Source organism: Sphingobacterium paludis, from assembly GCF_004364125.1.
Taxonomy (GTDB): Bacteria; Bacteroidota; Bacteroidia; order Sphingobacteriales; family Sphingobacteriaceae; genus Sphingobacterium; species Sphingobacterium paludis.
The window spans coordinates 173,015-230,685 of the sequence record NZ_SNZV01000009.1 but is presented as its reverse complement, the minus strand read 5'-3'; the positions used below and the strand labels follow the sequence as shown (position 1 = coordinate 230,685).

General features: G+C 45.1%; 45 protein-coding genes (1 of these 45 cut by a window edge). 21 read left to right on the top strand and 24 right to left on the bottom strand.

What is annotated here, in order from left to right; genetic code table 11:
* Positions 1-139 precede the first annotated feature (139 nt).
* The 3 genes from B0I21_RS17230 (at position 140) to B0I21_RS17220 (ending at position 2,547) form a co-directional block, all read left to right on the top strand.
* Positions 140-703: a nitroreductase family protein gene (locus B0I21_RS17230; RefSeq protein WP_133641724.1), complete on the top strand. Its 564-nt coding sequence runs from the start codon at positions 140-142 to the stop codon at positions 701-703.
* Positions 704-805: 102 nt separating this feature from the next.
* Positions 806-1,264: a copper resistance protein NlpE gene (locus B0I21_RS17225; protein ID WP_133641723.1), complete on the top strand. Its 459-nt coding sequence runs from the start codon at positions 806-808 to the stop codon at positions 1,262-1,264.
* An 83-nt stretch (positions 1,265-1,347) separates the two neighbouring features.
* The gene (locus B0I21_RS17220) at positions 1,348-2,547 is read left to right on the top strand and encodes an MFS transporter (protein WP_133641722.1); all 1,200 of its coding nucleotides are present in this window, start codon (positions 1,348-1,350) and stop codon (positions 2,545-2,547) included.
* Here the strand turns inward: B0I21_RS17220 and B0I21_RS17215 are convergent.
* Positions 2,544-3,545: an acyltransferase gene (locus B0I21_RS17215; RefSeq protein WP_133641721.1), complete on the bottom strand. Its 1,002-nt coding sequence runs from the start codon at positions 3,543-3,545 to the stop codon at positions 2,544-2,546. The two genes, B0I21_RS17220 and B0I21_RS17215, sit on opposite strands and share 4 nt — an antisense overlap.
* A gap of 209 nt (positions 3,546-3,754) precedes the next feature.
* Here B0I21_RS17215 and B0I21_RS17210 point away from each other — a divergent pair, with 209 nt between their 5' ends.
* Positions 3,755-4,543, top strand: a complete 789-nt coding sequence (locus B0I21_RS17210; protein WP_133641720.1) for a hypothetical protein — start codon at positions 3,755-3,757, stop codon at positions 4,541-4,543.
* 3 nt (positions 4,544-4,546) lie between these two features.
* Positions 4,547-5,653 (top strand): toxic anion resistance protein, encoded by a 1,107-nt coding sequence (locus B0I21_RS17205; protein ID WP_133641719.1) that lies wholly within the window; start codon positions 4,547-4,549, stop codon positions 5,651-5,653.
* 82 nt (positions 5,654-5,735) lie between these two features.
* Here B0I21_RS17205 and B0I21_RS17200 read toward each other — a convergent pair whose 3' ends face one another.
* From B0I21_RS17200 to B0I21_RS17190, 3 genes are all read right to left on the bottom strand, one after another.
* A complete protein-coding gene (locus B0I21_RS17200; RefSeq protein WP_133641718.1) occupies positions 5,736-6,269 on the bottom strand; it encodes a fumarate hydratase in 534 nt (177 codons plus the stop codon).
* Positions 6,270-6,273: 4 nt separating this feature from the next.
* Positions 6,274-7,671, bottom strand: coding sequence for a class II fumarate hydratase (gene fumC / locus B0I21_RS17195; protein ID WP_133641717.1), 1,398 nt, complete (start codon positions 7,669-7,671; stop codon positions 6,274-6,276).
* An 83-nt stretch (positions 7,672-7,754) separates the two neighbouring features.
* Complete coding sequence (locus B0I21_RS17190) at positions 7,755-8,324, bottom strand: hypothetical protein (RefSeq protein ID WP_133641716.1); 570 nt, start codon at positions 8,322-8,324, stop codon at positions 7,755-7,757.
* Positions 8,325-8,571: 247 nt separating this feature from the next.
* On the opposite strand from B0I21_RS17190, the gene B0I21_RS17185 reads away from it, so the two are divergent.
* Complete coding sequence (locus tag B0I21_RS17185; protein WP_243836206.1) at positions 8,572-10,146, top strand: S41 family peptidase; 1,575 nt, start codon at positions 8,572-8,574, stop codon at positions 10,144-10,146.
* A 21-nt stretch (positions 10,147-10,167) separates the two neighbouring features.
* Here B0I21_RS17185 and B0I21_RS17180 read toward each other — a convergent pair whose 3' ends face one another.
* From B0I21_RS17180 to mutL, 4 genes are read right to left on the bottom strand one after another with little or no spacing between them, the layout of a single operon-like run.
* Positions 10,168-11,280: an endonuclease/exonuclease/phosphatase family protein gene (locus B0I21_RS17180; protein ID WP_133641714.1), complete on the bottom strand. Its 1,113-nt coding sequence runs from the start codon at positions 11,278-11,280 to the stop codon at positions 10,168-10,170.
* A 1-nt stretch (position 11,281) separates the two neighbouring features.
* On the bottom strand, positions 11,282-12,154 hold the full coding sequence (locus B0I21_RS17175; RefSeq protein WP_133641713.1) for a rhomboid family intramembrane serine protease: 873 nt from the start codon (positions 12,152-12,154) through the stop codon (positions 11,282-11,284).
* A gap of 1 nt (position 12,155) precedes the next feature.
* Positions 12,156-12,818, bottom strand: a complete 663-nt coding sequence (locus B0I21_RS17170; protein WP_133641712.1) for a rhomboid family intramembrane serine protease — start codon at positions 12,816-12,818, stop codon at positions 12,156-12,158.
* A 37-nt stretch (positions 12,819-12,855) separates the two neighbouring features.
* Positions 12,856-14,739 carry a DNA mismatch repair endonuclease MutL gene (mutL, locus tag B0I21_RS17165; protein ID WP_133641711.1) on the bottom strand — a complete coding sequence of 628 codons (1,884 nt, stop codon included), beginning with the start codon at positions 14,737-14,739 and terminating at the stop codon, positions 12,856-12,858.
* A gap of 147 nt (positions 14,740-14,886) precedes the next feature.
* Between mutL and B0I21_RS17160 the strand changes: the two genes are divergently transcribed.
* On the top strand, positions 14,887-16,404 hold the full coding sequence (locus B0I21_RS17160) for a TPM domain-containing protein (RefSeq protein WP_133641710.1): 1,518 nt from the start codon (positions 14,887-14,889) through the stop codon (positions 16,402-16,404).
* Between the two features lie 34 nt (positions 16,405-16,438).
* Here the strand turns inward: B0I21_RS17160 and B0I21_RS17155 are convergent, their stop codons facing one another.
* The 6 genes from B0I21_RS17155 to B0I21_RS17130 form a co-directional block, all read right to left on the bottom strand.
* Positions 16,439-21,277, bottom strand: coding sequence for a DNA repair ATPase (locus B0I21_RS17155; protein ID WP_133641709.1), 4,839 nt, complete (start codon positions 21,275-21,277; stop codon positions 16,439-16,441).
* Between the two features lie 244 nt (positions 21,278-21,521).
* On the bottom strand, positions 21,522-23,633 hold the full coding sequence (locus B0I21_RS17150; RefSeq protein WP_133641708.1) for an SPFH domain-containing protein: 2,112 nt from the start codon (positions 23,631-23,633) through the stop codon (positions 21,522-21,524).
* Between the two features lie 13 nt (positions 23,634-23,646).
* On the bottom strand, positions 23,647-24,330 hold the full coding sequence (locus tag B0I21_RS17145; RefSeq protein WP_133641707.1) for a DUF1449 family protein: 684 nt from the start codon (positions 24,328-24,330) through the stop codon (positions 23,647-23,649).
* A 14-nt stretch (positions 24,331-24,344) separates the two neighbouring features.
* Complete coding sequence (locus B0I21_RS17140; protein ID WP_133641706.1) at positions 24,345-24,539, bottom strand: DUF4177 domain-containing protein; 195 nt, start codon at positions 24,537-24,539, stop codon at positions 24,345-24,347.
* 81 nt (positions 24,540-24,620) lie between these two features.
* Positions 24,621-25,298 (bottom strand): PspA/IM30 family protein, encoded by a 678-nt coding sequence (locus B0I21_RS17135; RefSeq protein ID WP_133641705.1) that lies wholly within the window; start codon positions 25,296-25,298, stop codon positions 24,621-24,623.
* Between the two features lie 4 nt (positions 25,299-25,302).
* Complete coding sequence (locus B0I21_RS17130; protein WP_133641704.1) at positions 25,303-25,692, bottom strand: type III secretion system chaperone family protein; 390 nt, start codon at positions 25,690-25,692, stop codon at positions 25,303-25,305.
* 104 nt (positions 25,693-25,796) lie between these two features.
* On the opposite strand from B0I21_RS17130, the gene B0I21_RS17125 reads away from it, so the two are divergent.
* The gene (locus tag B0I21_RS17125) at positions 25,797-26,456 is read left to right on the top strand and encodes a helix-turn-helix domain-containing protein (RefSeq protein WP_133641703.1); all 660 of its coding nucleotides are present in this window, start codon (positions 25,797-25,799) and stop codon (positions 26,454-26,456) included.
* A 17-nt stretch (positions 26,457-26,473) separates the two neighbouring features.
* Here B0I21_RS17125 and uvrA read toward each other — a convergent pair whose 3' ends face one another.
* On the bottom strand, positions 26,474-29,323 hold the full coding sequence (uvrA, locus tag B0I21_RS17120; RefSeq protein WP_133641702.1) for an excinuclease ABC subunit UvrA: 2,850 nt from the start codon (positions 29,321-29,323) through the stop codon (positions 26,474-26,476).
* Between the two features lie 156 nt (positions 29,324-29,479).
* Between uvrA and B0I21_RS17115 the strand changes: the two genes are divergently transcribed.
* Positions 29,480-30,535, top strand: a complete 1,056-nt coding sequence (locus B0I21_RS17115; protein WP_133641701.1) for a DUF2157 domain-containing protein — start codon at positions 29,480-29,482, stop codon at positions 30,533-30,535.
* On the opposite strand, the gene B0I21_RS17110 is transcribed toward B0I21_RS17115, so the two are convergent.
* From B0I21_RS17110 to B0I21_RS17100, 3 genes are all read right to left on the bottom strand, one after another.
* Positions 30,522-30,938 carry an OsmC family protein gene (locus B0I21_RS17110; RefSeq protein WP_133641700.1) on the bottom strand — a complete coding sequence of 139 codons (417 nt, stop codon included), beginning with the start codon at positions 30,936-30,938 and terminating at the stop codon, positions 30,522-30,524. The genes B0I21_RS17115 and B0I21_RS17110 overlap by 14 nt on opposite strands.
* Before the next feature lie 302 nt (positions 30,939-31,240).
* On the bottom strand, positions 31,241-32,530 hold the full coding sequence (locus tag B0I21_RS17105) for an SGNH/GDSL hydrolase family protein (RefSeq protein ID WP_133641699.1): 1,290 nt from the start codon (positions 32,528-32,530) through the stop codon (positions 31,241-31,243).
* Between the two features lie 5 nt (positions 32,531-32,535).
* The gene (locus B0I21_RS17100; RefSeq protein WP_133641698.1) at positions 32,536-33,756 is read right to left on the bottom strand and encodes an OmpP1/FadL family transporter; all 1,221 of its coding nucleotides are present in this window, start codon (positions 33,754-33,756) and stop codon (positions 32,536-32,538) included.
* A gap of 320 nt (positions 33,757-34,076) precedes the next feature.
* Here B0I21_RS17100 and B0I21_RS17095 point away from each other — a divergent pair, with 320 nt between their 5' ends.
* Positions 34,077-35,249, top strand: coding sequence for a trans-sulfuration enzyme family protein (locus tag B0I21_RS17095; protein WP_133641697.1), 1,173 nt, complete (start codon positions 34,077-34,079; stop codon positions 35,247-35,249).
* 77 nt (positions 35,250-35,326) lie between these two features.
* Here the strand turns inward: B0I21_RS17095 and tpx are convergent, their stop codons facing one another.
* Entirely contained in the window at positions 35,327-35,824 is a 498-nt protein-coding gene (gene tpx / locus B0I21_RS17090; RefSeq protein WP_133641696.1) for a thiol peroxidase, read from the bottom strand.
* Positions 35,825-36,135: 311 nt separating this feature from the next.
* Here tpx and B0I21_RS17085 point away from each other — a divergent pair, with 311 nt between their 5' ends.
* The 3 genes from B0I21_RS17085 (at position 36,136) to B0I21_RS17075 (ending at position 41,662) form a co-directional block, all read left to right on the top strand.
* Positions 36,136-38,022 carry an alpha-L-fucosidase gene (locus B0I21_RS17085; RefSeq protein ID WP_133641695.1) on the top strand — a complete coding sequence of 629 codons (1,887 nt, stop codon included), beginning with the start codon at positions 36,136-36,138 and terminating at the stop codon, positions 38,020-38,022.
* Between the two features lie 6 nt (positions 38,023-38,028).
* Positions 38,029-40,359, top strand: a complete 2,331-nt coding sequence (locus B0I21_RS17080) for a glycoside hydrolase family 95 protein (protein WP_133641694.1) — start codon at positions 38,029-38,031, stop codon at positions 40,357-40,359.
* Between the two features lie 124 nt (positions 40,360-40,483).
* On the top strand, positions 40,484-41,662 hold the full coding sequence (locus B0I21_RS17075) for a DUF4369 domain-containing protein (protein ID WP_133641693.1): 1,179 nt from the start codon (positions 40,484-40,486) through the stop codon (positions 41,660-41,662).
* 219 nt (positions 41,663-41,881) lie between these two features.
* On the opposite strand, the gene B0I21_RS17070 is transcribed toward B0I21_RS17075, so the two are convergent.
* Complete coding sequence (locus B0I21_RS17070) at positions 41,882-42,415, bottom strand: hypothetical protein (RefSeq protein ID WP_133641692.1); 534 nt, start codon at positions 42,413-42,415, stop codon at positions 41,882-41,884.
* A gap of 518 nt (positions 42,416-42,933) precedes the next feature.
* On the opposite strand from B0I21_RS17070, the gene B0I21_RS17065 reads away from it, so the two are divergent.
* Positions 42,934-44,418: a hypothetical protein gene (locus B0I21_RS17065; protein ID WP_133641691.1), complete on the top strand. Its 1,485-nt coding sequence runs from the start codon at positions 42,934-42,936 to the stop codon at positions 44,416-44,418.
* A gap of 118 nt (positions 44,419-44,536) precedes the next feature.
* On the opposite strand, the gene B0I21_RS17060 is transcribed toward B0I21_RS17065, so the two are convergent.
* From B0I21_RS17060 to B0I21_RS17045, 4 genes are all read right to left on the bottom strand, one after another.
* On the bottom strand, positions 44,537-46,006 hold the full coding sequence (locus B0I21_RS17060; protein WP_133641690.1) for a glycine--tRNA ligase: 1,470 nt from the start codon (positions 46,004-46,006) through the stop codon (positions 44,537-44,539).
* A 75-nt stretch (positions 46,007-46,081) separates the two neighbouring features.
* The gene (gene bcp / locus B0I21_RS17055) at positions 46,082-46,546 is read right to left on the bottom strand and encodes a thioredoxin-dependent thiol peroxidase (protein ID WP_133641689.1); all 465 of its coding nucleotides are present in this window, start codon (positions 46,544-46,546) and stop codon (positions 46,082-46,084) included.
* Positions 46,547-46,626: 80 nt separating this feature from the next.
* Positions 46,627-48,384, bottom strand: coding sequence for a M23 family metallopeptidase (locus tag B0I21_RS17050; RefSeq protein ID WP_166637888.1), 1,758 nt, complete (start codon positions 48,382-48,384; stop codon positions 46,627-46,629).
* 22 nt (positions 48,385-48,406) lie between these two features.
* Complete coding sequence (locus tag B0I21_RS17045) at positions 48,407-49,018, bottom strand: fumarylacetoacetate hydrolase family protein (RefSeq protein ID WP_133641687.1); 612 nt, start codon at positions 49,016-49,018, stop codon at positions 48,407-48,409.
* 526 nt (positions 49,019-49,544) lie between these two features.
* On the opposite strand from B0I21_RS17045, the gene B0I21_RS17040 reads away from it, so the two are divergent.
* The 7 genes from B0I21_RS17040 to B0I21_RS17010 all read left to right on the top strand — a co-directional run.
* Complete coding sequence (locus B0I21_RS17040) at positions 49,545-50,195, top strand: HAD family hydrolase (protein ID WP_208292377.1); 651 nt, start codon at positions 49,545-49,547, stop codon at positions 50,193-50,195.
* A gap of 231 nt (positions 50,196-50,426) precedes the next feature.
* Complete coding sequence (locus B0I21_RS17035; RefSeq protein WP_133641685.1) at positions 50,427-50,681, top strand: AbrB/MazE/SpoVT family DNA-binding domain-containing protein; 255 nt, start codon at positions 50,427-50,429, stop codon at positions 50,679-50,681.
* Positions 50,666-50,995: a type II toxin-antitoxin system PemK/MazF family toxin gene (locus B0I21_RS17030; protein WP_133641684.1), complete on the top strand. Its 330-nt coding sequence runs from the start codon at positions 50,666-50,668 to the stop codon at positions 50,993-50,995. The genes B0I21_RS17035 and B0I21_RS17030 overlap by 16 nt, the downstream gene beginning before the upstream one ends.
* Before the next feature lie 151 nt (positions 50,996-51,146).
* A complete protein-coding gene (locus tag B0I21_RS17025) occupies positions 51,147-51,626 on the top strand; it encodes a gluconate 2-dehydrogenase subunit 3 family protein (protein WP_133641683.1) in 480 nt (159 codons plus the stop codon).
* A 2-nt stretch (positions 51,627-51,628) separates the two neighbouring features.
* On the top strand, positions 51,629-53,344 hold the full coding sequence (locus tag B0I21_RS17020; protein ID WP_133641682.1) for a GMC oxidoreductase: 1,716 nt from the start codon (positions 51,629-51,631) through the stop codon (positions 53,342-53,344).
* Between the two features lie 373 nt (positions 53,345-53,717).
* A complete protein-coding gene (locus tag B0I21_RS17015) occupies positions 53,718-56,879 on the top strand; it encodes a SusC/RagA family TonB-linked outer membrane protein (protein WP_133641681.1) in 3,162 nt (1,053 codons plus the stop codon).
* 24 nt (positions 56,880-56,903) lie between these two features.
* On the top strand, positions 56,904-57,671 hold the 5' portion of the coding sequence (locus B0I21_RS17010; protein ID WP_133641680.1) for a RagB/SusD family nutrient uptake outer membrane protein. 807 nt of this gene lie beyond the right edge of the window; 768 of the gene's 1,575 nt are visible here — the first part of the coding sequence; its start codon is at positions 56,904-56,906; the stop codon falls past the right edge of the window.

Here is a 57,671-nt window from a genome sequence, read left to right as displayed (position 1 = left end):
ATAACTATCTATTTTTGTACTAAACAAAAGTTGATCCACACAAGATACCAAACGGTTGGGCGATACTAAGCCATATCAAGGCTTGACAGCGTAGCCGTTTTTTTACTACATATAAATTCAATACAGTAAGATATAACAAATGACAAACGACGTATTAAAAGCCATACACTATAGAAGGACGGTCAATCAAAACAGTTTTACCGATCAAGATATCAGCAAGGAAGATCTGCTAACGATCTTGGAGGCGGCCAATGCTGCTCCTACACACAAACGCACGCAGCCATGGCGTTTTGTGGTGTTTCAAAAAGACGGCTTGACCCGCTTAGGGGCAGAATTGAGCCGGATCTACAAAACGATCACGCCAGCCGAGAAATATTCGGAAGCGACGGAAGTTAACATGGGCAAGAAAGCAACAACGGCTAATGTGGCGATTGCTATTGTGGTTAATTACACGGGCGATTTGCCCGAATGGGAGGAGCTTGCTGCCACGTCGTGTGCCGTTCAGAATTTATGGCTCGCCGCGCATTCCATAGGCATTGGCGGTTATTGGGCAACACCAGGAATGATCAATCATCTTGGCGAGTTCTTAGGACTTGAGCCCAATCAAAAATGTGTAGGCTTGTTCTACCTTGGACATCATGAGAGTGAGCCACGCGAACCCGTGCGCTCCTCCATCGAGGAAAAAGTTCGTTGGGAGCAATAAGATAAAGGGTGGAGCGTGTCAGTTTTGGCGCGCTCTTTTTTTTTGCACCAAGCGTGACTCGCATACTGGCAGACAATTTGCTGGTATAGCAAAAAAGCAAAGATGAAAAAATTACTAGGTTTAGCTGCGGTATGTGTGTCTTTTCTGGCCTGCACAGGTTCGTCGTCGTCCTCAGGAGGCAAGCAAACGGCAGATACAGTCGCCGTTGGCGGCGAAACAGCACATACCGACAACGCGCATAACTCCCAAAATTCGCTCGATTGGCCCGGCACGTATGAAGCAACCTTGCCTTGTGCGGATTGTCCCGGCATCAAGACCAGCATCGTGATCAATCAGGATGAAACCTTCCAAATCCATAGCGAATATCTGGAAAGAGACTTGAAGACGGAAGACAGCGGCAAAATCATGTGGCATGATAACGGTTCTGTCATTCATTTGATGGGGAAAGACACCAACCTAAAATTAAAGGTGGGGGAGAACCAGCTCTTTCAGCTGGACCAAGAAGGGAAGATTATTGAAGGCGAATTAGCGTCCCACTACATCTATAAAAAGAAAGCCTAATGTCAAAATTAGTATGGAAAGTCTGCTTCTCATTGCAGGCTTTTTCTTTATTGGCTACCTTGGCAAGCCTATAAAGCTATTGTATGCAAACGCTATCTTCAAAGCCTCAACTCACGCCTGCCATTTTATGGCTCATGACTATCCTCTCCGGTTTGGTGGTGGCTAATAACTACTATAATCAGCCGCTGCTCGGATTGATTGCGAATGATTTCCACGTAGCCGAATCCACGGTAAGTAAAATTCCGGTGCTCACGCAGCTGGGCTATGCCTGTGGTTTATTGTTCATTGTGCCCTTGGGCGATAAACTATTGCGGAAACGTCTGATCCTGTTTGACTTGGTGCTTGTTATAGCGGCGTTATTACTGATGACATTTGCGGATCGTTTATGGATGCTTTTTGTTGCCAGTTTCTTTATCGGGGTAACATCTGTCATCCCGCAGATCTTTGTACCGATGGCTGCTGAGCTTTCATTGCCGGACAAGAAATCTGCCAATATCGGCTTAGTGATGTCTGGTTTGCTTATGGGCATCTTGTTGTCACGTTTTTTTAGTGGCATTGTTGGTCAGTATTGGGGTTGGCGGTCTATGTTTGGGCTCGCCGGCGGGGCAATGATCGTCACTTGGCTATCGGTTTTTTTCTTACTGCCGGAGCTTAAGCCCAACTTTAAAGGATCCTATATTTCGCTTATGCGCTCCGTTTGGCACCTAGCGAAAACAGAACCGCGGCTACAGTTGGCTGCCTTTCGCGGTGCGATGGGTTTTGGGGCGATGTCTGCCGTTTTTACGACCTTGGTTTTTCACCTAGAGGGCGCTCCTTTTTTTGCTGGCGCTTCCATCGTTGGAAGTTTTGGCTTGGTGGGTGCCGCAGGTGCCTTGGCGGCAGCTTTCGTCGGAAGGCTTCATCAACGGTTTTCCATCTATCAACTGATCTATTTTTCGCTACTGATTTTATTGTTGAGCTGGGGATTTATCTATTTCGGAAGAAACACCTATGTCGGTTTGATTATTGGTATCATCCTGATTGACCTGGGGTTGCAAAGCGCCCATATTATGAATCAAACCGACTATTTTTCGATACCGACCAATGCGACAAGTCGTTTGAATACCGTGTATATGGTTTGCTATTTCATGGGCGGCTCGCTCGGCACCTACCTGGCAGCGCTTGCTTGGGAGCAAGCTGGTTGGCCCGCTGTATGCGCCGTAGGTGCTTTGTTTAGTCTGTTGGCGCTTGTGGCACATCTGCTATTTTCCAAGCAGCGAGCATACCCCACAGAAATATCCTAACCGCTCACATAGGCTACATAGGGAATTTTGCGTAAAAGGAAGATAATCGCGCTTGATGCCAATAGGGTAAGCAGCGTAGCCAGCGGTATCTTCAGAAAAGTATCAAAAGGAATAAGCGGGTGCACATAGTTTAGCACGATTATATGTACAAGATAAATACCGAAGCTAAGACGGTCTAGGTACGCGAAGGCAAATGGTAGCGGGCATGTCACTAATTTTTTAACAAGAAGGAAGACGGCAGCGGCTAGTATCGCGTTGTTGAGGCCGAGATAATTGTAAAGCGTTGGCGAAAACCCGTTATTGGACTCACTGATATAAAATGTTCCCCAGGTATTCAATAAACCGATTGCGGCAATAAGAAACACCAAGAATAGCGTGGGGATATGCCATGCCTTTTTAGCAAGGTAATAGCCAAGAATCATGTATCCGGCATAGCCGGAAAAGAAGGTCAGGTCTATCTTCGGGACATATGCATAATAGCTCTTCTCCATGATGACCAGTGACAGTGACCATACTAGCAACAGAATCAATAGCGCTCGTTCTTGGCTATAGGTGACCAAAATACGCAAAAAAGGCACAGCAAGATAGAGGCCGACAATCATGTACAAAAACCATAGGTGTGCACTAGGCCCATGTAAAAGCTTATCTATACTGATTTCGGCCACGCGCGATAGCGGCAGAACATCAAAATTAGTGTATCGGTAGAAATAGTATACAAGGTAGACGAAAACCCAAAAGGCAAAAGGCCCCAAAATTCTGCTCACCCGTTTTTGGTAAAAAACAACAATATCTTCTTGCTTGTTTAAGAGGAGGGCTCCTGAGATCATGACAAACAGCGGCACCGAGAATCGGGAAAAGCTATTCAGCGCATTGGCGAAATGCCAATCGGTAGATGCAGGATGAAAGTTATTGAGATAGCCGGTGGACGCGTGGATTAGGATGACCAAGATGGTGGCGAGCACGCGTAATGCTCCGATATAGGAAATGGACTGTTGCATAGGTAAAGGTAATTTATTTTTCTGTGCAATAACATGGTTAAGGACTGGGGTGGGAAATGAGCTTTTGCTTTACGGACAGATTGTCAGGATTATTCCATATTCATTAGGTTTAAAGCCTGACGGATACGGGCTGCAGCCATTGGAATAAGAATTGATACAAGCTATTAAGTTATATCTTAAGGAATTAAAAAAAATAAGTAAATTGCAGAATGGGATTCGCGACAAAGAAATCTAAACGATGGGAGCTACAGCAACTTGCATGGACGTTTATATCCATCCTGATGTTTGTTCCCCTTCCCGTACACATCTTTCCGTTTGTGATGCTTGCCCAGGCTCGGAAGAGTAAGATTCAGTCTTGGTACGCCACTGGCGTAATTTTGTTGCTGGTTGAGGTTGCCCTGTTTGCGTCGTTTGTTTATTTTTTTGGCACCCTTTCGCAAGCCATGTTGCTTACTTTAGGTGGGTCTGTGACGTCATACATTGTCGGTAATGGTTTGCTTCTAAATCGAGCGCGGCCTTACTTGCAACGGCTGGAGTTGGCTGAGGTACGGCCGCTTGCCTGGATTCCGACGGCAGCTTCCCGAAATAAGATGCAATTATTGCCGCAGGCCGTACTGGATACGCCGCAATTGTTTATTGAGCGGCTGATGCACTGGCGGAAAGAGATAGACAACCGCGCGATGCACCGCGATATTGATAAAATCATACATCTTTTTCAGCTCTTGGAGCAGAGCGATAAAATGGAAGCTGAGCGATTTTTAGTGCGGCATTCTACCGTTGTAAATGTACTGATGAAGTATGATGAAATTGAAAACTCGCGCTTAAATAATAGTGTTACGGCAGAGTCTAAGAAAAAGCTGGAGGATGTTATTGCCAAGGCGGCAATAGCTATTGAGCAGGAAGTTACCAACCAATTTAAGTCGGGTATTTTAGATGTATCCGCAGAAACGGATGTTTACATCCAAAGCTTAAAAAATAGAAACCTTTTAAACGAATAGACGATGGCAAATCTCGACTTAACAATAACGGACGACGGTCAAGAAGATAAGAGCAAAGCGATGGCGGTGAATTTCACACCGGAGGAAAAGTCGCAAATCGAACAATATAAGAGTAAGATTAACCTAACATCAACTACCGATGTTATTCAATATGGTGTGGGTAGCCAAACCAAGGTGAGTAATTTTTCCAATGAAATATTGAAACAGGTGCGCACCAAAGACATGGGGGGAGCGGAAGATATCTTATTGAATCTGCGCTCTGACATTAAATCGTTTGATGAGAATCTGAACAAGAAGCCGCTTATCCCGTTTTTTGATAATTTCAAGAAGAAGTTGCAGCGCATGCGCACGGAGTATCAATCGGTGGAAAAGAATATCCACCAAATCGAGCTCAAGCTGGAAGGGCACTACAAAACCATGGCGAAAGATGTGACAATCTTTGACAAGCTGTTTGTGGAAAATCAGAACTATTTTAAAGAGCTTTCGCTCTATATCGCCGCCGGAGAAGAGAAGCTTCAGGAGGTCCATAGCACCACCTTGCCACAGATGCGGGCAGAGGCGGAAGAATCTGGGGACCAGCACAAGATACAGGCTTACAAAGATATGGAACAACACGTTGTTCGCTTCGAACGCAAGGTGCATGATCTGAAACTAACGCGTATGGTGGTGTTGCAAACGGCTCCGCAGATTCGATTGATCCAAAATAATAGCTCTGCTTTGATGGAGAAAATACAGTCTTCGTTGGTCAACACGATTCCACTATGGAAAAACCAAATGGTGCTTACTCTTGGTATTGCCCATGCACAACGAGCTTTGGAGGCACAAAAAGCCGTGACCGATGCTACCAATGAGCTGTTGCGGCGTAATTCAGAAATGCTTAAAGAATCCACTATTAACGTAGCGAAGGAAACGGAACGGGGCATTGTGGATATTGAAACGATTAAGAAGGCTAATCAGGATATTGTTTCTACCATCGAGCAGGTTTTACAGATACAGCGCGAGGGTCGCGAGAAGCGAAAAGTTGTGGAACAAGAGCTTATACAAGCCGAAACTGACTTGAAATCACACTTGTTGAAATCAGCAAGTGACGAGAATAAGTTGATTAATTAATACGATTAAGAAAATAAAGAAAAGCGTGTATCTAATACCAAGATGCACGCTTTTTTTATTTTTTTAGTCATGTAAGTGCACATTAGTCTTCCCAGCGGCGCTTTGGCACACACGAAATTGCTTGTGTTTTTCGAAGAACAACAGGACGTTGGTCGAAACGGCTTTCGAGCACAAGTGAATCAGCACTGTGATAAGCTATACGATACCGAGGGAGATAGGTGCCCGTTTTGTAACAGCCCGCCGTTTTGTATTTGCCATTCTCTTTGGTGTAAATGCCTTCCGCGATCAAGCTGTCGCCTCGGATAACGTAAACACCTTTCGCATATTCTGTCCACTCCCCCTGTTTGTAGCACGTGTCTGGTATACGCTGCGTCTTTGCATGCACGCGCATGGTGGTGTAAACAGAATCGCAAATAAATTTGAACTCATGCAGGGTGTAGTCCATCATCTCCGCTTGGTGGGGGATGCTATCCTGAATCCAGGCTCCTTGCAGATAATCTGCTCCTTCTGTCTGCATTTCCGAATGCCTCACGCAGCTACTGATAAGAAACAGCATGCTTGCCAAAATGGCCAAGCATGCTGCTGTTTTAACTATTAATTTTCGAATATCTGTCACGTGCTTATTTTAAGCTTCCGACCATCTCTTCTGGTTTTACCCATTCATCAAATTCGTCCGCTGTAACGTAGCCTAAAGCAATTGCTGTCTCTTTCAGCGTGCTGTTGTTCTTATGGGCGGTTTGCGCGATTTCCGCAGCTTTGTAGTAGCCTATTTTTGTATTAAGCGCGGTAACCAACATTAATGAATTGTTTACTAACTCTTGAATACGGGCATGGTTAGGCTCGATGCCGATTGCGCAATGCTCTTCAAAAGAAACACAGGCATCGCCGATAAGCCGTGCAGACTGTAAGAAATTGGCCGCCATCAACGGTTTGAACACATTGAGTTCGTAATGCCCTTGTGTACCACCGATAGTAATAGCGACGTCGTTACCCATCACCTGTGCCGCAACCATTGTTAAGGCTTCGCACTGGGTGGGGTTAACTTTGCCTGGCATAATAGAAGACCCTGGTTCATTTTCTGGAATTAAAATTTCGCCAATACCAGAACGCGGACCAGAGGCTAGCATCCGGATGTCATTGGCAATTTTATTTAAGGAAACAGCAAGTTGTTTCAATGCGCCATGTGTTTCCACGATCGCGTCATGGGCTGCTAATGCCTCAAACTTATTGGGTGCTGTGACAAATGGTAAGTTGGTAAATGTTGCGATGTGCTTCGCCACAACCACATCATAACCATTTGGCGTGTTTAGTCCTGTGCCCACTGCCGTTCCACCTAAGGCCAGCTCGGCAAGGTGTGCAAGGGTATTTTTCACAGCTTTTAAGCCATGGTTTAATTGCGCAACGTATCCAGAAAGCTCTTGTCCTAGCGTGATTGGCGTTGCATCCATCAGGTGGGTACGACCAATTTTAACGACGTTCATAAACTCGGTTGATTTGCGCTGCAATGTATCGCGAAGTTTCTCAACACCAGGAATTGTTACTTCAACTACGGCCTTGTAAGCTGCAATATGCATGCCCGTAGGAAAAGTGTCATTCGATGACTGTGATTTGTTAACATCGTCATTTGCTTTAAGAACAGCTTCCCCTTCGCCAATTTTACCACCAGCAAGTACCTGCGCGCGATTGGCAATAACCTCATTGACATTCATATTGGATTGGGTTCCAGAACCTGTTTGCCAGATTACCAATGGGAACTCTTCGGTAAGCTCGCCAGCGAGAATTTCATCGCATACGGCTGCAATTGCATCGCGTTTTTCTATAGGTAAAACGCCAAGCTCATGATTGGCATAAGCCGCAGCTTTCTTAAGGTAAGCGAAGCCCTCAATAATTTCTTTTGGCATAGACGCTGCCGGTCCAATTTTAAAATTGTTACGTGAACGTTCGGTTTGTGCTCCCCAATATTTGTCAGCAGGGACCTGCACTTCGCCCATCGTGTCTTTTTCTATTCTGAATGACATAAATTAACGTATTTATTTGATAACAAAGTTAATGAAAATAATAGAGAAGCGGCGACAAAACCCTGCTGCATTTACTACAATCGCTACATGCCCAAACGCTTGTTAATCCGTTCTTCGATGTGGTGGTAAAGTTGCTTGGGCTTGAGGGTTCGCCATGGGAAGGTATTAAAGTCTCCACCGAAATGTATGTAATAGTCAATGTTTTGGGCTTTAAACTCATCTACCACATGGTCTCTGAAATTTATCGCAACGATCCAGCCATCGGCGGTATCTTCGTACCACTCTTCATAATAGGAATCGTCCGATCCATGGAAGTTCAATACATTTTCACCGATTAAAACGAATTTATGTATGCCTTCCCCAGTCAGTATATCAATGATCTCGCGTTTCAACAGCATGATATCGTTGTAAATAGCATCATTCCACTCGCCGATGAGCTCTAGGATAGCGAAGCCCTTATCATAGTCTACATATAAAATTTTTAGGTACAAGGTCTGCGAACCAAACTCATCCCACTGCGGATGCAATAAAAAGTTATAGATTTTCTTGTCAAACTCAAATTCACTGTAAACCACTCCGTAAAACGGCGAGCGTTCATCATCGGCGGCGATGTAATCGTCGCGCCAGTTGTAATAGGGTTCTATCTCGTGCAAAACTGATATTCTTTAAATGTACAAATCTCTTACCAAATGGGACGCGCGATGTTTTTGCGCCATTGCATAAAATTGCAAATTATTCGTCGGACAGAAGCTAAAATTTTACCAAAAAATATGAACAATAGTGACTTTTAAACGTATTTTAATCAAATACTTATTAATTTACCGCGCAAGTTTGAGAAAACTAATTAATTTTGCGAACGAATCTTAGTACATGCAAAAAGGCACTAAACGGAATCTCTTTGTGGCAGCTACATATGCAGCAGTATTGCTTTTGGGCATTCTGCTCGGTCAGAACTATGTGGATGAGCAAGGGAGCAAGCCAGGAAATAGTTTAGTGCCCATTGGCTTATCAAACAACACTTGGAAGATCCAGCAACTCTTGGATTTGGTGACCGACAGTTACGTGGATAGCGTGAACGTCGATTCCATTCAGAACGGCGCTATTAATCACATCATTTCCCATTTAGATCCATATTCTAGTTATTTAGTTCCTAATGAATCTTTGCGTCAAACAGAAATATTAGAAGGTACTTTCGAAGGTATTGGCATGGAGTATTTCAATTTGAACGACACCTTGATGATTGTTTCGCTGATTAGTGGCGGTCCTGCGGAAAAATCGGGCTTTCGTGTAGGGGATAAACTGTTGCGCATCGGAAATAAGACCGTCGCCGGTGTCAATATTTCTCGAGAAAGCGTAGAGAAGCTTATCCGGGGTCGCCGCGGCACATCACTTAGCATTCATATTAAAAGGGATCGCGAAGATCTGGAGACACCAATAAAAGTCGTTCGGGATCAGGTTACGGTAAGTTCGTTGGATGTAGTGTACATGATTCGTCCGGGCGTTGGCTATGTCAAAGTAAGGCGCTTTGGAATGAATACCGGCGACGAATTTCGACAGGCTGTCGTCGAATTGAAAAAGCAAGGGGCTAATAAACTTGTTTTAGACCTTCGCGACAATGGCGGAGGCTATTTTCATATGGCCATTAAGCTGGCCAGTGAGTTTTTCAGTGATCGTCGTTTGGTGGTGTATACGGAAGGAGCCCACGAAAGTAGACAGGAATATTTTTCCGATGAAGGGGGCAACTTTTCGACGGGAGCGCTGGCCATTCTCATCAATGAGAATACGGCTTCAGCCAGTGAAATTGTGGCTGGGGCGATTCAGGATTGGGACCGCGGGACCATCATCGGCAGACGTTCTTATGGTAAAGGAATCGTGCAGGAGCAGTATGATTTTTCGGATGGATCTACTGTAAACCTTAGTATTGCCCGGTATTTTACGCCATTGGGAAGAAGCATTCAGAAAAAATATACGGCCAATTGGTCCAATATGGTTGATTTCAACAATATGTATGAAGGGCTGTGGGCTTTGGATACGCTATATGCACACGGGAAAACGTTTAAAACCCGTGCGGGCAAACCCGTGTATAGCGGTGGCGGTATTATGCCTGACGTTATTGTTCCGCAAGACTCCAACGCGTTAAACTTGTTTTACCAGGATTTGATTCAGTATAGCTTTATCGAGCAGTTTGTGTATACCCGGTTTACCAAGAAACTTCCGGCCTATTCGATCGATAATTTTCTACAAGGATATCACCTTACCGATAACGAATACAACCGTTTCATTGGTTTTGTGCGCGGCGAAGGCTTTGTCATTTCCGATCGTAAGAAGAATGATCTCAGGAAGGTTATCGAAAGCGATATTGAAGCGCTTGTAGGCCGTTTTTACTTTGGGCGGGAGGCTTATTTTAAGGTTAAGAATAGGAGCGATCCTTTTGTCAGGCAGGCGCTGGAGTTTCTAGAGGTGCCCCCATCCTAAGGGCGCCACAAGCCTTAACATTTATTGCAGCACAATATCAGCCCAAACCGGGTAATGGTCGGATAGCTTTTCTTTGACGATATTATAGTGCTGCACGTTGAAGGTTTCGCTGCAAAAGATGTAATCGATCTGGAATAACGGCAGCATTTCATAATGGGTAACACCCCAGCCTTGCCCCTTTTCTCGGAATGTATTCTTCAGCCCTTTACGGATAAGGTTTACGCTGTAAGACATGGGGGTATCATTGAAATCGCCCATAACGATAATTGGATAACGTGTGTTATCCATATGATCGCGAAGGGCTTCGGCCTGTCGGCTACGCCCCTCGAAAGCATACTTTAATTTCCTGCCCACTCTTCTTGTCGCATGTTCTTCATTCGCGGTATGGGAAGGGTTTTGAATGAATTCCTTGTCTTCTGTTTGGAGGCCAAATGACCGCAAATGAACGTTGTACACTCGAACTGTGTCGCTGTTTCGTACAATGTCGGCAAAGATAATTCGATTTATCCCGTATTCGTTTTTCGTGATGGTACCGGAATGAACGATAGGATATTTAGAGAATATAATTTGCCCATAACCTTCATGTTCGCTTTTCATGGCGGTTTCAAAGTAATAATCTTCAAAGCCGGCTTCCTCCATAATGCGTTGCGTCATTTTTTTCGTTCCTTTTATTTTAGAAAAGAACTCTTGGAAACAAAGCACGTCGGGGTTGGTTTTTTTAATCAGGGCGATGACATCGCTCTTCACATCGGCAGATGGAAGTTGCTCCATGTCGATGAAAAGATGTGCATTGAAGGTCATGATCCGCATGGCGCTATCCGGTTTTACAGCATGGGTTTGCGCGCTGTTGAAGCCCATGTGTTGGTTTAGTAAATTCCATCCCAGTAAAATGGGCAACGACATAAATAGTGCTATTTTGGGCTTGCGCAGCACCCAGAAAATGACGAAGCCAACATTGACGAGCAGGATCGGGAGATATCCTAACCCAAAAAAAGCAAGCGGCCAAAATGTTTTAGGATTAATGAACGATGCGGCATAGCTCAACAATAGAAACAATGTGGCCAGCACGTGGCAAATAAATACCGTTTTGCTGAGAAAACCCAGATCTTTTTTAAAGACGCGCTTCTTTGCCATATTACCTCTCATCGTTACTTGCTTTGAATAGCACTTCTTTCTCCTGAGAGGTTAGGCTATCGTAACCGCTTATCGAAATTTTATCTAATATCTCGTCTACTTCTTCCTGATTAGGGAGATCGGATTGATGCCGGTAAGTATGTGCAGATCGTATCCCTTTGCTGTGTACTACTTTAAGTTTTGACCTCTTTTTAAATTGAAAAAATAAACTGAAGTCGTTGCCCTGTTGCAACGCACGGACAAAAAATAGCCCCCAGAAAGAAGTACATAGGAAAGTGACTGCACCGGCTTTATTGACCATCCCGATCAATATTGCAGACAGTGTAATAAAGACAATTGCTAGGTTTTTAAAAGAGACATTTCCAAATAGCAATAGCCTAATTTCAGACTTCGGAACGAGTGTGGCTATAGCCGCTACGATGGAGCCTAGCGCAAAGGAAGCTCCGTAGAACGACAAGGGTGTGTTTGTATGAAAGGCAGGAATCAACCCGAATAGCGGGTAGAGCATGCCACCTACGAGCACCGCTGAACTATATAAAAATAAGAACTGCCTGGTGGTTAAGAAGTTCAGAAAGGTGTTGCCTATCCAATACAACCACAGGCAATCGAAAAGAAGCTGAAAGAGCCCTTTATAGATGAATGAATACGTTACGATTGTCCAGGGCTGCTGTATAAAGCGGGTGGGTGAAAGGGGTAAGGTAAGGTGCGTGCTTATCCATTCCTCCAAGGAGAATTGAACGACATTCAAGTCGACAAGAAGTTCGAATAAATGAATCAAAACGAAGACAAGCACCTGCACGGAGATGATGAACGGGATTGGAGACCGACTTTGGTAGGTGTCCCGCCAAAATGCTTTCAACACGCTTTCTTTCATACTAATAGCCTTTACGAATGCCCCATAATTTCATCAGCAGGAAAGCGAAAAGAGCACCACCGATATGAGCCATATGGGCGATATTGCCGCCAGACTTTGTGATAATCATATACAATTCAATAACGATTAAGCCACCGACTAAGTATTTTGCACGAATAGGTATGGGCGGGAATAAGAGCATCAGCCTCATATTCGGATACAGATAGGCGAAGCCTAATAAAATACCAAATACAGAACCCGAGGCACCCAAAATAGGGGTGCGGTAGATAGGTTGTAGGAAAGCGCCTGCATTTTCAAGCGAGACGCCGCTTTTAAGTGGAAAAAGATGGCCAGTAGCCTGATATATATTGATGGCGTCTACTGAAAAATGTAAAACGAGTGCACCTAAGCCACAGATGAGAAAGAAGTTTAAAAAGCGTTTTGAACCCAATGTTTGTTCGAGAATAGGGCCAAACATCAACATCGAAAACATGTTGAAAAAGATGTGCCCGATATCGGCATGCATAAACATATAGGTAATTAGCTGCCAGATATAGAAGTTTGGCGAATCGGGGTAGAACGCTGGTAAATATATGTACAACCCAGGAAGTAAGCGAGAGCCAATGAAAAATATAACATTGGCGATCAGAAGATTCTTTACTACGGGTGTTAGATTTGAAAACATATGTTATAAATAAAGTATGTTGATAAAGTCAGTGTTTTTAATTTTTATTAAAGCGTTCCATAAGCTCCTGCAGCGTTATCGTCACGATAATAGGTTTTCCAAATATGGAAATACTTGGCGATTCGGTAGCAAAAAGATTGTCGATCAGCTCCGCCATTTCTTGATTGTCCAATGATGTGCCGGGTTTGATCGCAGCATTTTTTGCCAAGCTGCGGGCCAGATTATCTCTCTTATTAAGTTGAAGGGCGTCCTTATTGTTTTTAAAATCTTCTAGAAGTTGCTCTAAAATCTTACTTTCATTGATACCGGTGCCTAGGTCGGCCGGAATCCCGTCTACAATAAACGTTGTTTTTCCAAATGGCCGTAGTTGAAAGCCTAAGGTCTGGATTTCAGGCAAAATATCTTCCATCAACGCAAAATCGGCACTATTCAGTTCCACCGTTTGCGGGAATAAACTCTGCTGACTGATGCCTTGGTTGTTTTCCAATTGTTCGATATAGTGCTCGTATAAAATACGTTCGTGTGCGGCTTGCTGGTCGATCAAGATAAAACCGGAATGTATCTGCGAGACGATGAAGCGATTGTGAAGCTGGAAAAACTGCTTTTTTACGGCTAGTTTTTTTTCTGTTTCCGCTTCAAGAGCTGTTGCGTTCGTCGCTGAGGAATTTTCATCCGGCATTAATGAGATTTGTTCCGTAGGCTCCTGTTGGGATATCTTATATAAAGTATCCCAGTTTTGTGGTATTCCTGCTTTTTTCTCAAAACCTTCCGCATAGGCCGACGAGCGCGAACTGGCCGTGGATTTGGGATTCTCAAAAGGATTGAAGTTTGGATTAAAGGAAATGGTGGGCGCTTGGATCTCTTCCAGCGGTTTGCTGGTTATCAAATTCGTAAAACTTGTTTCTTGGTCGAAGTCTAGCGTTGGAGCGATGTTGTAGCGGCCAATGGAGCGTTTCAGCGCCGAACGTAAAATGGCATAGATCGCCTTATCATCTTCGTATTTAATTTCTGTTTTTGTAGGATGTACGTTGATATCGATCTTCGCGGGATCAATATCGATAAACAGAACATAAAGTGGAAATGTTTCGGATGGCAGGATATCTTCGTACGCATTCATCACCGCATGATTGAGGTACGGATCTTTGACGAAGCGGTTGTTCACAAAAAAGAATTGTTCGCCACGTGTTTTTTTGGCGTATTCGGGCTTACCAATAAATCCTCGTAAAGAGATAATGGTCGTTTCCTCCTCGACAGGTACTAGCCGCTGGTTGTAGCTATTTCCAAAAAGATGGACGATGCGCTGTTTTAACGTTTCCGATGGCAAATGGAAAAGTTCGTTACCATCGCTATGGAGACTGAAGAAAATGGTGGGGTGTGCCAATGCTATCCGCTGAAATTCATCGATGATATGGCGCATTTCTACCGAATTGCTCTTCAAAAAATTCCGGCGTGCGGGGATGTTGTAAAACAGATTCTTCACGCAAATGGTTGTCCCGGCGGGCAGCGCTTCCGGGTACTGTTTTACGACTTTCGAGCCCTCGATTTCTACGACGGTACCCAGCTCATCTTCCACGCGGCGCGTTTTTAATTCCACTTGCGCAATGGCCGCAATGGAAGCCATTGCTTCCCCACGAAACCCCATGGTTCGTATGGCAAATAGGTCTTCCGCCTTGCGTATTTTCGAGGTGGCATGTCGCTCAAAACAAAGGCGCGCATCCGTCACACTCATACCACAACCATTGTCGATGATTTGAATCAACGACTTTCCTGCATCCTTTACTATAATTTTGATCTTATCTGCTCCTGCATCAATAGCATTTTCAACCAATTCCTTTACGGCAGAGGCGGGGCGTTGAACCACCTCTCCAGCAGCAATCTGGTTGGCGACCGAATCGGGCAACAACTGAATAATATCTGACATACGAGAGCAAAGTTACAAAAATGATGGCGAAAATTTAGGCAGAAACCGAACTTCAAAAAGTTAGTGTAGGCGAGATGACAGGACCAGGTACTGCACGATTTTTGCTAGGCTAGACTTCGTAAACTTCTGCACCTTAGTACTTATTATATGCACGCTATTCGAAAGGCTTTTACTTCTAGATGGATGTTTCTATCCATCTTCTTACCGTTACTTCACTTATCAATTGCTGCGTTTGCCCAACATAACGTTTCGACATTGCCCTCGCCGAAAGCGCAAGGTCAGGATGTGTTCGTCAGTAACCCAGACGGGGTACTTTCGCTTGCTGCAGAGAATGAGTTGAATGCGCTTGCCAGCACGATAGAACGTAAATCAGGAACCGAGTATGCCATCGTTGTAGTGAATGATTTTGAAGGCTATGATGTTTTCGAATTTGCGCTACAGCTGTTTAATACTTGGGGCATAGGAAAAAGCAATGCAAATAGTGGGTTGTTGCTTTTTGTTGCTAAAGATAGACGAGAGTATCGTTTCGTATCGGGTTACGGCCTGGAAGGAATATTTCCTGATGTGTACCTCCATCGAATAGGGGAAAAAGAGTTGGTGCCCAACTTTCGGAACGGAGATTATGATGGAGGTGTGTTAGCCGCGTCAAAAGTGATCGAACAAGCCTTGCAGGCGGATGACGTGCAGGCCGAATTAGCAGGGATGATGCCAGAGGCGCGACCATTTGTCAGCCTACGCAATAATAGCTTTTTGTCGGCGGTATTTGTACTATTTCTGTATATAGGTTTGTATTTCTGGGTGCATAGGCTTGGAAAAAAATACCGCGGCAAGGAGAAGGATAAAAAGACTAAGGGTTGTAGTGGCTGGTTCGTGTATGTGTTGCTCAGCATACCAGCCGCTGGTTTCACGATGCTGTTTGTCCTGCTATTCTCCGGAGTTTTCTCCGGAGGCGGGAATGTCTTTTTCAGCGCTTCTGTCGTTCCCTATATGTTAGCGCTTTGCGCCAGCTATGTCCTGCTATTTAAGCTGTATGAGGTACGGACGGGCATCAAAACATCTTTCTTAGATGAGGAAAATAAGTTGAATGCACTCAAACAATTCCAGCGTGCCGCCATTGTGCCCTACCTGTTCTCGCCCTTGATGCTGTTTAGTTTTTTTGCGCTGTTGCGAAAATACCAAAGAACAACTGTTCGCTTTGCGCCTCCAGATGATAGCGGTAACTGGGAACGTCAAAACCGGGATACGGTAGATTCTAAAACCATAAAGGGCTACTTGAAAGCAGGGCAACTTAAAGAAGAGTCGTTAGGGACCAAGGTGTATGAAATTTGGATACATAGATTAACCAAGGAATCGCGTGTGCTGGGTTGGGATGGCAAGTCTACGCATAGCGTTTGCCCAGCCTGTGGTTTTAAAACCTATACGCTGCGCGCAACAAAAACATTAAAGGCAGCTACTTACAGCAGATCGGGCTCTCGCCAAGTGTTTAATACTTGTGCACACTGCAAGCATACGGAAGATTTAGGAACAGAAGTTATTCCTAAAAAGGTGAGGAGTTCTTCGAGCAGTGGAGGCAGTTCGTTTGGCGGTGGTGGGTCATCCAGTGGCGGCGGCGGTAGCTTTGGCGGTGGTTCATCTGGCGGCGGTGGGGCAGGAGGGAGATGGTGACATCGTTACCATCTCCGTATCATGCATGCCGATATTAGCTTTTACCTTGTATAGCCTGGATTATGCCTTCCAGATTTTCATTGAAAGACAGCAGTTGCGCAAAAACCTTATCGTCTTTGCCTAGACCACCGTGCTTGTTGTTTTTTCGGAATATGCCAACAATCTCTTCCCAACGTTCTTGCTCTGCTGGGCTGCTGAGGCCTGCTAGTTCTTTGAGCTTAAGGAGGTTGCTTTCCGTATCGGCTGTCAGCGTCTGCGACTCACTTTCATAGTGCGCTAAGATAACCTGATCAATTTCCTGTTCATTCATCATGGGAATAACTTGCGGCACCAGCTTACTCATGTTCCGGTATGAACCCTGCATCTTGAAAGGGGGCTCTGTGCGATAGCTGTCTTGCATGGCAGCACTTCTAATGTAGTTTTTGTTGACCTTTATTACCACATCCCGAATCTTTAGCACATGGCGGAGAACAGCGATAAAATCATCTACCTCTTGTTTCAAGTAGTTGCCCTCTAGATCGGGGAGCTGCGCTGCGCCAGACTCCACATATGCCGTAAGGGCGTAAAAATCCGGGAAGGATTTACCCGCAATTTTGGCTAAGTAGCTGTTTTCTATGGCTGCATTTTCGACTAAACTGAGGTTGAAAAGATGCTCGGTGTCGCCGATAACGTCGCCCAGATTATATACGTCTGCACGGTTAGCTAACATATCGGGAATTTGAAATTTGGCACCACTTTCTGTATACGGGTTTCCCGCCATGACGACACAGAATCGTTTCCCACGCAGGTCGTAGGTTTTGCTTTCGCCTTCAAAAATACCATCGATCTTGCGCTGTCCGTCCGCCAAGGAGATGAACTTTTGTAGAAACTCCGCACTCAAATGCTGAATGTCATCCAAGTAAAGCATCACATTATCTGCCATCTCAAAGGCAAGGTTAATTTTCTTTAACTCTTCCCGTTCGCCAGAGGTCTTTGCTTCAATCGGGTCTATGGATGTGATGGAATGGCCTATCGTAGGTCCGTTCACTTTAACAAAATGCAGCCCCATCGTTTTGGCGAGGTATTCCATCAATGTTGTTTTACCATATCCTGGGGGCGAGATGAGTAGAAGCATACCCATCCGCGCGGTACGTTTATTGTCGCCTGCGGCGCCCATCTGCTTGGCTAGGTTATTGCCTATCAGTGGGAAATACACCTCGTTAATCAGGCGGTTGCGGACGAAGGATGTTAGAACTTTGGGCTCCAGCTCCTGAATTTTAAGCTCTTTCTCGTATGCCTTGCTCAGTTGTTCCTTTACCTGGCTGAATGCGGCAAAACGCGGGACATCATTCGTTCTAAAGGCCTCCAGTTTCTTTATAAAATCATGGTAACGCAAGATCAGCTGTCCATTTTCCAGCAACGAATGGTTGCCCTTCAGATTTGCTATACTTGCCTCATCCTGACCGAAGACAAGATGGTATGCCGCATCGGGAAATAGTAACGCCGCCGCCGTTTCCGGCACTAACTTGGCTAAGGAGCTGGCGTTTTCCCTTTGATCGACGAAAGAATGCAGCCAGTTCAAGCACAGGTAATAACGCTCTGTAAGATCGAAGATGTCGCTATGGATATCCTGATCAAAATCTTTATGTGCTTTTTTATCCGCAAGGAAGCGTACGAACTCCTGTCGAAGATGGTCGGCGGCCTCACTTAGCGTGAACTTGCCGTAATGCGTGAATGTTTCAAAAAGATAGGTTGCTATGGTCTGCGCATCTATTGCTGACACTTCAGTAGCGCTCGGTGTAGTGATGTAGTGCTTCGCAATTTCGTCAATGGCAGACTGGTAATGTTTGGAGTTGCTAAACGTCTTTAACATGCTATGCGTAGCGCGAATAAGTTGGTTCAGTCGACTCCTGTCCTCATCGGGAAGCGCTTCCCAGAATAGCTGAGCAGAAGCGCGTACCACACCTTCGTAACGAAGAAGCTCAAGCTTTTTATCCATCTTTTGCAGTGCACCATATAGCAGCAGGGCGTCCACATTGTGTACTCCTTTGACATAGCTTTCTGAATATTGCTGTTCTGTGATCTGTGTGATGAACTTTTCCGCATCGAATCCAGGATTGTTTTGGGATGCAAGGAACGCCTGGTAGGCTAAGTATTCGCCGCGATACACCGCCTTGTTCTCCGATATCACCTCTTGCTCCCACAGGTCAGCATAACTTAACAATTCATCGTGGTTTACCTTTTGGTAAAAGCTTGTTCCTGTCAAGTGATAATATAACGCTTGGTTCCGGCGTACCAATGTCAAGCTTAACGCCTGTTTGTTGACAGCAAATTTATGGATGCCCAGCGCGATAATATGATCACCATCAACGTAGAGCTCTGACTTATCGCGCAGCGTACGGAGTGCATCTTCCTGAGACTTTTTCAGCAAGTTTTCCAGATTCTCCGCTTTGGAGACATCATTCAGCCCCCGAAGCTCCTCCGTCAGCTGTCGCACCTTATCAATCATCAAGTCGGCTGCGTAAAAGCTGGATATTTCCTCCCGGCTCTTAAACGTCAGCGATTTGTTTTCGATGTTTTTTAATACGCGTAGGCCGATCTGTTCCAAGGAAAGACTCCTTTTATTGAGCTGTTCTACGATTTGCTCGCGCTTGCTGTTAAATGCTTTGATAATTTCGTCGCGCTTGTCGGCTATTTTTAGGGCAAAATCATCAAATTCGGAGAACCTGCTTTCCAGCTCTTCCAGCTGCACCAAGACCTTGGTGTAGTATTCATCGACTTTATCTGCCGAGGAGGAGAGCTCGAGGTAGTTGGTCACAGACTGTTCAAGTAGGGTCAGTTGTGCAGAAAATTCGGCAGTGGCTTCACTGCTTCGCAACGATTGCAATTTACGCGTTAACTGGGCGCGAACTTCGTTGAGGGAGGAGAAGATCACCGAGATCTTCTCGACTATTTTTGTGGTCTGGGTTGCATCCTCAATCTTCAGGCTGTTCAAGATGTCGATAAGCAATTCCAACTCGCTGGAGATCGCTGTATTCGTTTCTTCTATGGCGCGTGCGTCAAATGCTTTTTCGATAGCGTCTACTGCCGCGCGTTGTTGTGCAACTCGCTTTTCATAGCTTTGCAAGGCATTGTCTTGTAAGAGAAAGCCGATGGTGCGTTCCGACAGGTCTGCCGTAAGCAGATCCAGTTGTGCTAATATCTGGTCCGTTCGCGATAGGTCAACATATCTGACCGTTTTGAGTTCGATCACCTCGCCTATAAACCGCCGCGCCGCTGCGAGCTGGCTAACCAACTGATCCAATTCGCTGAAACTGCTGCTGTTTTGGAAAAACTGAAGTTCTTCCAGCTTTTTGTTTACGGCTAAAATGGCATCGTCAGCATGTTTTCGCTGTGCCTGCACCTTGACAAATTCGTCAATGGCGGTATTGGCGATGCCTTGTATTTGTTTCAGTGGATCGCCTAGTTTTTTCAAGGCTTCATCCTGGATCCAGAAATACGAGTCAAGCAGGCTGGTGGATTTCTTTAAGATGTCTTCATAAAGCCCCTCGTAGCTGTCTTCCTTATAGACCAATTGTATCACTTCCTGGGCTTCTGCCATGGCCTGTACAATCTGCTTGTTGCCCACTTTATAAAGTGGGTCATTCTTCTTTTCTTCGTTTTCCTGCAACAGCGCCATATAGGGTGTTTCCCAAATTTGGACTTGATGATGCCGGGTAGCTTCCGCTTCCGTCCGGAAATATGTCAAACTGCCGTCTTGAAAAATGGTAAAGCCATTACAAATTATGGGAGTTTCGACAGCTTGCTGGATAATATTGTAAGACATCAACACATAGGTGTTGGTCTCGGATTGTGTGAATACGTACAGAAAATCTTCCCCATTTGGAGACGCTATCTTACGTAGAAAGGTTACATCGTCAAGAACGCCGTCGAAGAGCTTATGTGTGCCGTTTTGCAGGTAATAGCCGTTTGAGAAGATAATTCCTTGATTATCGGGTAGTAATATTGCCGAATCGTTTAGCGATTTTAGATTGATGACTTCTTTCGTGCGTTGGTTAAACACGTAGGCGCGCATCTCTTCTTGGTAAGGTTTGATCCGGATGGCGATGAGGTTTCCAAGGTCTGCATAATAGTAATCCGCATCATCCAGTTGCTGATCCAGATTGGTTACTTTTTCTGCATAAATGCCTTTTCCACTGTCCGTATTATCCTCGATTTTAAAGGTAATATCGCCATGCAGCGCCTCAATAAAGACCTTATCCCGGATAGAGATGTGTGGAAATTTTCCTAATCGACGATCTTCCAGTGTGGTTTTGGTCCATTCGAATTCAAACTGCTCAGGCAGTCGTACGTCGTGTATACTGCGGTCATCCTGATAGTGCAGCTGCCCATCTTTGATCAGCCATTTAAACGCTTTCAGGTCCGTGGTCTTTTTGCTGGTTTGGAAAATCATGTACAAATAATTTTCCGTGCGGCGAAAGCGCGCGAAAATAGAGTCGCGGTAGTATTTATATAAATTTTGGTAGTCGGCAATAAACGCCGGGTCGTTAATGAGATCGAGCGGTTGCGGAACAAATTGGTTATTTTCAAATAGGTAGATGCTGAATACATCTTCCAATCTGATTTCCGAGCGCAGTCCGAAATGCACGTTGTATCCAAAGATGCAAACCGTATCTAAAGCGATAATGCCACGGGCTACACAATTGTTTTCGGTAGTGATGCGCTGGTTTGCCTTCAAGACAAAGGCCGTGGCATTGAAGACTTCTTTTCTAGCCGTATTTAAGGCATTAAGCCTTTTTATTAACTCGTCTCGCTGTGTTAGCAGCCGCTTGCGTATAATTTCATATGCGCCTTGGTCGAGGGTATCTTGTTTAATTTCTTTTGTTTCTTCCATAAAAAATCTTTCAGGATCTTCTTTATCGATAAGCGTACAGTAAAAAGTGGATGAGTTTGGTCCAGGACGGTCAGTGCTTGACGAGAAAAAGGCGTCATTGCGAGGAAGTATGACGCAGCAATCTACATTTTTTCAAATGTAAGATTGGTTTCCTTCGGAGCTGCCTCCGGCGGTCGTCGTCGTTCCTCCTCTTCGCAATGACGTGCATGCTCGTGTCAACGCAGTCCCATCCGAAAATCTCGTATTAACTCAGTTTTTGGTTCGTTACGCCCAAGTTCTTCGCTAGCCCAAACAACGAGCTAATAAATCCACTGTCTGCAGTATCTGCCGAGGCAGCTTGCTGTAATTTTAGTAAGGCAGCGGATACTGTTAAGTTTTTGATATCGTTTGAAGAGATGCCGTATTTATCAGCCAGTCCTCTGATTTTCTCTGCAATATCGCCACTACCGTTTTCTCCTAGCAAGGAGTTTTTAATATCCGTTGCATGGCTTGATTTGTTGATGAGCTGGTCAAAGCCTTTGGCATTGGATACCTGGCGGACGATGTTTTCGAAGAACATAGTTTCTCCACCGACAATATCGATCTTCGCCGATTTCAAAGCCTCGGATAATACTCCGGCTTGTGCTGAAGCAATATCCTTTTGTATGTTGATATGCGCCAGTTCGATGTCCCGTTCTTTTTGCAGTTGCAGTTTAAACTCTTCGTGCTCTTTGCCCACACCGTCAAGCTGCTTCATAGCTGCGGCTTTTTCCTCAATACCTTTCGCTTCTGCTAATGCCTTTTCACGAACCACTTCTGCCTGTGCTAAGCCTTCCGTACGGAATGCAGCTGCTTTCTTCTCGATGATGCTTGCTTCTGCTGTTCCTTGTTTCTCTTCGGCTTCCGCTTTTGCGATCATAACCTCCGCTTCTGATAGGCCGATAGCAGCTTCTTCTTTCGCTTGTGCTTCCGCTATGATTTTGCGCGCTTCGGCCTCTTTGGCTGATGCTTCCTTTTTTGCCTCTGCTTCAATCAGCAGCTCTTGTGCTTTCTTCTCGGCAATCTGGCGAGAAGCTTCCGCGTCGATCACTTTTTTCTCGGCTTCCTGCTCGGCGGCAATCTTCGCTGCTTCTGCCGCTTTGACCGTTGCGATTAACCGTTCTTCTGCTTCTTGCGATGCCGCAATAACACCCGCTTGTTTCTTCCGCTCTACTTCACGGAAAATCTCCACATCTTTGACAGACTGTTGTTCTTCGATAACGCCCTTTTCCAATTGAACACGCTCTTTGATCACGTTTTGTATACCTTTCTTTTCGGTCTCTACGGAACGCTCTTTATCGATCTGTGCCAAGGTGACAATACGCTCGCGTTCTGTAGCCTCCAAGGCACGATCTTTCTCTACACGCTCGGTTTCTATGGCGTCGGTGCGCAGTTTGTTTTTCTCTGCAATAATGATCTGGCGGAGCTTATTTTCTTCCTGAATAGCCAGTTGCTCTTCCGTTGCGATACGTACGGTTTCTGATTTCAGACGTTCTTCCTCGCGTACTTTCGTGATTTCAGCGTCTTCGCGCGCCTTGATGTTATCGATTTCGCGGCGTTGCTTTTCCTCCTTCTCTGCCAGTTGTCGGTCTAGCTCCAAAATTGCTTCCCGAGCTTCCACGTTTTGCTTTTTGATGACCTTCTCTTCTTCACGGCGAATGAGGTTGGCATTCATATTTTGCTGTGCAGTCAGTTCCGTGATTTTTTTGATCCCGGCAGAGTCCAAGATGTTATCTGGACTTAGGAATCGTAGTTCTGTTTGTTCCAGGTAGTCAATCGCACAGTCGTCTAAAATGTAACCATTTAGATCGGTACCAATGATATTTAGAATTTCGTCGCGAAACTCGCGGCGCGCCTCGTATAATTCAATGAAATCGAATTTCTTACCCACTGTTTTTAGCGCTTCTGAAAATTTTGATTCGAAAATATTCTTCAATGTTTCGGGCTCACTAGCACGATCGCAACCCAGGTTTTGCGCCACGTTGATGACATCGTCCACAGACTTGTTAACGCGTACAAAAAATGCGACCTTAATATCGGCTCGGATATTATCCTTACAAATAAGACCATCATGCTGCATTCTGGCAATCTCAATTTTTTTTACAGAGATGTCCATGATTTCCATCTTATGAAAAACCGGGACAACGTACATGCCTTTGTTGAATGCGACTTTTGAGCCTCCGATACCTGTCCTCACGATGGATTTTCCTTGTGGGATCTTTTTATAGAACATGCTCAGCACCACGAAGAATGCTAAAATGAGGAATATGATGACGCCAACGGCAATCAATACGATTCCGGTGAGTCCATCTACAAATAATAAAGGGTTGCTTGTCATACTTAAATAGATTTTAAAGGGTGTGTAAGTTTATTTCTTTCTTTACGTAATAATATTTTCTGTCTGCTGTTTCTCCGGTGATGACAACGGAATCACCGTATGCGATTTTATTCCCGTCTTGGCTTTTCACATTGAGGCGTATCACATCGCTGTCGATAATGATTTCTACTGAGCCGATGCGGTCGCCTTCCAAAGAGGTGCGCATTTTCCCGCTGCGGCCCAAGAAATCGTGGGGCTCTTCGCCGGTGTAGCCTACCTTATTGTATAACTTCGCTACCGGAATGGTGACGTAGTGCATCAGCAGGTAGGTGAGTATAAAGATGGGGATCAAGACCAGGACAGATTTCCATCCGAACTGGGCGAGATTTAGCGCCAGAGAAGAGGCAATGGTGATCAGCCAACCGATAAATTTAAACAGGGTTACAATGACCATCAGAGGTGCTTTTCCAATATTGATAAAGTTCATCGCTTTTGAAAATAAGGAGGTTTCGCCATCGCTATGCACCTGGGCATCGTCGGGGCTGTCTACCTCGTGGACGTCTGCACCGTCGAAATCGACGTTTGCATCGGCATCGCCAAAATCAAAGCCATCGCCCAAGAGCATGGTGAAAAGCCAATACAGCAGGGAGATACCGGTTAACACCGTCATGATGGCGTTTGGTAGCGGGTTGAATAGCAGGTGTAAGATAGCGTCCATGTGAAATGATTTTTTTAATCAAGGGATCGTTTAAAGGTATAGTGGAACGTCCATGAAGTACCGTTGACGGCCAGGTCTTGCATGCCGACAAGCTCCCATCCTTCTTGGCCGAGTGCATTTAGTATTTTGTCAAGCTCTTCCGGATCTAATTTCGTTTGCCAAAATCCCTTTGGCTCTACTTTTACGGTCTTGTATTCAAATTTTTTCATATTCGTTTGGTTTGTGTTTTGTTGCTGTATAGCCTTTCCAGGTTGTTTGTATGTGCAGTTGGCGATCCTGGATATTGCTTGTTAGTCAATCCCCATTTGTTTTTTTAGCGCGGCTAATTCATCATGAACAGCTTTGCGTTCGTCGGGCAGTTCGATTTTGCTCTGGGCAATTTCGGCATAGGCCTCTGCAAGGGCTTCATCATTTGCTACTTTGTTCTTTACCCTATGCAACATATCTAACGTGCTGTTGCTATCAATATTTGCCATTTGACGGTTCGCGAGGGAGGCCGCCTCATTCACTTTTTGCTTGGCACGTAGGGTGGTGAGTTCTTTTTCCCATTTGGAAATATTAACTTCTAATATGTCGATATGCTTGTGGATCTCCTCGTGTTTGATTTCATATTCGTTGATCTCTGTGCGCAGTGCCTGCACATCCGCTTGCATTCTTTTTTTGATCAGGAGCGCTTCTGTGGCCAATTTTTCGCCTTGCTCGGGTGTTAGTTCGCCTTCCTGAGCTTTAGTCAAAGCTGATTTTGCTTTGTCGGCTAGCAGTGCTGTCTCCTGTTCTTTTTCCACAATCATATTTTCTGTTCGAATAATGGAGGCCCTCACCTTGGCGGCAGATTCGGTTGTTTCATGGAGCTGTTTTTTCATGTCACGGATTCCCTGTTCGGTTAGGCTGATCGGGTCTTCCATCATGTCTACCAATGCATGGATCTCTGCCTGCCCGATCTTTAAAATTCTTTTAAAAATATTCATCACGTTATGGTTTTGAAAATTGTATAAGCTGTTCGTAGTATTCGCTAAGCAGCAATGACAATGAATTAACGGCTGCATCAAATTCGTTTTGATCAAGATTGTGCACCTGCAATGTGTATCGGAAGATGACTTTCTTCCCGTCTTCCGTCAAAGCGAAGCCCCCATGAACAATGTCCCGGTTCTTAATAAGTAAAGCTTTAAAGATTTCCGTACGGTCCTCAGCTAATGAAAAGAGATAGAGTTCGAAGATGATGACAGGTGGAGCAACTCCGATGATCAGGTTGCGTATACCATCGGCATCGCTTTCAATAATAAACAAACCCTCTTGTTCATTCTTCTTGCTGATGGTGAAACCGGTATTCTCTATATATTTTTCAATCTTATTAAAGTGCATTGGCTAATTAAATTGTATATTTGCTTATATTCTTTGCATAAAGATAGGTAATGCAAAATAATTTTGCAATAGGGTGTACAATTTTTTTTGAAAATTTTTTTTAAATGAGCCAAATTGGGAATAATATTAAGAAGCTGAGAAATGTGAAGGGGCTGAGTCAACAGGCTTTTGCAGACCTATTTGGACTAACACGGGGTAATATATCGTCTTACGAAGAGCGGCGTGCAGAACCGAAAATAGAAATCATGCTGCAAATTGCAAAATATTTTAGCATACCCATTGCTGAGCTGCTGGAGAAGCAGCTTACCGTGAATGAGATTTTAAATTTCGAAGATTACTTTCCTGTTGAGTCGGTAATTGTCGATGCTGGCAGCTTCGCGAAGATTCCTTATTTGGATCGGGAATATTTTCGACAGTATACTGCTGGGGACAATACGTTGGAAAATCGTGCAGCCATACACTTGCCTGTAGATAGTAATAACAAATTTCTAGCGATCGAGAATAGTTCATTCGTTCCGCATCCGGCGGGATTTGCTTTTGACGAGCATATGATATTATTTGTGGAGCAGGTGACGGTTGATATATTGCATACGTTGAACGATCATTTCGGTTATTTCGGTGGGGCAACACCTTTTTTCGGACGGTATGAAATTTCAGGAAAAGAGATTGCGCTTGTTTTAAACGATTGGAAAAAAGAGGTATACAGTGCCGGGAACGCCGCCCATTTTTGGAAGCTGTTTGGGAAGTTTGAGCGGGTGTTGTAGAAGAAACTAGAGAGGGCTTACGCCATCTCTAGTTTTAAAAACCGTGCTGTTTCGTTCTTTTTCTGTTTGATCAGGTCGTTTGGTATTCCGGCAAACATTAGCTGTCCGCCGTTCTTTCCGCCTTCTGGGCCCATGTCAATAACCCAATCCGCCGTTTTTACCACGTCTAAATTATGCTCGATGATCAATACGGTATTGCCTCGGTCTACAAGGCGATTGATTACGCCAAGTAGCACATTGACATCCTCGAAATGTAGACCTGTCGTTGGTTCATCTAAGATGTAAAATGTGTTTCCGGTATCTTTCTTCGAAAGTTCGGTAGCGAGTTTGACACGTTGTGCTTCACCGCCGGAAAGCGTGGTCGACGATTGCCCTAACGTGATGTATCCTAAGCCTACATCCTGCAGCGTCTTTATTTTGCGGTAGATAGATGGGATGTTTTCGAAGAAATCGACGGCTTCATCGATGCTCATATCCAGCACATCGGAGATCGATTTTCCCCGGTAACGAACCTCAAGGGTTTCCCGGTTGTAGCGTTTGCCTTGGCAAGTTTCACAAGGCACCTGCACATCTGGCAAAAAGTTCATCTCGATAATCTTCATACCGGCGCCCTGACACGTTTCACAACGGCCACCTTTGACGTTGAATGAAAAACGACCAGGTTTATAGCCACGAATTTTGGCTTCCGGCAGTTGTACATACAGCGTCCGGATATCGGAAAAGACGCCCGTGTAGGTAGAAGGGTTTGATCGTGGTGTGCGACCAATAGGGCTTTGATCGATCTCAATAACCTTATCTAAGTGTTCCAACCCCTCAATAGATTTATAAGGCATCGGGTTTGTTTTTGCCCGGAAAAAGTGCTTATTTAAGATAGGGTATAGGGTGCCTGTTATTAAGCTGGACTTGCCCGATCCGGAAACTCCGGTGACTAATATCAGCTTACCTAATGGGAAATCAACGCTTACATTGCGCAGGTTATTTCCGGTAGCGCCTTTCAGGGCTAGCGTTTTTCCGTTGCCGGCACGGCGCTCTTTCGGTATAGCGACTTCCCGTTGGCCGTTGAGGTAGCTGGCTGTCAAGGTATCCGCTTGCATAATCTCCTTCGGTGTGCCCTGCGCGACAACACTGCCACCATGCACACCTGCTTCCGGGCCCATATCAATCACATAATCGGCATGGAGAATCATATCTTTATCATGCTCCACGACCAATACCGAGTTGCCAATGTCGCGTAAGTTTTTTAACGAATTTATCAGCCGCTCGTTGTCGCGTTGGTGCAGCCCAATGCTGGGCTCATCCAGGATATAAAGCACATTAACCAGCTGTGAACCTATTTGTGTCGCTAGGCGTATACGTTGTGCTTCACCGCCGGATAATGTTTTTGATGAGCGGTCTAGTGTTAAGTAACTTAGCCCCACATCGAGCAGAAAACCTATTCGGGTCCGAATTTCTTTCAGTATTTCTGCAGCAATGGTGTTCTGCCGATCATTCAATCGTTTTTCAATGCCGGTAAACCATTCCTGCAGGCTATCGATATCCATGCCTGCCAGCTCAGAAATGTTTTTGTTATCAACCTTAAAGTGCAAAGATTCCTCTTTCAGTCGGGCTCCTTTACAAACCGGGCAAGTTACTTTTGTTCGGAAGTCGTCCAAAACCGGCGCGTCATCTCCACCTTTGCCATTGATTTCTTCGAGCATTTTAAAAATACCCGAAAACTGCACCTTATATTCTCTGGAACCATAGCTGCCGTATGACACGGTAAGGCCGATAGGCTCCTCTCCGCCAAAGAGTAGCAAATCGAGTTGTTCATCGCTGAGCTTCTCGATGGCTGTGGTCATGCTAAAATCTAATTTTTTCGCTACGGCTTTCACCACTTGAAAGGTCCATGATTCACGCGCGGCTCCCAATGGCAAAATAGCGCCTTTTTGTATGCTCAGTTTTTTGTCGGGTATGACAATCGCTTTATCGATTTCAAAAATGTAGCCTAGGCCATCACATCGCGAGCAGGCCCCATAAGGGGAGTTGAACGAAAAGGTGTTTGGCTGCGGTTCATCGTAGGAGATGCCGGATTCGGCATCCATCAAGTAACGGCTAAAGAAATGTTCGCGACCTTCCTTATTGGCAATTTTAATAATTCCTTTTGCTGTTTTCATCGCTTGCATCACCGAGGTGTACAAGCGCTTTTTATCGCCCTCCGAAGCATATAGGCGATCGATTACCGTTTCGATGTCATGGATTTTGTACCTATCGACCTGCATCTTAGGCGCGATGTCGAGTATTTCTCCGTCAACACGCACTTTGGTGAAGCCCTGCTTACGGATTTGCTCGAACAGCTCGCGATAATGCCCTTTACGGCCTTTTACCACCGGAGCTAGGATGTATATCGGCTCATCTTTAAACTCGTCCATGATCTTATCCACAATCTGCTCTTCAGACATGCGCTGCATCAATTTGCCCGTAGCGTAGGAGTAGGCTTCACTTGCACGCGCATATAGGAGGCGAAGAAAGTCATATATTTCGGTGATGGTGCCTACCGTAGAGCGTGGGTTTTTGTTTGTGGTCTTTTGTTCGATTGAAATTACCGGACTTAATCCTGATATCTTATCTACATCTGGTCGCTCCATACCGCCAAGAAATTGCCTGCTGTATGCGGAAAAGGTTTCCATATAGCGGCGTTGGCCTTCGGCATAGATGGTGTCAAAAGCCAAGGATGATTTGCCGCTTCCGCTAAGGCCGGTGATGACGACAAGCTCGTTTCTCGGAAAACTAACATCAATATTTTTTAGGTTGTGTACACGGGCGCCGAATACCTCTATTTCTTTCTGTTCACCTAAATCAATGTGGTTGTGCTGCTTGGAGGAACTCATTCTATTTTGTTCTGAATTTTGCAAGTTACAAAGGTACAGAAATTTAAACGGACAAATACCCCCGCGGGTTGTGGAAATGATAAATTGTGAAATTTAAATGATAGGTGAACTCTTTGGCTGATAATTTGTATTATTGGATATCTTAACGGGGAACGCATGGTTAAAAAAATAGACCTTACAAAGCAGGAAAAGGAGTTGGTAGAGCATGTGCTCACCCACTGGAAAGACACTGAGCTGCTTGATGCCGCAAAAGTGGAAGAACTGAAGCTGTCTATTGATGAGAAAGGATTTGAATGGAAAATCCTTGCGCGATATGCGTTTTGGGTGGCTTTGGTCTCCCTTGTTTTTTCGGTGTTGTCACTCTTTGCAGACGATGCGCTGGTCACGTTCGTCAAAGAATTTTACGAGACCCCCAATATTGTATTCTGTTTATTTTTCGCAGGATTGGCTGTATTGTTTTACTTGTTAGGTTTCCGCAACAAAAAGAAATATCCGGAGAAAACCTTTTCGAATGAGACCATGATGCTTGCCGGCTCTTTTTCTACGGCCGCTTGTATAGGTTTTATGGGGCAGGTGCTCGATCGAAGCACAAGCCAGTATACGCTTTTGTTTCTATTATCTATTGTGATTTATGCCGTGTTGTCTGTCAAACTGAACTCCAAATTGATCTGGGTTTTTACACTGGTGGCGTTGGGTATTTGGTTTGCTACAGAAACCGCCTCGCACAGTAACTGGGGGTTTAAGTTTTGGGGAATGAACTATCCCTTGCGCTTCACGCTGTTTGGGCTGCTGTTGACGGCCTTTTCTCTATGGGGGCAACCGAAGGTGAAACCCCTTCAGCCTTTTCAATCTACCAGCTATGTGGTGGGGCTGCTGTACACTATGATCGCGCTGTGGTGCTTATCAATCTTTGGTAACTACAGTAGTTTTGACGCCTGGACGCAGGTTAGGCAATACCACATTTTATACTGGGGGGTGTTGGCTGTCGCGCTATCGTTGGCACTTGCTCTTTACGGGATGAAAACCAAAGATACGGTGTCCAGAGATATCGGTTTTGTGTTTTTTATTCTCAACCTCTATACCCGATTTGTGGAATACCTCTGGGACAATATCAACCGGACCATTTTCTTCCTGTTGCTGGCCGTTTCGTTTTGGTTTGTCGGGCGATGGGCAGAGAAAGTATGGAGCAAAGATCAGGCTACGCGAATCTGATGCTATAGGTAATATCTACGCCGCCTGCTGCCAACATATCATGCACGGAGCAATATTTTTTAACGGCTAATTCGGCTGCTTTTTGGGCTTTCTCTTCGTCGATATCGCCCTGAAGTGTAAAGGTGATGTGGATCTGCGTAAATATGTTGGGGATTTCCTCGCGGCGTGTACCCTCCACTTCAACCTGAATATCTTCTATCGTCTGCCGTTGTTTTTTTAGTATCGTACTGAGGTCGAATACGCTACACGATCCAAGTGCCATCAAAACCAGCTCCATCGGGCGAACGCCTTTGCCCTCTCCACCAATGCTTTCTGAGCCGTCTATGTTCACTTTGATGGAGGATAGCTCGCTTGATGCTTCAAAATGTACAGCATCATTTTTACGATTTAAATGAATTTTCATAGTTCTAAATTTTTCCTGAGCGCCTCGAGCCTCATGCTTCTTTTGAATAGCAGAGGCACCGCGCTTTCAACGTTCGCTCAAACTTAGATAAATTGCAGGTGATATGCAACACTATTGCCTGGTACGAACGTACATTTTGTAGCGTACGGCAGGAGTTTTCCGAAAGTGACCAATAGTTTTTCTTTGCAAAAACTAGCTAAGAAAAGCGTTTGACATGTTAGGTATTAACAAAAGCCTACCGTAAAAAAAGCCCGGCGTTTTATTTGCCGGGCTTTGTAAAGCTTATTTATCCGTTGCGTTACTTATGGGAACTTTACGCCCCGATATTTCGTCGCATCAACCTTTGGTATTCGACTTCCATATTGCCTGTTTATCGCGTCGATAAATAGGTTTGCTATCAATGCATTTCCCATAGGCGTTAAATGTACACCATCCAAAGAAAATGCATTTCCCGTAATAAAAGAAGCGTTGACGCCGACCCCGTTATATATGATTCCAGGGCTCCTTACGCTGTTGAGAAAGGCTTGGGCATCTGCTACTGCCAATTTTTTATTGGCTGCGGTCGCTTTAATGATTTCGTTGAAGGCGTTAACGCGCTCTGTAATTTCCACAATCTCATCCCTATCTAACGCTAATTTATCTTCCAGCGGATTTAACGGGCTCAAGCCGTAGCCCGGAATGCCGTTGCGTGTTTTTCCAAGCGTATCTGTCGGGAAAGTTAGTGTAAACAGATCCTCACTTGTCGCTGCGCGCGGTCCGGCGGCCGTTGCAATGAAAATTCTGGTAAATTGCCCGTTTGTGCTTGCAGAGACCCCCGCTTCCAAACGCGCCGTCGTCACTGTGGTGAAAAATGGGATACTGGTCACTGTTGGAATTGTCGCTACGACACCCTTTTTGTCACCCTCAGTCAGCCTGTCAATAAATCTGGTATACAACGCGCTGAATGTGGCAACGCTGGTTAACGCCGTGGTAGGATTTTGTGGGTCTGCGAATCCGCCATTCATGGCATAGCCTAGCACATCATTATTCCCGAGCCAAAAGCTAAAAAAGGTGTGGTTTCTGTTGCTGACGAAGTCAAAATACGGTTTGTTATTTACATCAGCATCCGGCAGAAGACGTTCGTAATACATATTGAGTGCTCCAAATTGAGGTATAAAAGCTAAATCAAGGCGCATGCCTGGAACACCTAAGTTTTCGATATCATCGGTGTACTTCGTTAACCTGCCGGCAGCACGATAGCCTAAGTTGCTCGTCACGTTCGCTGTTTGCGGCTGTCCATTTACTAGGGCTGTCAATTCCAGATAGCCGGATCCATTACGTTGATCTTCCGAGAAAAAAGGACTGCGAAATTGTCCAGCACCTACTTGCGTTAATTGTTCGGCAATCAGATTTGGAAATGCGACCTGTTGCCCTTCTAGGTAGAGCCCTCCATCGGCAAAGCCCGCTGTTAACGAGTTACCCACAGCGATAAATTTTGTAAAATCGGCTTCTCCAGCACGCGGTTGAAAACCTTCAATCTCAGGTTTACAAGAAGAAAAAGCAAGGGCTAGTAAGCCTATATTGATCCATGTGTAGTTAAATACTCTTTTCATCGTTTTTACCATTTGTAAGTTAACATTATACCGGGTGCATGGATATTGGTTTTATAGGTGCCGGCTAGACCTGTGGCGGCACTTGTTACGGTTCTTTCCAAGAGGTGCTGAAACACATAGGCTCCTGTCAGATCCCAGCGGTCGTTGATGTCATAAGTAAAGCCTACCGAGCCCATTACGCGGTTGTTATCGGGCGTTTCTGGCGATACGTAAGGTCCTCGGACCGGTGAATAGACGTAACCTGCTCCGGCACGAAGTGTTAAGTGATCGGTCGTTTTATAATTTACGCCGACTTTTCCGGAAAACGCATTTTCATATTTTTTTACCTGGCGCGTATCTTCCAATACCGGTGTATTGTCTCGGTAATCAAAGACCAGCTCTTTATAGATGTCGTATCCAATCAGGGTAGCATCAGCCGCGATATCCAATTTCTCTCCGACAGGGAAAGCCAAACCTACGTTAAAAGATGCGGGTAGCGGTAGTTCGGAATTAAACGTCGTGTTTGGAAAGGAGGTGGCCAGTGCAGGCGGAACCGTAAATTCGGCATCGCCATCACGTAGTTTCGTAATCACCTTTGATCGGTAACTTAACGATACAGCAAATTCATTTTCCAAGTGGTAGTGTACCCCCACATTAAAGCCCATTCCCGTTCCTGTGCCGGTGAGTTGGGCTTGCGCCATCTGGCCATCAGCTCCGGTTAGCGGGAGGGAGCGGGAAAGATCTACTTGTCCGATGTTATAGACAAAACCCCCGCCTATACCGAAGTTTTCCGTAATCCTGAAACTTAGCGTAGGTTGAATAAATATAGCGCGAAGCTCTAAGTGGTTAAGCTCATACCGGCCGGGCCATTCGGTGCCCCAATTTACCGATCCACCAAAGGGTGTATACACCCCGATACCGGCTTTCCACCAGGAATTTTTAGGGCCAAATGCTGCAAATGCAGAAAAAGGTGGGGTAATCTTAAATTTCGTGTTGTGTACATCGTTGCTGTTCAGCTCGCGGAAGGCCGACCGATACATGACCCCGCTTGCTCCGATAGAAATGGCGTTATGATCCATTTTTGACAATGCGCCGGGGCTATAAAAGATAGAAGCTTCATCAATAAAAAGTGCAGAACCGGCACCTGACATGCCCACAGCTTTTTGGCTTTGTGTGTTTACTTGCGAACCTTGTGCCCATAACAATGTCGGGCTGGCTAGCATCAATCCGAGTAGTAATCTTTTCATACAAATACTTTTTGGTTAGCGGATTTTTACGAATAAAATAATATGCTAACATAGTATTTTAATATGAGAAAACAAATATTTGGCGAAAATAAATAACAACATGTTGACCTTTCATACGGGTCTATTTGCCATGATACGTTATCTCGACGCTACTGTGTTTTCTATGCCGTTAGATTTCGCTGCTGGAAGTCTGCAAAAACCATTCCCCAAAACGGAAACAGCCGGTTGCGGTGTTGGGGTTTTGATATTAACAGCCACGGTACTAGAAAAAAGAAAAAAACATATCAATTTACTAGACTAAAAAATTAAATTTGCTCATCATGGAAAAGGATCAATCTAGAATTATTCGGGAGCAGGTTCCGCGTTCAGCCACGCGTGAGCATTCCGCTCCGCTATATTTAACATCAAGCTTCATATTTGATAGCGCAGAGCAGGGAAGGGCAATTTTTGCTGAGGAAGAAGAGGGGATGGTTTATTCGCGTTATGCGAATCCAAACACGACAGAGTTTATCAACAAAGTTTGTATTTTGGAGGGTGCAGAGGCGGGGCTTGCTTTTGCTTCAGGCATGGCAGCTGTTTTCGCGTCGTTTGCCGGATTTGTGGAGCATGGCGATCACATCGTATCGTCGCGCGCCATATTCGGATCCACACATCAGCTATTTACGCAGTTGTTTCCGCGCTGGGGAGTGACCCATACCTACGTGGATGCCGTAGATAATGATGCCTGGGAACAGGCCATTCAACCAAACACGAAGATTGTTTTTCTGGAATCGCCCTCCAATCCGGGATTGGAATTGGCCGATCTGGCTTTTCTTGGTCAGCTAAAAGCGAAATATCCACACATTATATTTGCGATCGATAACTGTTTTGCGACGCCTTATTTGCAAAAGCCCTTGGATTACGGATTTGATCTTTCTATCCACTCTGCAACGAAATATATGGACGGGCAGGGTCGCGTTTTGGGCGGTGTCATCGTCGGAAAGCAAGAGCTTATCGACAAGCTTATGTTTTTTATACGTCACACGGGGCCTGCGATGTCGCCTTTTAATGCGTGGGTGTTATCGAAAAGTATTGATACGTTGGGCTTGCGTATGGATCGTCACTGCAGCAATGCACTGGCACTGGCTGAAACCTTGGCAGAGCATGACGAGATTCATGATGTTAAATATCCTTTTCTGCCTTCTCATCCACAGTACCAGCTTGCTACCCAACAAATGAAGGCGGGTGGCGGTATTGTTACTTTCGAAGTGAAGGGCGGCAAAGAAAGAGCATACAAGTTTCTAGACGCTTTAAAAATGATTTTGTACACGTCCAATCTTGGTGATGCACGTTCTATAGCTACCCATCCGGGTTCCACAACGCATTCAAAATTATCCGAAGAGGAGCGCCTAAATTTGGGGATTAAGCCAGGAAGTATTCGTTTGTCTGTCGGAATTGAAGACAAGGCGGATATTATCGGGGATATCTTACAGGCGCTAGACGCCTCGAAATAAACGGTGACTATAGGATAAGGCCTCCAGAAAGCATGTGACTTTCTGGGGGCCTTTTTTACGGTGTGACCGTGGAGCGACTATACAGAGGCTAACGCCTGTTCGTAGTTTGGTTCATCTGCTGTTTCTCCGACCTGTTCCGTGTAGGTTACTGTGCCTTCCTCGTCGATAACGACCACTGATCTGCTTAGTAAACCGGCTAGCGGGCCGTCAACAATTCTAAGCTGATATGCTTCCGAAAAATTATTGTCTTTATATTCAGAAAGCGATACCACATTTTCAATCCCCTCGGCAGCACAGAAGCGACTCTGAGCGAAAGGAAGATCGCGAGATATACATAAAACAATGGTGTTTTCTAACCCTGCGGCTTCCTCGTTAAACTTCCTGACGGATGCGGCACAGGTACCCGTATCCACACTCGGGAAGATATTTAAGATCACCTTCTTGCCTTTAAAATCGCTTAAGCTTTTTTCGGATAAATCTCCCGCTGTCAATTTGAACTCCGGAGCCGGTGATCCAACTGTTGGCAATTCCCCTTGGGTATGTATTGCTGTTCCTTTAAATGTAATTTCTGCCATTTTTCTACAATTTTAATTCTGCCTATTAAGGTACGCATTATAATCAGTTTTAACAGACTATGCTGCTTTAAATCTATAGTATCTCTTTCGGGGCGGGCATGCATGTTACATCTTCGCTATCGAATAGACCGTAAGTACCGGCGCAGGGTGTGGGATAGTTAAGCCGTATTTCGTTTTTCTGTTGTCTTCTACGTTGGCAGAGGTATGCTGTTGCATAGGATATGGTTACACATTATTTACTGTTTTAAACTTGATCGGTTTTTTTGTATCTCGGCAATTATCGTTATTTTCACTGGCTCAAGTTAATTATAATGAAAAGATATAAATCCTTTTTGCTGTCTCTGATTTTTCCAGCTATGATTCACGCTCAAGAGGCGCCTAAGCCTTACGGGGCGTTGCCCTCCGAGCGACAATTGCGCTGGCATGAGATGGAAACATATTGTCTGATACATTTCACACCGACAACATTTCAGAATAAAGAATGGGGCTTTGGCGATGCTGACCCTAGCATCTTCAACCCGAAGCAATTCGACGCTCTACAGATTGCGACTGCGGCGGCATCAGGCGGTTTTAAGGGTTTGATATCCGTTGCCAAGCATCACGATGGCTTTTGCCTCTGGCCAACGGCGACTACCGACTACAGTATTGCAAGCTCTCCCTACAACGATGGTAAAGGGGATATGGTTAAGGAATTTATGGAAGCTACCCATAAGCAAGGGATGCAATTCGGTGTTTACTTATCGGCCTGGGACAGAAATGATGTGCGTTATGGTACTCCAGCGTATGCTGATGCCTACCGGCAGCAATTGACCGAGCTGATGACACAGTACGGCGAATTGTTTACTTCATGGCACGATGGGGCTAACGGTGGCGATGGCTATTATGGCGGGCGAAATGAAAAAAGGACGATTGATCGAGCGACGTATTATGCCTGGCACGAGAAAACCTGGCCCATTGTCCGAGCTAAGCAGCCTATGGCTATGATCTTTTCGGATGTAGGGCCTGATATGCGTTGGGTCGGAAATGAACATGGATTTGCTGATGAGACGAGTTGGGCAACGTTTACACCCCGAGGTCTGGACGGTAAACCACCTGTGCCAGGGCAGGCCGACTACAGCGAATCACCGTCTGGAACGCGTAACGGTACGCATTGGATCCCGGCAGAATGCGATGTGCCGCATCGCGCCGGATGGTTTTACCATGCAGACCAAGATGCTAACGTAAAAACTCCTGACGAACTCTTTGAGATCTATCTCAAGTCTGTAGGGCGTGGTGCCAATATGAACTTGGGGCTAGCACCGATGCCTGATGGCTATCTGCATAAAAATGATGTGAAGTCATTAGCTGCATTTGGCGAAAAAATAAATAAGACCTTCGCTGAAAATTTAGCAAAAGACGCGACTATAGTGGCATCAAACGTACGGGCAAATGCAGAAAAATTTGCAACGAAATGGATGCTGGACGGCGACCGTTATAGTTACTATGCATCCGATGATAATGTCTTGACTCCGGAACTTACGGTGACCCTAAGTGGAGAAAAAGAATTCGACATTATTCAACTGCGCGAAAATATAAAACTTGGACAACGTATAGATAGTGTGGTCATCCAGGTTGAGAACCAAGGGACATGGCAACACCTGACGTCTGCGACCAGCATCGGAGCCAATCGCTTGATCAAGTTGGCCGCTCCAATTCAGGTATCCAAGCTTAAGTTGAAGGTCTATGCTCCCGTAGCGCCTACGCTAAGCGAATTTGGTCTGTATAAAGAATTTACCGAAGCTTTTTCATACGACGAAGCAACGGCGGTGAAGACCAAACTTACTGCGGACGAATTTCAGGTAAAAAGCAAGCATCGCCTAGCAAAAGCTTTTGACGAACAGGCCGGAACGTTTGAAAATATTGCCGCGTTTCGGGATGGCGTTATATTGGAATTAAGCCAGCCCATCTCCGCACTTTCCTATTTACCCCGGCAAGATGGGATGAAGGAAGGTATTGTATTGAAATATGAAATAGAAGGCAGTCGTGATGGCAAGAAATGGCAGCCGGTGAAAACGGGAGAGTTTTCTAATATTCAGGCAAACCCTATTGCGCAGACTATTCATTTCGAAGGCTCTTTTGCTTTTAAATTCTTGCGGTTTATTCCAAAAGAGACTGTTGGGAAATCGTTTTCGGTAGCCTCGTTCACTTTATTTAAATAACGCGTGATGGTTACGATTCGTCTTTTCGTTGCTTCTCTGTTAAGCATTTGCCTCGTGCAGGCCTATAGCCAAGATCTAATGATGTGGTATGATAAGCCTGCCGCACGTTGGGAAGAGCGTGTCCCCTTAGGGAATGGACAGATCGGTATGATGCCTGATGGGAAGGTGCATGATGAGTCCATTGTACTGAACGAAATTTCGATGTGGTCGGGAAGCCCGGAAGATCCCAATAATTATAATGCACATCAAAGTGTGGGGCGCATCCAGCAGCTTCTTAAGGAAGGTAAAAACGAACTTGCCGAGCAATTGGTCAACGAAAATTTTGTCTGTAAGGGACTGGGCTCGGGATTAGGAAACGGCGCTTCTGTACCCTATGGTAGTTTTCAGAACTTTGGCTACCTGAATTTCTTGCATACCATTGAAGGCGATGTCACGGCATATAAGCGAACGTTAGATTTATCAAGAGCCGTAGCTACTACCACTTTTAAAGCGGGCGAAACGACATATTTAAGGGAATACTTCACGTCTTTTGATAAAAATTTTGCCGTGATACGGCTAACGGCTACAAAGCGAAAGGCAATTACCTTTGCAACACATTTCTATCGAGATGAAAACATCTCGGATATGCGTGTTACCACAGATGACATGACCTGGTCAGGGAATTTGCCCGATGGATTTGCCGGGAAAGGGATGGCCTTTGCGGGTAAAGTAAAGGTTTTGACCAAGGGGGGCACAAAACTGGTGTACGACAACCAGATTATTGTGAAGCAGGCCGACGAGGTATTGATTTATGTGGCATTGTCAACAGATTATTCTAGACATGATCCTGTTCAAGCGAATGCAAAAATGCTACAGGCGGCAAAACGCTGGCGGTACCGTACGCTTCTCGCCCAGCATCAAAAGAACTTTAGCGCGGTGTTTGATCGGGTATCTTTACAACTGGATGATGTGCAACGTAAAATGGCAGAACCGACGGATGTCCGCATTCGAAACTTCTTCGAAAATCCAGGGCAGGATAATGGCATGGCGGCGCTCTATTATCAGTTTGGCCGGTATTTGAGTATAGCCAGCACCGCGCCCCATGTTAAGGACGCGTTGCCGCCTAACTTGCAAGGGCTATGGGCGCACGAAATACAGACACCTTGGAACGGTGACTACCACCTGAATATTAATGCACAAATGAATCATTGGGGGGTGGAGAGCGGAAATTTATCGGAATACCATCGGCCTTTTATTGATTTAATCAAGCGACTCGCTGTATCGGGAACTAAAACCGCGAAGGCGTATTACGATGCGCCTGGCTGGGTAGTTTATATGATGACGAACGTTTGGGGGTATACTGCGCCGGGCGAACAAGCCTCATGGGGGGCTAGCACAGCTTCCGGATGGCTCTGTAATCACCTATGGGATCATTATTTGTTTACACAGGATAAAAAATATTTGGCGGAAATTTATCCGGTTTTGAAAGGGGCTGCGGCATTCTATCATGCCACACTGGTGCAGGATCCGCGCTCGGGATGGTGGGTAACATCTCCTTCCGTTTCTCCGGAAAATGCTTTCCGACTGCCGAATGGTAAAACTACCGCCGTCGTGATGGGGCCGACGATCGACAATCAGATCGTTCGGGAGCTTTTCGAGTCTGTATGCAAAGCAGATGAAGTGCTCGCATTGCAGGATCCATTTGCGAAACAACTGGCCGACCGGCTGCCTCATCTGCCGCCGCCCGTCGTTATCAGCCCTTCAGGCCGCGTGATGGAATGGTTGGAAGATTATGAAGAGGTGGAGCCACAGCATAGGCATGTGTCGCATCTTTACGGACTTTACCCCGCGTCATTTATATCACCGGTTACCACGCCAGACTGGGCTGCGGCAGCACGAAAAACACTAGACGTACGGGGCGATGAGGGTACGGGCTGGTCGCGAGCGTGGAAAATACTTTTTTGGGCGCGGTTGCATGATGGCGACCATGCGCTGGAAATTTTAAGACAACTTCTTAAGCCAGCCTTTGCCAACGACACGAGTTACGATGGCGTAGGCGCAGGCACGTATCCTAATCTGTTTTGTGCGCACCCACCCTTCCAGATAGACGGCAACTTTGGCGGATCTGCCGGTATTGCAGAAATGCTGTTGCAATCTCATGATGGTTATGTGCACCTGTTGCCCGCACTGCCAAAAATGTGGAGTAGCGGGAAGGTAAGCGGACTTAAAGCGCGAGGTGGGTATACCGTAGATATCGCGTGGGAAGATGGGAAGGTGAAAGATTACAAGATTTATGGACAAAAGGGCGATCAGGTAAAACTGCTCGTCAATGGAGAAGAACGCCTAGAGAGATTGTAGCGGTAACGGCGAGCTGTTTATTTTTTTGAAAATAGATAGGTTTATGGATGGTTTTGTGATTGTCAAAATAGCAAAGAATACAATCTGAACATATCGATAGGCCTTAAACATACATTATTGATTTATGAAAAACGTGTTTCTTCTCGCCAGCCTCGTGTGCATATTTTGTTTCGGATGCAGGCAGCCGGCCCCGCAAGCTGTTTCTTCACAGGATAGTACTACATTTCCTAACCGCATCACGGTGCATATCACCGGTGATATCTCGTTGCCCGATAGTACCAATGTATTTATCAATACGGATGAAAATACAACACAGCCGGTGTTGGCGGCGCAAATTGTAGACGGACGTTTTGAACTGCAGGGGGAGTTGGCGGAGCCAAATTTTTATAACCTGGTTATCCAGAAACAGAAGTTCAACGTCTTTCTTGAAAACGGTAAGACATACCATTTCAAGGGACAGGCCACTGCGGGATCGCTACCGACAGGGCGTTTTGAAACGACTTCGCCCGCGACGAACGACTACCAACAGATGCAGCAGGAGGTAAAACAAAATTTAGCGGCGCTACAAGCACAGCGCGCAGCCTTACGATCTGCATTTGATAATCCAAAGACCTATCAGGATGCCGTGTTGCGCGCAGAGAAAATCGAACAGCAAAGGCAAGAATATCCCGAGAAACTAAAGCAACGCTATCTGCAGGACGACAAGATCGCTGATGCCTTTAAATTGTATTTAATAAAAGAGGATAAAGTAAACAAGAATAATTATAAAACCTATCAGACGATGTTAACATCCGTGTCGGACAGCGTAAAAGCACTATCATTGTATAAGCAAGTAGCTGCCAAAGTCGATCAGGTGCGGGAGTTTTACGATCATATGCCTAACTTTCCTGATATGCATCCGCGTAATATACAAGGGGATAGCCTACACCTGTCCGCGTTTAAAAAGGAGGGCACCTTGCTATTTGTTTTTTGGGGTAGTTGGAACAAGGAAGCAAAGTCAGATATTCGGATGATTAAAGATGCGGCGCCGGCGCTTAAAAAGCTCCATATTACGCCCATATTCTTAATCTGGGAAAAAGACTTCGAAGCTTGGGAGAAAGCCAGCAACGCATTGTCATTGGGACAACATAATTACAGGCTCAACGCTACCGACCAAGATTTTGTGGTGACGAATTATGCGGTACGCACGTTACCTCACTACATGCTTGTGGATGCTGCCGATCTTTCTATTAAAAATTATAATTTTACGTATCCGCTGGATGGGAGGCTGGAAAGCAAGCTTAAGAAGGAGCTCGGTTTGTAATCAATAGTGATGCAATTACTCACGTATAACTCGTTCAACCATGCCTCCCATTAGATGCGGTGCTAGATAGAAGATTTATGTTTTTTTACTCGGAAGCGAATTAAAGGGACAGGTCGAATCCGACTTGGGAAGCTCGTCAAGTGGAAAATACGAAAAGAGTGGGCCTTGACTAGCGGCCAACTCTTTTCGCTGAAATTTAGTTTTAGTTGTGACCTAAAGTTAAAACAGGTAGGAGATACCGGTTCTCACATACAATGCGGGGTTACGCTCGGTTAGGCCGTCCATAGCAAGGGCTGGACCTGCGAGAAAGTTTACCTGAAAACCACTGTCTTTAATTTGTTGTCGTATACCCCAAAAAATAGCCCCTCCAAAAAGAAAGCTTTCGTTGTCGGACTGTTCTATTTTATTAATAGGGAATAGATGCGAAAAAGTAGTAGCGCCAATGAAAGAAGCGCTATTTCCATGAATGTTCCTACCGTTCCTCTTCCTAGAAGCAATATTATAATAGAATCGGTAGTCAACAGATATTTTAGATCGAAATTGAACGGCAAAATCATCAAAGTAATAATTAGAGGATATCCCAATAGATCCCTCTAAAGTGGATCGATCAGCAATAGGGAACTCTTTTGAATAGTTTACCCCTGTAGCAAACACATCCAAATTGATCCTATTCAAAGAATGAACAAGTTTAGTTTGGGAATTCGCCGAAAATATTGACAACGCTAGCGTAATCGCAGATAAGTAAATTTTCATATTATTTTTTGTTTTTAACAAGTACTCCTGTTTTCCATTGGCCGTTCAATTTCATAATATAGTTAATTTCTATTTTAGTGGATAACTACAATTTTTTACGAAAATACTGGTTTAATTTTCTGAAATTTACGTCGTATTTAACCTTTATAAAAAAAGTAACAGAATACCTACATTATATCGTCAATCACACGCCCAACATGATTTGGTGACGCGGTGTTCCTATCGTGAAAACCATAACAATATCGCTTTGTGCGACACTACAGGTATGAATTATAAAAGACCATCAGGTGGCGTTGGCGGGGATGCATTTCTACTTTTTGATGCATGTTATATGTCTAAGCATATTTTTGGTTTTAAATAAGCTTTAAGACCTTCTTTTAGCGGTCCGAATAGAGGTTAATGACATTTGTTGCCGTTTTTAGTCGTTTAACATCGCTTATCTTTCCTGATCATTTGTGAGCGCGTTTAATAAGTGTTAGTTTCGGTTTACCAATTACAACTTGCTAAAGTAAAGTAATATGAAAACACTAACCCACCTATTGCGGTATAGCTTTTCTGTTTTACTTATCATCGTTTACGCCAGCTCTTGCAAAAAAGATTTCGATCCGAAATACGATGATAAAAAAAGCTATACGGTAGCGGTCAAATTCCAGGAATTTGATCAGCTTATCCGCCCGTTGCGTAGCAGTGTGCGGGCACAAAAAGGCCTATCGAGCAATGCCACGGCATTGCGCTCACCCCAATCTGGCCAAGAGGGCTACCTGTACTATTGGTCTTTTAATCAGTCGACGCTAGAGCCTGATGTATTTGTAGCAGGCGGATCCTCTATCACGTTCAATCAAGGTCAGATTCCGGAAACCTTTGCTACCGGCTGGAGCTATGATACGTACAGCGCCGGCTTCGGACTAACAATCAGTGGCGCTAGCGAAATTGTTCTGAAAATGCCCTTATCGGGTGTTGTACAGGTACGATCGTTCGGACTGGATATCAGTTCATCGGGCACGGGGCCGAAAGCCTTTTCGTTATCGTATTCACAGGATGGACGAAACTATACACTTCTTACCGAGGATAATCAATTCAGTAATACCAATACTGCGCATGCCCGGAGCACCTTTGTTTTTCCGCTGGAATCCCTAGCTCTTGACTTGCGACGCGACCTGTTCTTAAAGCTGATACCGAAAGCAGGCTTTCGGGGTGAAGCTAGCGACTACCGGGAAGCGACCTCCGTTGTAAAATTGGATAATATACGTTTGACCGGAACGAGCGGTATACGTAGTGACGCCTCAATAAAGGCCCTGCATTACTATATTTATGAAGCGGATAATAAAAACCTGGTAAGTACAGGGGTATATGATTTTGCAAGGCAAAGCCTCGCCGACTTTTCCCTTTCGCTGCCAGCCGGCGACTACATTGCCTCGTTTGTCAGTAACGAATCTAGTGAAAAGTTAATGCTGCCTGAGGCAGCGGCAGCAACGTCGCTCTACATTGCAAATCGATTTTCCAATCACCAAGCGCGGATATTTGGTGTGCTGGATACCTTCACTGTTACCGGAGATATGGAACGACAGATTGTATTAAGACGATACTTTAGTCAAGTAAAATTTGAGTTTACAGATGCTACGGATTTAAAGCGAGTAAACAAGATTGTTATCAGCAGGCGTCATGATCCTGAGTTTTATGCTCCTTTCCATACTTCGCTGGTCAACCCCATCGTCGATGCTTCGCAAATCGTGGTTTACCCGGAATTCAGCCAGGGAGACCATACTGTTGCTTTCCATCAATTTATTGGTCAAGTATCTACGCCCTTTCCTTTGACATATACCGTGGATGCTTATGATGCTGAAGATATCTTACTGCGAAGTTTTGAGGTATCCAGCGCGTTGCGAAATAATATGCTACTCATTTTTCGGGGTGCATTATTGCCGCACCATGAAGCGGTCAAGAACTTTCAGGTGCTTTTTAATGAAAATTGGGACGGACAGGAAATCTCGCCCTTTGACTAAATCTTAATAGTGAGCAGTAATTGGGGGATAAAACAGACGGCCTACATGCTATACACGTGTTGTGTAGGCTGCAGGCCGTCTGTTTCGTGCCTTCGTCGCTTATTGGGCTGACGATTGGTTACACGAGTTTCTCAAGTAGGTTGTTCCAGCTCACCAAATCACCAATAATCTTGGCTAGTTCGGTGGCAGGCACACGCTCCTGTTCCATGCTATCGCGATGACGTATGGTCACCGTGTTGTCTTCCAACGTTTGATAATCCACGGTAACGCAAAAAGGAGTTCCTATCGCGTCTTGACGGCGGTAGCGTTTCCCAATAGCGTCCTTTTCATCATAGTTGACATTGAAATCAAACTTCAGTTTAGCCATGATCTCACGTGCTTTCTCCGGCAGGCCGTCTTTTTTCGTAAGCGGTAAAATAGCCGCCTTTATTGGCGCGATAGCTGGGTGAAACTTCAGGACGACGCGTGAGTCTTGTTTTTCCGCTGTCGATAGATCTTCTTGTTCCAACGAATTTGCTAAAACGGTCAGGAACAAACGATCTAATCCAATGGATGTCTCGATGACGTAAGGAATATAATTTTGGTTGATCTCCGGATCAAAATATTGCATCTTTTTCTTCGAAAATTCTTGATGTTGCTTTAAGTCGAAGTCTGTGCGGGAATGTATACCTTCCACTTCTTTAAATCCAAACGGGAATTGATACTCGATGTCTACAGCGGCATTGGCGTAGTGTGCCAGTTTTACGTGGTCGTGGTATCGGTATTTATCTGGATTTGAGCCTAGCGCCAAATGCCATTTCAGACGTGCTTCTTTCCACTTTGCATACCATTCCAATTCAGAACCCGGACGAACAAAAAATTGCATTTCCATTTGTTCAAACTCGCGCATACGCATGATAAACTGGCGAGCGATAACCTCATTCCGGAAAGCCTTACCAATTTGAGCAATACCAAACGGAATTTTCATGCGGCCGGTTTTTTGTACATTTAAGAAATTCACAAATATACCTTGTGCCGTCTCTGGTCTTAGATAAACCTGCTCAGCACCATCAGCCATTGCGCCCATCTGCGTAGCAAACATTAAGTTAAACTGGCGTACATCCGTCCAGTTTTTGGTGCCTGAAATAGGGCACACAATATTATGTTCTTCAATAATGGTCTTTAATCGAGCAAGATCGTCTGCATTTAATGCATTATCCAATTCCTGTTGCAGTTGCGCTGCTTTGTCCGTTTTGCCATCTTTCTCGTAACGATCTATTTTATCTTCGATAAGCTGGTCGGCACGATAACGTTTTTTGGAGTCCTTGTTGTCAATCATGGGATCGTTGAAGCCATCCACATGCCCGGACGCTTTCCATGTCGTAGGATGCATAAATATCGCGGCATCGATACCGACGATATTTTCGTTTAGCTGCACCATGGATTTCCACCAATAGGTTTTCAAGTTGTTTTTCAGTTCAGAACCTAGCTGACCGTAATCGTAAACAGCGCTTAAGCCGTCGTAAATTTCACTGGAAGGGAATACAAAACCATATTCTTTCGCGTGAGAGATAATATTTTTAAAAAAATCGTCTGTTTGCTTGCTCATAAGAGGCAAATATAAAAATTACTAATTAGATATAAGTAGCTACAGGGTAGTATTTAGTAGCATAGCACAACATCGTTATCCCTGATACAGATCCCGAATCTGTTGCGTAGCATTTTTGTTGTCTACTTTTTTGATAATGTGTTCGATAATTCCTTTTTCGTCGATGATGAATGTTGTACGCGCGGTGCCCATGTATTTTTTGCCATACATATTTTTCTCCACCCACACGCCATAGTCGTTTACGATTTTTTGGTCTTCATCAGCGAGAAGATGAAAAGGCAGTTCAAATTTACTGATGAATTTTTGATGCGACTGCTCGCTGTCTATGCTAACCCCGATAACTTCAAAGCCGTCTTTCAAAAGAGCCTGATAGTTGTCTCTGAAGTTGCAGGCTTCCGTAGTACATCCCGGGGTGTTGTCTTTTGGGTAGAAATATAAAATGACTTTTTTCCCTAAAAAAGACGATAAGCTGATGCTTTCTCCCGATTGGTTTTGTGCGCTGATTGCTGGGGCTTTGTCGCCCACTGTAAGTTCTGCCATTTTACGTAACGTTTTTTAGTTTTAAATTCGGCGTTTTAAGCCGCTCTTGTTTGTCTGAGGGGAAGCATCAAACGACGTGTTTATCGAATAAAAGATGCTTCGTAAACCTTTTCGTTGTCTTTCCAGTCCGTAACGATAAGTTTGAACGTATGCCTTCCTTTGGTTAGCGAAGGGTCAAACCGATGCCACAGATGCCTGTTTTTTGAATCGTATTCCATCAGCACCCACTCTCCATCGATATAGCCGTTAAATGATTGTATACCCGAGAAGTTATCACGAATGGTAAAGTCTATTTTCGCTTGTGCCGCGACATTTTTGCCATCGCTAAAATTTCGCGGAACGATGGTGGGCGCGATGCTATCCACCGCCACATAGAAGCTGCCGAAATTTCTGGTGTTGACCGTTACCCATCCATTTTCAAACTTACCGCCTTCGGCGCCATTTTCCGCCGATGCAATAAGCGCCTTGCTTTGCAGGTGTGCGGGGAGGTTTGTAGGTTTGATGCGTAAATTGTAGCTGGAGAATAGCGGAATGAGGCTGTGGTGCACCTGGTGCGTTAACGAATAGCCCCCAACTGGTTGTGCCGACGTTTTATACTCGAAATCAAGATCGTCATACAATACGCCTGTTGGCATTTGAATCTGCATATCGGCGGTTTCATACTGGTTATCCTTATTATAGCGAAATAGTGCTACGCCCAAATTTTTATTAGCCCTGTTGCTGAGCATTGTTTCGTTTTTCACTTGGAAATTAAGCTCACTGCAATTGCCCTGTATATCTTTAACCACGTATTTCACATCATAGACCTTATCCTCGTTTAGTTCAATAATGCCATTGTTTTTTAGCCCTTTAAATATCTCGATCGGATTTCCGGGGTCTTTAAAGCTTTTCTGCACTTTGGCTTTAGTCTTTCTCCAGTGCGGATAATCAATATAGGCATGAATGCCTCGCGACGTGTTAAAATCCAATTCTTCAAACAACACGGTGGAGACTGCTTTTCCATCCAAGAAAAGCTCTATCGAATACACGCCATTTTGAAATCCCCCTGCCCGATGCCTGTCTACTGCACTGATGCCCAATCCAAATTTGCCGCTTACTGAAAGTGGGGCGGATGTAGAAAGGGCGTAGCGACCTGCCGAGAGCGCACGTACGCTTAAAGGACGTCGACCAGTACGTTCGTTGAAGATCCCATCGTTTAAATCGTAAACCATCGCGCTATTGATCGTTGGGTTAAAGCGATCGTTAAACCGCAGTCCGAACAATTGTGGATTGAGGGGGTGCTGTGATTTTGTATCTCGAATTTCAAAATGCAGATGCGGTCCTGCGGAGCCGCCGGTGTTGCCGGCATTGCCTATGACTTGTCCTTTTTTAAGGGGTACTAGTGCCGGATCCACCGTAATATCCACATCAAAGCGTTTTTGCTTGTATTGTTCCGCCCGAACAATGTTGGTAAGGGCATCGTTGAAACTATCCATATGCAGGTATACCGTGGTATAGCCATTGGGATGGTCGATATAGACCGAGTTTCCGCCACCGCCGATCTGAACGCGCACGCGCGATACGAAGCCCTCAGCGGCAGCATGTAGCGGAAGGCCTATTCGCTGCTGCGTGCGGTAGTCGTCGCCGGCATGGAAATGTGTGGAACGAAGTTCGCCGAATGTTCCGGAAGCATCCATGGGAATATTCAGCGGATTTCTGAAATAGCCTTGGGGGTATACTCGGGAGCGGATTATGTTATCGGTCTGTGCGTGGGAACCGCTGAAAGACAGCGCCGCGCAGACCACTAAAAAGCCGTATTTCTTGATTATTTTCACAGGTAAGCCTGGGTTGTTGATCATGTACATGCGAGGTTAAACATTCTTACTTGATGGCGCAGTTGAACATTGGGCGCTCGCCAATAAAACCTTCAAATTTATCACCGATAGCGATGGGGCCTACGCCAACCGGGGTTCCCGTATAGATAAGGTCGCCTTTCCGAAGCGTGATGTATTTCGAAATAAACACAATCAACGTTTCGAAGTCGAAAATCATATCCCCGCTATTTCCAGACTGTACTACCTCTGCATTTTTTTGCATGGAGAAGGCAATGTTTTTAAAGTCGGAAAACTCTTCCTTCGGAATTAGCGGGCTCATCACGGCAGAGTGATCAAATGCTTTTGCCAATTCCCAGGGAAGCCCTTTTTCTTTATGCTGCGCCTGAATGTCACGTGCCGTAAAATCAATGCCTAGACCAATCGCATCATAATATTTATGTGCAAATTTCGGCGAAACATGTTTCCCTTCGTTACAGACGCGGATAACAAGCTCGACTTCGTAATGCACATCCTTCGAAAATTCGGGATAGTAAAAATCTTTATTATCCTTTAAGAGTGCGGTGTCTGGCTTCATAAAAATTACCGGCGTGCTCGGTACCGGGTTGTTCAGCTCTTTCGCGTGATCGATATAATTTCTTCCTACAGCAATTATTTTCATTCTAATAGTTGTTCTTTAAATTGATAAAGCTACCGATTTATTCAGCGCGCTACGCGGCCTGAAAAATAACGAAGCTTGAATAGGTATTATCTGTTTTGCCATAGCGCTGCTCGTGGCTGGCGGGGGGAGTCTGTCAATCTTCCGCTGCTAAAAAGCGTTATTGAAAACGATCACTACTCCCTACCTCGCGTCCATACGCTATCAAACAAACTTAATAAAATGTATAAGCAATTACAAGGTAGCCGGTTTATAAAGTTAGTGCTGGACCGATTGCGAAGAAATCATGCTCACGATGCTTCGTGTGGGTATTTTGTTTTGAAAGGCATCCTTTATCCTGAAGGTTGCGTGTGTAGCCAGGAAGTTGGGGATTTCCTTAGACAGCAAGGTTGCCACGCCTTATTCACAAACATCGACCTTCGTCTTATACGTAAATACATAGCGCAATCCTTTGCCGCAGGATGTAAAAATGATATAGCGAAAACAGGTAAACTCCATGTTCTTGGTTAAAAACGCCTATTTTTATGCGATGAAACATATGCAAGCCGTGCTTTTTGATTTAGACGGGACCTTAATAGATTCAGAACACTTTTACTACAGCAACTGGAAGCCAATCTTGCAGAAAAACTTCGGCCTGAAGATCGATTTCGAGGACTGGCTTACATTTTTTGCTGGGCACACGCTGGTTAGAAATGTGCATTTCCTGCGGGAAAAGTGGGGTATCGAGACGACTGATGAGTTTATGTGGAAGGAAACCCGTGCGGCTTATGCCCGAGCTGATATGCGAACGATAGGGCTGATGCCGCATGCGAAAGAAATTTTAGAAGATCTACAGCAAGCCGGTAAACGGATAGCCCTAGTCACCTCCAGTTATCAAACGACGGTTGATACGGTTCTGGGGCATCATGGCTTGTTGGGCTTTTTTGAGTTTTTCATTACGCGCGAGCGCGTAGAGCAGCCCAAACCAGACCCAGAACCCTACGCCCTGGCGATAAAATCGATGGCGCTACCTGCCGACGAAATTGTTGCGATTGAAGATACCTCCACCGGATTAAAAGCGGCTCAGGGCGCCGGATTAAGCTGTATCGCTGTCTCACGCCAACAGGTCGAGCGCGAGCGGTTATCGGCCGCTGAATGTATGGTAGACAACTTGGCCGCGGTGCGGGAGATTTTGTTGTAACTGTTTTGGGATGACGAACCATTTTGTACCTAATTGCCTTTTGCTATTCTTGATAAGACCCAACCTATCATAGATTTTCAAAACAGATTTGATTTGTGTGTCTAGCACGCTTATCACCCTCAAAAACGTTGGGTTTCTGAGGTCGATACATGGGACTTGCTAATTGGTAAAGCCTTCGAAATATTTGAAAATGTTACTACAATGTGTTAACTTTGGTTATAACATGAATATATGGAAACCAAGATCAGGAAGATAGGAAATTCTCTCGGCGTGGTGCTATCTAGATCAGTTCTCATGGCCACAGAGCTTAAAGAGTCGGATCGCGTTGTGATCAGCAGTCAGCAAGGGAAAATCGTCATTGAGAAAGCAAGATTACCGCGCGAAGGTTGGGCTGAGATGATTATGCAAGCAAAGGAGGAAGAGGAGCGATTCTTTCCGGAAGAGTTAGAGAATAAGTTTGATCAGGAGGAATGGACGTGGGAGTGATGCGGTTCGATGTTTACTGGGTAGATTTGAATCCAACGGTAGGTACGGAAATTAACAAGATTCGACCCTGCGTCATTGTGAGTCCCGATGTGCTTAATAAGACGCTGGATACAGCTATTATCGCACCGCTAACGACCACCATCCGTAAGTATCCTTCACGGATCAACTGCACGGTAGCAGGTAAGCTTTCTCAGGTGTGTTTGGATCAGATCAGAGCGGTTGACCAAAAAAGGCTTCTCAAAAAGATGGCGGTTATAGATTCGTCGACACAGGTGGAAGTTAGTGAAGTATTGGTTGAAATGTTTGTGCTGTAATCAGCGATACCTGTCGTGTTTCGCTATTGTCCAATGCAACTGCACCTTCAGATAAGAGACATAGAAGAAATCTATCGGTATAAAAAACGGATACATGCGCTTTAGGAACGATTAATTATTTCTAAATTTAAGCTTTTAATTACAGCAAGGTATGGATAGAAGATCAGCCATCAGGCAAATGTTTGTTTTGGCAGGCGGGATGATGATTGCCACGTCGTGTTCTGGTGACGGGAGTGCAGCATCTATCGAACTGAATAGCATTAAGATGTCGGCATCTGATGAGGCTCTGCTTGCGGATATCGTGGAAGGGATTATTCCGAAGACAGATACGCCAGGTGGCAAAGAGCTTAAGCTTCATTTATTTGTGATGAAAATGGTAGATGACTGTCATAGTCCGGAAGAGCAGGAGCTGTTTCTGGCGGGGTTAAAAGACGCCAAAAGCTTGAAAGGGAAGGGGACTATCGATGTGCAGTCGTATTTACAGCAGTTAGGCGATGAGGATGCCTTTGCGAAAATTCTCAAACAGCGGACGATTCAGGGCTTCCTGAATTCGGAATATGTAATGAAGAACAAGATTATTTATGAGTTGGTTCCTGGTCGATACAATGGAGCTGTAAAGGTGAACGGTTAAGGATGGCGAATTTAAATATAGACTCGGAGAAAGATAGAACCTACGACGCGATCGTTATCGGTTCAGGGATCAGCGGCGGATGGTCGGCGAAAGAATTGTCGGAACGTGGATTAAAGACGCTCGTGCTTGAGCGCGGTCGGGATGTGCAGCATGTGAAAGATTACCCGACAACAAATATGTATCCTTGGGAATTTGAACACCGGGGCGAGATGCCGTACAGCGTGCAGCAGGAAAATCCCATTGTGAGTCGTTGCTATGCGTTCCACGAAGATGCGGCTCATTTTTTTGTAAAGGACAACGAGCATCCGTATGTACAGGAGAAGCCTTTTGACTGGATTCGTGGTTACCAAGTGGGGGGCAAGTCCCTACTGTGGGCGCGGCAAACCCAGCGTTGGTCAGATTTTGATTTCGAGGGACCTGCGCGTGATGGCTTTGCTGTGGACTGGCCCATTCGCTACGCGGACCTAAAGCCTTGGTATGACTATGTGGAGCGTTTCGCCGGCATATCCGGTGATCGGGACGGCCTTCCCGAGCTTCCTGATGGCGAGTTTCTTCCGGGCTACCCGCTTAATGTGGTCGAAAAGTATTTCAAGCAAAAAGTGGAGGCAAAATATCCGCAGCGGAAGGTTATATCTGCACGGTGTGCGCATATATCTAAGCCACAGCCTATCCATATACAACAAGGAAGAACGCAGTGCCAAAACCGGACGCTGTGTCAGCGTGGCTGCCCGTTTGGAGGCTATTTTAGTTCCAATGCGTCGACATTACCCTGGGCAGCAAAAACCGGAAATATGACGCTACGTCCTGACTCGGTCGTGCATTCCATCCTTTATGATGATAAAAAAGGCCGGGCGGTAGGCGTGAAAGTGATTGACCGGAATACCAACGAGGAAATGGATTTTTACACGAAGCTTATTTTTGTGAATGCTGCCGCGATCAATACCAATTTGATTTTATTAAACTCGAAGTCTGATAGGTTTCCAGATGGTCTCGGGAACGACAGTGGGACCTTGGGAAAATACGTTGCGTTTCATAATTACAGCGCCCGCATTTATGGCGAGTATGAAGGGCTTTTAGATTTTAAAACGGAAGGGCGTAATCCGGCGGGTGGCGGCTATATACCGCGCTTCCGAAATTTGCATAAACAGGAGACTGATTATCTTCGAGGGTATGCCGCAGGCTTTGGCGCATACCGATCGGCCAAGTCTGATCGATCGGGTTTGGGTGAAGATCTCAAAAGTTCGCTATTAAACCCTGCGTTGGGTAATTGGACGGTTGGCTCCCATATGATGGGTGAAACCATTCCGAAAGCGTCTAATTATGTTGCGCTAGATGAGAAACAAAAAGATCAATGGGGTATTCCGTTGTTAAAAATCTCGATTGATTACGATGAGAATGACGCCAAAATGAAAAAGGACTATCTTGATACCTTGGAAGAGATGTTTGTAGAAGCAGGCTTCAGCAATGTACGTCGTGATGACCGCTGGCAGCCGCCAGGGCTTGACATCCACGAAATGGGCGGTGCGCGTATGGGGGCCGATCCGAAGACTTCGGTACTGAACGGATGGAATCAAATACATGCCGTTCCCAATGTTTTTGTCACCGACGGGGCCAGTATGACATCGACGTCAACGCAAAACCCATCGCTTACCTATATGGCTTTTTCTGCACGGTCGGTAGACTATGCCGTAAAAGAAATGAAAAAGGGAAATATCTAGCTCTATTTCATCCCTATCTTGTTAAAAGTTGCATGAACAACGTTGCGTTCATGCAACTTTTTTATTTTAGCACGCCCCCTGAATTACCTTATTTGGTTTGAAATATTTATACCGTAAAATGAGTATTTACTTGCGTGTGTTCATCGATTTCAAGTTGCTAATATCGTTTTAGCACAACGACTAAAAGGTTTAAAGTTTTAAAAAAAACGAAGGATAAAGTTTCATTGTTCAAAATTAATGTGTTAATTAGTGTTAACGTTATACTAATTTAAACCCGTTTGTCTGGATATTTTCCTTTTCCCAGGAAGATTTTCTGGATCAACACCAATTGGTAAATCGGAAGGCTAAACTACATTTTACAAACATTAGATTTATGTGGAACATTGACAAACTAAAGGCATCAAAGGGGGCACTCTGCGCGTTCTCCTTAGCCGTGTTGGCGACCAGCTATGGTCATACCTATGCCAACGGAATTTTGCACAACACGCCCCCCTCTACAGTTTTCTCGAAACAACAGACGGTTTCCGGACGCGTAACTGACGCCGCGACGGGTGAGCCGATTGCTGGGGCTACCATTACGGTTCGCGGTACCACCACGGCAACACAAACTGCAGAAGACGGTACTTACAGCATCCAAGCGTCTGCTGGACAAATTTTGGTGAGTAGCTTTTTGGGCTATAAATCGTTGGAATTGCCCGTAGGCACGGCGAACGTAGATTTTCCGCTGACGGCTGATGGTGAGTCGTTGGATGAGGTCGTTGTGGTAGGTTACGGTACGATGCGCAAATCGGATGTAACCGGTTCCATTTCGATGGTGAAAGGACAGGACATGATCAAGAACCAGAGCTTTAGTGCGTTGGACAATTTGCGCGGACAAGCTGCGGGGGTAAACGTGTATTCGAACTCCAGCCAGCCTGGTGCCTACGCTAACCGGGTAGTTATCCGCGGTACAGCAACGATTAATTCCGCTTCTAACCCGCTATATGTCGTGGATGGCGTAGTAATGGAGAATTTTCACTTGTTGAATCCGAACGATATCGAACGGATGGAGGTGTTGAAAGATGCATCCTCGGCCGCGATCTATGGTGCGCGCGGTGCCAATGGCGTCATCTTGGTGACGACAAAGCGTGGTTCTAAAGACGGCCGCCGCAATTTGAGTTATCAGGGATCGACCAGTGTGAGCTCGCCACAGCGCTACATGGATCTTTTGGATGCCAACGAATGGGTTGATGCCTTTATGATTGGTTTGGAAAATGAAAACAAATGGCAAGCTGAGTTTTTAGAAGCGCGTAATCCAAATTGGCAGCCATGGTCTTTGGACAGAAGGGATTGGTTTAATGACCCCAATTATTTTGATCAAAACGGCAACCCGTTATTTAATACCGATTGGCAGCGTGAAGCGACGCGCACCGCTGTCTCGCAAAACCATCAGTTGAATATACAACAGGGCGATGAAAACTCCTCTATGGGCGCGTTCATCAACTATACGGACCAACAAGGTATTGTAAACAATACGTTTAATAAGCGTTTAAACGGTAAGCTAGCCTATGATACGAAAGTGAAAGAATGGCTTTCCACAAGCATTAATTTGACGGCTAACCACACTTGGGGTAGGTTTACTCCGGAAGACGGTGGCGGGCAGGAAGCACGTCGTACGATGATTGAGATGCTCCCTTGGCTGCCAGTTTACGAACCGGGGAGTGGCGCTTATTCCTTTGCGGGATCATCGACCGTGAATGGTGTTTTGGGTTTTGAGGGGATGTCGAATCCAGTTGCTATTTTGGATCTTCAAGAAAGACAACGTGCAAACACGCAGATTTTTGGTAATGCGGCTTTGACTTTTCACTTGGCAGAGGGGCTTGATCTGAAAACGCAATATGGCGTGGATAAGCAACGAAGACAGTACCGTGGCTATTCTTCCATATTACTGCATAATATCTCACGTCCGAATGGCTGGGCAGAGATCGAAAACGAAGATACCTTTTACTGGCAACAGGAAACTTACCTGACATACAATAAAGATTTCGGCAACCATCGTATCAACGCCATGGCAGGTTTATCTTGGCAAGAGCGCACGCGCGATTTCAGTTTCAACCGTGCCGAGGGCTTTACCAGTGATTTCTTTAAGTGGAACAATATGGCTGCCGGTTCTATACCACAGGCTCCGGAATCGGCATATGATCGTTGGGCAATGAACTCGTACTTTATGCGGGCATCTTATACGTTGAATGATAAATATACTGCTACGGTGACGGGGCGTTATGATGGATCGTCCAGATTTGGTGCGAATAATAAATTTGCGTTTTTCCCATCTGCGGGTCTAGCCTGGATTGCCTCCAAAGAGTCATTTTTGGAAGACGTATCGTGGTTAAGTAATTTAAAATTACGCAGCAGCTTTGGTATTACCGGTAACTCCGAGATTAGCCCCTACCAAGCCATCGCGCGGGCATTAAATGGCACACAGCTATTAAATAATACCCGTGTCCCGTATTCTTACTTACAATTTTTACCGAATCCAGATCTTCGCTGGGAGAAAACGGCTACGATCGATGCTGGCTTTGAATTGGGCTTGTTTCAAAACCGTTTAAACTTTGACATCTCTTATTACAACCGGAGAACGACAGATCTATTGCTCGAGGATCCGCTGCCTCACTCATCCGGTTTTCAGTTTGTGATGCGGAACATAGGTGCGGTAAACAATAAAGGTTTGGATATCATGATTAGCGGTAACCCTATACGAAATGATAATTTCCAATGGACCTCTACCCTAAATATGAATTACAACAAAAACGAGGTGATTCGTTTAGGGGACGACAACGCCGATATTCTATTAAATGACTTTGTTGGCGCGCCTAATAGTATCATTCGGGTTGGGGAAAACTTAAATAGCTTTTATGGCTACCGCCGGGATGGGATTTTCACGGTGGAAGATTTTGATAATGGCTTAATTACAAGAGACCAAATCGGTAGGCCAAACCGTTCGGCAAATCAGGAAATTTTAGGTAAGGGTATTCCAGATTGGTCTGGAAGTTTTATCAATACCTTTGCTTACAAAGGTTTCGACATGACGGTGGATATGCAAGTGGTGTACGGGGTTGAAACGTTGCAACAATTCTTTCACTCGACCTATGACCGCTTTGGTATAACGAACGGTTTGCGTGATATCTTAACGGATGCATACAACGGTTCCAACCCAAATACCATGCAGCAGGCGATTTATCTGACTAATAATGGGCACGCTGGTCAAGATACCCGTGTGGATTCATCCTGGATTGTTGACGGATCATTCTTGCGTTTTAACTTAATACAATTGGGTTATACCTTTGATTCAAGTTGGGCACAACGTTTAGGTCTTTCTTCTTTAAGAGTTTACGCAAGCGCAAACAATCCTTGGGTAATCACGTCGAAAGATTTTAAAGGCTATGATCCAGAAAGCACATCAACCGGGGATGATAACAAATTTGGCCAGAACGTAACCTTTTTCTCTTACCCAAGAGCAAAAACGTTTACGTTTGGATTGAACCTTAGTTTGTAATTTCACTACATAACATAGATAACAATGAAACTTAAATATATAATACTTGGACTTTGTGGTACAGCGTTGCTGTCTATGAATTCCTGTAAGGATTTTTTGGACGAAAATCCCAGAACAGAAGTCGGAGGAGATAGTTATTACCAGACAGCCGACCAAGCTCAAGAGAATGTGAACAGTCTTTATCGACGAGGCGCACCTACTTTGTATGGAGAGGCTAATGGAGCTTATCAGGCGCCTTTTGCTTCGATTCCGGTTATGCTGACCGGATATTTCACCAACAGTTATGAAGGACAGGAACTTATAAACCAGTATTCGCGCTTACTGACTAGGCAGCAAAACACTCGAGTGGTGTCAAACAGAATCAACGGTATTTGGGAAAGGCTCTATTTAGCCATTAATATTGCAAACGGTGCGATCAAAAATATTCCGAATATCGAGATGTCCGAAGAGACGAAAAATAGGTTTGTAGCCGAAGCGCGGTTTTTTCGCGCTTTCAACTATTTCTTTTTGGTGAAGATGTTTGGGCCCGTGCCCTTATCAACAGAACCGTATGATGGATTGGATCGAGACTTTCTATTGAGCCGTAGTTCTGTGGATTCTGTCTATGCCGTCATTGAATCAGACCTGATTGCTGCGGTGGATGTATTACCAGCGGGCACATTTAACAGCAGCGGACGGCGGGTGAATAGGAATGTTGCCGCGATGGCCTTGGCTAATGTGTATTTGCAGCGCAACAACTATGTGGAAGCGGAAAAATACATTGACATTGTTCTACAGTCTGGACATACCTTA

What these genes read in the sequence shown, in the direction of transcription:
- B0I21_RS17070 (WP_133641692.1), bottom strand. Translation starts at nt 42,415, where the DNA reads ATGAAAATTTACTTATCTGCGATTACGCTAGCGTTGTCAATATTTTCG.
- B0I21_RS17125 (WP_133641703.1), top strand. Translation starts at nt 25,797, where the DNA reads ATGAGCCAAATTGGGAATAATATTAAGAAGCTGAGAAATGTGAAGGGG.
- B0I21_RS17095 (WP_133641697.1), top strand. Translation starts at nt 34,077, where the DNA reads ATGGAAAAGGATCAATCTAGAATTATTCGGGAGCAGGTTCCGCGTTCA.
- B0I21_RS17160 (WP_133641710.1), top strand. Translation starts at nt 14,887, where the DNA reads ATGCACGCTATTCGAAAGGCTTTTACTTCTAGATGGATGTTTCTATCC.
- B0I21_RS17050 (WP_166637888.1), bottom strand. Translation starts at nt 48,384, where the DNA reads ATGATCAACAACCCAGGCTTACCTGTGAAAATAATCAAGAAATACGGC.
- B0I21_RS17105 (WP_133641699.1), bottom strand. Translation starts at nt 32,530, where the DNA reads ATGAAAAGAGTATTTAACTACACATGGATCAATATAGGCTTACTAGCC.
- B0I21_RS17020 (WP_133641682.1), top strand. Translation starts at nt 51,629, where the DNA reads ATGGCGAATTTAAATATAGACTCGGAGAAAGATAGAACCTACGACGCG.
- uvrA (WP_133641702.1), bottom strand. Translation starts at nt 29,323, where the DNA reads ATGAGTTCCTCCAAGCAGCACAACCACATTGATTTAGGTGAACAGAAA.
- B0I21_RS17025 (WP_133641683.1), top strand. Translation starts at nt 51,147, where the DNA reads ATGGATAGAAGATCAGCCATCAGGCAAATGTTTGTTTTGGCAGGCGGG.
- B0I21_RS17030 (WP_133641684.1), top strand. Translation starts at nt 50,666, where the DNA reads ATGGACGTGGGAGTGATGCGGTTCGATGTTTACTGGGTAGATTTGAAT.
- B0I21_RS17140 (WP_133641706.1), bottom strand. Translation starts at nt 24,539, where the DNA reads ATGAAAAAATTTGAATACAAGACCGTAAAAGTAGAGCCAAAGGGATTT.
- B0I21_RS17115 (WP_133641701.1), top strand. Translation starts at nt 29,480, where the DNA reads ATGGTTAAAAAAATAGACCTTACAAAGCAGGAAAAGGAGTTGGTAGAG.
- fumC (WP_133641717.1), bottom strand. Translation starts at nt 7,671, where the DNA reads ATGTCATTCAGAATAGAAAAAGACACGATGGGCGAAGTGCAGGTCCCT.
- B0I21_RS17175 (WP_133641713.1), bottom strand. Translation starts at nt 12,154, where the DNA reads ATGAAAGAAAGCGTGTTGAAAGCATTTTGGCGGGACACCTACCAAAGT.
- B0I21_RS17170 (WP_133641712.1), bottom strand. Translation starts at nt 12,818, where the DNA reads ATGTTTTCAAATCTAACACCCGTAGTAAAGAATCTTCTGATCGCCAAT.
- B0I21_RS17075 (WP_133641693.1), top strand. Translation starts at nt 40,484, where the DNA reads ATGAAAAACGTGTTTCTTCTCGCCAGCCTCGTGTGCATATTTTGTTTC.
- B0I21_RS17045 (WP_133641687.1), bottom strand. Translation starts at nt 49,018, where the DNA reads ATGAAAATAATTGCTGTAGGAAGAAATTATATCGATCACGCGAAAGAG.
- B0I21_RS17085 (WP_133641695.1), top strand. Translation starts at nt 36,136, where the DNA reads ATGAAAAGATATAAATCCTTTTTGCTGTCTCTGATTTTTCCAGCTATG.
- B0I21_RS17015 (WP_133641681.1), top strand. Translation starts at nt 53,718, where the DNA reads ATGTGGAACATTGACAAACTAAAGGCATCAAAGGGGGCACTCTGCGCG.
- B0I21_RS17135 (WP_133641705.1), bottom strand. Translation starts at nt 25,298, where the DNA reads ATGAATATTTTTAAAAGAATTTTAAAGATCGGGCAGGCAGAGATCCAT.
- B0I21_RS17150 (WP_133641708.1), bottom strand. Translation starts at nt 23,633, where the DNA reads ATGACAAGCAACCCTTTATTATTTGTAGATGGACTCACCGGAATCGTA.
- B0I21_RS17060 (WP_133641690.1), bottom strand. Translation starts at nt 46,006, where the DNA reads ATGAGCAAGCAAACAGACGATTTTTTTAAAAATATTATCTCTCACGCG.
- B0I21_RS17130 (WP_133641704.1), bottom strand. Translation starts at nt 25,692, where the DNA reads ATGCACTTTAATAAGATTGAAAAATATATAGAGAATACCGGTTTCACC.
- B0I21_RS17205 (WP_133641719.1), top strand. Translation starts at nt 4,547, where the DNA reads ATGGCAAATCTCGACTTAACAATAACGGACGACGGTCAAGAAGATAAG.
- B0I21_RS17230 (WP_133641724.1), top strand. Translation starts at nt 140, where the DNA reads ATGACAAACGACGTATTAAAAGCCATACACTATAGAAGGACGGTCAAT.
- B0I21_RS17210 (WP_133641720.1), top strand. Translation starts at nt 3,755, where the DNA reads ATGGGATTCGCGACAAAGAAATCTAAACGATGGGAGCTACAGCAACTT.
- bcp (WP_133641689.1), bottom strand. Translation starts at nt 46,546, where the DNA reads ATGGCAGAACTTACAGTGGGCGACAAAGCCCCAGCAATCAGCGCACAA.
- B0I21_RS17155 (WP_133641709.1), bottom strand. Translation starts at nt 21,277, where the DNA reads ATGGAAGAAACAAAAGAAATTAAACAAGATACCCTCGACCAAGGCGCA.
- B0I21_RS17040 (WP_208292377.1), top strand. Translation starts at nt 49,545, where the DNA reads ATGAAACATATGCAAGCCGTGCTTTTTGATTTAGACGGGACCTTAATA.
- B0I21_RS17220 (WP_133641722.1), top strand. Translation starts at nt 1,348, where the DNA reads ATGCAAACGCTATCTTCAAAGCCTCAACTCACGCCTGCCATTTTATGG.
- B0I21_RS17215 (WP_133641721.1), bottom strand. Translation starts at nt 3,545, where the DNA reads ATGCAACAGTCCATTTCCTATATCGGAGCATTACGCGTGCTCGCCACC.
- B0I21_RS17180 (WP_133641714.1), bottom strand. Translation starts at nt 11,280, where the DNA reads ATGGCAAAGAAGCGCGTCTTTAAAAAAGATCTGGGTTTTCTCAGCAAA.
- B0I21_RS17035 (WP_133641685.1), top strand. Translation starts at nt 50,427, where the DNA reads ATGGAAACCAAGATCAGGAAGATAGGAAATTCTCTCGGCGTGGTGCTA.
- mutL (WP_133641711.1), bottom strand. Translation starts at nt 14,739, where the DNA reads ATGTCAGATATTATTCAGTTGTTGCCCGATTCGGTCGCCAACCAGATT.
- tpx (WP_133641696.1), bottom strand. Translation starts at nt 35,824, where the DNA reads ATGGCAGAAATTACATTTAAAGGAACAGCAATACATACCCAAGGGGAA.
- B0I21_RS17225 (WP_133641723.1), top strand. Translation starts at nt 806, where the DNA reads ATGAAAAAATTACTAGGTTTAGCTGCGGTATGTGTGTCTTTTCTGGCC.
- B0I21_RS17110 (WP_133641700.1), bottom strand. Translation starts at nt 30,938, where the DNA reads ATGAAAATTCATTTAAATCGTAAAAATGATGCTGTACATTTTGAAGCA.
- B0I21_RS17065 (WP_133641691.1), top strand. Translation starts at nt 42,934, where the DNA reads ATGAAAACACTAACCCACCTATTGCGGTATAGCTTTTCTGTTTTACTT.
- B0I21_RS17145 (WP_133641707.1), bottom strand. Translation starts at nt 24,330, where the DNA reads ATGGACGCTATCTTACACCTGCTATTCAACCCGCTACCAAACGCCATC.
- B0I21_RS17080 (WP_133641694.1), top strand. Translation starts at nt 38,029, where the DNA reads ATGGTTACGATTCGTCTTTTCGTTGCTTCTCTGTTAAGCATTTGCCTC.
- B0I21_RS17100 (WP_133641698.1), bottom strand. Translation starts at nt 33,756, where the DNA reads ATGAAAAGATTACTACTCGGATTGATGCTAGCCAGCCCGACATTGTTA.